This is a genomic window from Microaerobacter geothermalis (assembly GCF_021608135.1).
In the GTDB taxonomy this organism is placed as follows: domain Bacteria; phylum Bacillota; class Bacilli; order DSM-22679; family DSM-22679; genus Microaerobacter; species Microaerobacter geothermalis.
In genome coordinates this window covers 1-44340 of sequence record NZ_JAKIHL010000032.1, presented here as the reverse complement: position 1 = coordinate 44340, position 44340 = coordinate 1, and the positions used below count along the sequence as shown (strand labels likewise).

Genomic DNA, 44340 nt, shown 5'->3' with positions numbered 1-44340 from the left:
ATACGAAGTTCAGAAGAATACTGCATCATAACTACTGGAAACATTTACAACGATTATCCCGGGCATCCCTATACCCATTTTTATCTGGAAATTGATACCAAGCACTTGACATTTTTAGATCAGTATGACCCGGGAGGGAATTATTTTCATATCAAAGTTAGTTTCCACTTCTAAATTATTCGATGCTGGCCAATTCTTTTGTTCTCCTTAGAACATCCTGAGGATCAACCGTTTTTCGGGCTACCCCTGTGTCCATTGCTGCTTTAGCCACCGCAGCGGCAACCGCAGGAGCCACCCGGCTATCAAATGGAGCAGGTATGACGTAGTCCGCATGCAACTCATCGTCTTGAATCAATCCAGCAATGGCATAAACGGCAGCCAATTTCATCTCTTCATTGATGTCTGTTGCGTAAGTATCCAATGCGCCTCTAAACAGTCCTGGAAACGCTAAAACGTTATTCACCTGGTTAGGAAAATCGGAACGTCCGGTCCCTATAACAGCTGCTCCGGCAGCTTTGGCTTCATCCGGCATGATTTCCGGCACCGGATTGGCCATCGCAAAAATAATCGGATCTCTATTCATCGACTGAATCATCCCTGGAGTAACGGCTCCAGCTACGGAAACTCCAATAAAGACGTCAGCCCCTTTCATGGCATCAGCTAACGTTCCCTTAATTTTATTCCGATTGGTGATCCTGGCAATCTCCTCTTTCACAGGGTTCATACCATAGTCTCTTCCTTCAAAAATGGTTCCTTTGGTATCACACATGATCACATCTTTTACACCCATGGAAAGAAGAAGTTTAATAATCGCGATGCCTGCAGCGCCAGCGCCATTGGCTACAACATGAATGTCTTCCATTTTTTTATTGACCACTTTTAAAGCATTGATCAATCCTGCTGCCGTAACAATGGCCGTTCCATGCTGATCATCGTGAAAAACAGGGATATTCACCTCTTTTTTCAATCGTTCTTCAATCTCAAAACAATTTGGAGCTGCGATATCCTCAAGGTTGACTCCTCCAAAGCTGGGTTCTAAGCGCTTGACCGTTTCTACAATTTCATCAACATTTGTTGTTTTTAGACAGATAGGAAAGGAATCTACCCCTGCAAAGGCTTTGAATAAGAGAGCCTTTCCTTCCATAACCGGCATGGCCGCTTCCGGGCCGATATTTCCTAAACCCAACACAGCGGTGCCATCTGACACCACAGCCACAAGATTTCCTTTAATGGTATATTCATATACCTTTGTAGGATCAACATGAATTTCTTTACATGGTTCTGCAACACCGGGTGAATAAGCTAGACTTAGATCTTTCGCATTTTTGATTGAAACTTTTGATTTTACCCCAAGTTTTCCTTGATGAATCCGATGAAGTTCCAGAGATTCTTCACGCAACGTAGACAAAACCCTCACTCCTTTTATTAACCTCCATACTTGATAAATCAAAAAGGAGGTTTATGACATTTCTTATGATTAGACTATGTGTAAAAAGTGGTCAGACCACTCCACTCCCTACATTATATCAAATGGTATATTTGTGTAAAAGGCCATTTTTTAGATGATTCTCACTACTGCTGCCCCCTTTCCGAGAATTTCTTCCACTTTCTCAACCAGACGCGGACTTAATTGAATGTCATAATCAGGCGACAACCTTCTTACCTTTCCTGTCATCTCATAGTACAGATAGATGGGAACATTCCCTTTTTCCTGCTGCTTTAATAATTGTTGAAGTTTACGTAGGGACTCAGTCTGTTTCAAATCCTTGGGAATTCGAACAAACAGCTCTTTCTGCTTTTCTTCCAATGAGAAAAGGCGATTTGCAGTTATTTTTACCGTTTCCTCTGTATGATGAACCCGCCCTTCAACAATGAGTGGAACATCCCGATTTAGCACATGTTGATTTTTTTGATATTCCCTTGGAAAAATGGTTACCTCTACCTGGCCCATTTTATCCTCCAGAAGAAGAAAGGCCATCTTTTCTCCTTTTTTCGTGGTGATGGATTTTACTTCTAATACCAGTCCCGCCACTTTCACCCATTCGCCATCCTTCTTCTCGTGAAGATGGTGTATAGAGTCAAAATCTCTAGTGATTTTCGAATAATTGTCCAAAGGATGTCCCGATAGATATAATCCTAATAATTCTCTTTCATGGGTCAATTCTTCTCTTTTTGAAAAAGGAGGGATATCTTCGTAAAGAACTGGAAAACCGCTGGTTTCTTCATCAAACAGAATCATCTGGTCTAATAGCTGCTTTTTCTTCCAATTGTGGGAGAATTGAATCATTTCTTCCAGGGACGCTAGTTTCTGAGCCCGATGCCCAGGTAAAGAATCAAAGGCGCCAGACAAGATCAGACATTCTATCGATTTTTTGTTGCACGACCTCTGGTTGATTCTCATGCAGAAATCTAACAGATCTTTAAAAGGACCCTTCATTCTCTCCTTGATGATTTCTTCAATAGCGTGAACCCCCACATGCTTTATCCCAGCTAACCCAAAACGAATTCCCTCATTTTCTATGATAAATTGAATGTGGCTTTTATTAATATCCGGCGGATACAAACGGATTCCCAGTCTCTTACATTCCTCCATGTACTCTGCTGTTTTTTGTTGATTCCCTATCACCATTGACAATAGGGCTGCCATAAAGGGCTTCGGGTAATTGGCCTTTAAATAGGCCATTTGGTAAGCAACGACCGCATAGGCTGCAGCATGGGAACGATTAAATCCATAATCAGCGAAACGAAGGATCAGATCATACACATAATTGGCTAATTCCTTACCATAACCCTTATTGATGCTCCCTGTAACAAACCGATTTCTCTGCTCATCCAATATTTCTCTTTTTTTCTTGCCGACGGCCCTGCGTAAAATATCGGCCTCACCTAGGGAATACCCCGCCATTTTAGAAGCAATCTGCATAATTTGTTCTTGATAAACGATAATCCCATAAGTAGGCTCTAATATCTCTTTTAAATCAGAGTGAGGATAAGTAACCTTTCTTCTCCCGTATTTCCCCTCGATATATTGGGGAATAAACTCCATCGGCCCTGGTCGATAAAGGGCTAATACGGCGATGATATCCTCAAAATGGCTTGGCTTTAATTCCCTTAATACATTTCTCATTCCAGAGGATTCCAATTGGAAAACACCTAAAGTATCCCCCCTTCCAAGGAGCTGATAGGTCTTTTGATCATCAAAAGGGATGTTTTTTAATTGAAGGCTAATCCCCTGCCACTCTTCAAGGTGGTTCAGGGTTTTTTCTATGACCGTTAAATTTCTTAATCCCAATAAATCCATTTTAAGGAGGCCTAAATCTTCTAACACATCCATCGAATACTGAGTTAACGCATGTCCTTCATTTCCTTTCATTAAAGGAACATAATCTGTCAATGGTTCCCTTGAGATCACCACACCGGCGGCATGGGTGGAAACATGTCTTGGCATTCCTTCCACCTTTTGGGCCGTGCTTAATAAAGTTTTGACCTGATGATCTTTTTGGGCCCAATTTCTTAATTCCTCATTTTCCCTTAGAGCCTTTTCAATGGTGACACCAATTCCTAAGGGAATCATTTTGGCCGTTTTGTCTACAAGGGAATACGGAAGTTTTAATGCCCTTCCAACATCCCTAATGGCGGCCCTGGCAGCCATTGTTCCAAAAGTAGCAATTTGAGCCACCCGGTCACTTCCATACTTTTCAACCACATAGCGAATCACTTCATCCCTTCTCTCGTCTGAGAAGTCAATATCGATATCCGGCATCGTAACCCGTTCCGGATTTAAAAATCTTTCAAAAAGCAGCCCATATTGAATCGGATCAATATCCGTAATATGTAAAACATAGGCCACCAAACTGCCGGCAGCAGATCCTCTTCCAGGCCCCACCATAATTCCTCGTTTTCTTGCCTCACGAACAAAATCAGAAACAATCAAAAAATAATCAGAAAAACCCATGCTTTGTATCACAGATAATTCATATTCTAACCTACTCCTGATCTCGTCAGTTACACTCTCGTATCTTTCCTTTAATCCCCTCTCACACCATTCACGGATAAATTCTTCTGCACTGGTTTGTTCAGGCAAATGAAAACGAGGAAGAATACTTTTTCCCATAGGAATTTCCAATTGACATCTCCTTGCAATATGGGATGTATTCTCTAATGCTTCCGGGTAGTGGGAAAATAACCGCTCCATTTCTTCGGCTGATTTTAAATAAAATTCCTGAGTAGGAAATTTCATTCGATCTTCCGTATCTATCGTTTTTCCGGTCCCAATGCACATCAGAACATCCTGTATTCTATGGTCTTCTTTTTTTAAGTAATGAACATCATTGGTGACCACAAGGGGGATTCCTGTTCTTTTTGATATTTTGGTCAACCAATAATTCACTTCTTTTTGCTCCTGGATTCCATGATCTTGCAACTCCAAAAAAAAGTTCCCTTTGCCAAAAATTTGTTCGAAATGCAGGGCTGATGCTAATGCCTGCTCCGTTTTTCCTTTTAAAATCCATTGGGGGATTTCCCCGCCAATACACGAACTTAATCCAATAATTCCATTATGATATTGCTGAAGCCATTTCTTTTTCATCCTTGGCTTGTAGTAAAAGCCCTCCAAATGGGACTTGGATACCAGTTTTAATAGATTTTGGTATCCTTCCATATTTTCCGCCAATAAAATCAAGTGATAATAATCGTCTCCCTCATCAACATAAGCTTCCACTCCAAGAATCGGCTTGATTCCCCATTGAAGGCAGGTTTTATAAAATGGAATGGCTCCGTGCAGGACCCCGTGGTCAGTAATGGCCAAGGATGACATTCCCAAAGATTGTGCCTGTTTAACCAGCTCATAAATGGGATTGGCACCGTCCAATAAACTATATTCGCTATGGACATGGAGATGAACGAAATCACGGACCATCTCCTATCCCTCCTTCATTCAAACTTTCATCAACGGTCTGTCCATCAAGAACTAAAGTTTTTTTCATCCATATATTTGATTTTCATTATATCACTTTTTCAAGCACATAATTAAAATCACGAATATCAGCTGAATATATCGGCTGAATATATTCATAAAATCGCTTTTGAAACCATACATTGTATCAGATTGTCCAAAGGAGAGGAGAAGGAATGATCACTTTTTTTATCACAGTGGCCCTTGATTTTTTTGTTGCCTTTGGAGTCGTACTGGGGGGGTCAATACTTGGCGGAATCAGCGCGTTTCTTACTCATCAGCCTCCAATGGACACCATGGCGGATTTGGCAGAAAAATTAAAGATATGGGCCCTCGTAGCGGCAATTGGAGGAACGTTTGATCCTATCTATGAATTGGAAAAAGGATTTATGTCAGGAGAGATGTCCCCAGTGATAAAGCAGGTCCTGTATATCCTCTCAGCCTTCTACGGCGCACATGTTGGAACTCAGGTCATTAAGTGGATCGTGAAGGGGGAACTGTAAGAATGAGATACATCTCCAGGATTCTTCACAAAAAATGGATTCGCTATGAAATGATCTTCTTATTAGGAGCTCTATTCGGAGCTTTTCTATTTCTGTTCCTTTACGGCCAAAAAATGGATAATCTGATTTTGGAAAATAATCAATTAAGCATACTAAATATGCAGTTAATGACCGACATTGAATCCTATAAAAAACAACTGGATAAGCGTCAGCAAAAATTGGTGGTTCGAAAGGTAAACATCCATATAAAAAAAGCACCGGACGGCTTTATGGAGTCTAACCTGATTGCCATGGCTTCTAATGATGCCAAATTTCTATTGGGAAAAACATTGGACAGCGTGATTGAAACCCATGAAGCAATTATAAATCTATATAATCAAAGAGAATATCCTATCAAAGACCAATATATAAAAACGAAACTGGATACCTTAATCATCTCCACTGAAATCCATATTTGGCTGAGGATTGAAAATATCAGTTAAGTTTTTGCATCTCGCTAATTATGACACATTGGTGAAATTGTCTGGAAACAAGTCGCCAGAATCCTTATTTTCGTGTAAAATAAAGTAAGGGTAAACGTAACTTTTAAGAAAGGAGGCTTTGAGATTATGGTAATAAATCAGAAAGCAATTGCCCGGGCGAAGGTAGAGAAATTAAAAAATGGTTTTTCTGCTTTCACCGAGACTGCAGCAGTAACAGAATTAGTAGAAAAGGAAGTCAATAAGCTGGGGCTAAGAGTGCACGTGGATAAAACTTCTAAAGGTTGCTGGTTTATTCCCATAAAGGAAAATGAATAGTCAAGCAGAAATTCAGCTTCCTTATAAAAAAGCTTGGTTAACAGCCAAAGGATAAAAAACCCAGATGAATTTACATGAGTAAATGATCTGGGTTTTATTTATTTTTCTATGACCTGAGCCGTTAACATCGCCTTACCTACTAACTGATGATCATGATAAATTTCCACATCCACCTTTCCAAATTTCCGGCTGACCTCCAGTACGTGGGGGTGTATCTCAATGATACTCTCCAACTGAATAGGCTTAAGAAAATAAATAATCATATTTTCTGGAACTAAATCCCCTTTTTTATATTGCCTTAATGCCCGATTTCCCGATTCATTGATTAACGTGCTTAAAACGCCGTTAGAAAGGATGCCCAGGTGGTTGGTCATCTGGGGCGAAACCACCCCTTTAAAGAAAATTCCTCTATCTCCTTTTATTTCTTCAAATTGGGTTAAAATCAAATCCTCAAAGGTTTCCCCTATTTGCGGCTGTTTTTGAATATACTGAAGCGCTTTCAAAACATCCTGTCTGCTGATAATTCCAAGGAGTTTCCGGTAATGGTCAACGACCGGGAGAAGTTCAATTCCTTCCCATACCATCATATGGGCGGCTGATGCAACGGAAGTTTTCGGAGATACCGTAATTGGATTCTTCGTCATGACCTTTTCAATTGAGGTTTCCATGTGATGACCCAAAATATCCTTTGAGGTAACAATTCCCTGAACCTTTAACTGATGATCCAAGACAGGATAGCGGGAATGTCCTGTTTTAATTTGAAGCCGATGCCAATCCTGTACCGTTTCAGCAGTCATTAAATAATCCGTTGCTTCAATCGGAATTAATATATCTTCCACCATCATGATTTCTTTTTTAATTAAACGGTCATAGATGGCCCTATTGATTAAGGAGGCCACGGTAAAAGTATCATAACTGCTTGAAATAATCGGCAACTCCAATTCGTCAGCCAATCGTTTTACCTCATCATCTGCATCAAACCCTCCGGTAATCAATACCGCCGCACCGTTTTTCAAGGATAATTTATGGGCCTGATCCCGATTACCCACGATAAGAAGACTCCCTTTATCCACATATCTCATCATCGCTTCCAACTTCATTGCTCCGATGACAAATTTATTCAGGGTTTTATGCAGCCCTTCCTTCCCGCCTAACACCTGTCCGTCTACAATATTCACAACTTCAGCAAATGTAAGCTTTTCAATATTCTCCCTTTGCTTCTTTTCAATCCGAACGGTCCCGACCCTTTCAATGGTACTGACCAACCCTTGAGCTTCTGCCTCTTTGATCGCACGGTAAGCAGTTCCTTCGCTTACTTCCAATTCTTTGGCAATTTGCCTGACAGAAATTTTCGCGCCAACCTCTAATCCTTCAATGTGCTTTAAAATTTGCTCATGTTTTGTCGACATGCTTTCACCAAACCTTGTTCTCCAATTCTGTTTCATAACAATAATCGTTCTGTACCAATCTGTTCTAAATTGTATTATACCTTCAGGACTGAAAACAAATCAACATAAATTAGTTCGTTTGTTTTATAAATACTTTACCCAGGTCCTCAACCTCTTCGTTCAATCTTTGTCTCCTTATTTCCTCTTTGTCGATTTGCAAAACATTAGATAAATGTGCTCCAACGACAAAAATGGCAAATAAGAGCCATGCCCATGAAAAAGTGGTTTCCACTGGCATTTTTGAATAAAAGGGTACCCTTAGGAGTCCGTATATCAGGACAGTCAGACTAAGAATAAAATAAAAATACATGGCTATTTTCTTCATGATTATCACCCCACAGTTTAGTTTATGAGGAACAAGCCGCATCATGAACAAAAAAAGTGCAGCCCATTTTTGGCTGCATATATATAAAAGGGGGTTTTTCATTGATTATATAATACCCCATCAATGTTACAAAAAGATTACAAAAATATTACATTTCTATATCACTTTTACTGATCCTTTGTATATAAAATTCCTTTATTATGGTTCTTTTACAAGGTCAACTTCTCTCCTGAAGATAGGACTTTCCCGGATATACCTTCCTTCCTTAATTGCATTACAAATTCTTCAGGGTTTTGCTGGATGACAGGGAACGTATTAAAATGCATGGGAATAACCAATTTAGCCCTTACCCACTTGGCAGCCAGCAGCGCATCCTCCGGTCCCATGGTAAAATTGTCTCCGATCGGGAGAAGAGCGACATCAATAGAATTTAACTCTCCAATTAGTTTCATATCTCCAAAAAGAGCGGTATCCCCAGCGTGATAAATGGTCTTCCCTTCTATGGTAATGAGGTAACCACAGGGCATCCCCAAGTAAACAATGTTTTTCTCGGCATCATTTACGTCACTGGAACCATGGAAAGCTTGGGTCAGCTTGATCCGACCAATAGAAAATTGTCTGGAACCACCGATATGCATAGGATGAGCTTTTGCTCCCTTCCATCCCATATATGTGGCCAACTCATAGGGGGCGACAATCGTTGCATCATTTCCCTTGGCAATATCTATTGCATCACCAACATGATCTCCATGTCCATGGGTAATCAACACGTAATTCACCCTGATATCCTTCACACCGATCTTGGCTTGGGGATTACCAGTAATAAACGGGTCAATAATCAATGACTCCTTCTGGCCACGAATTTCAAAACAACTGTGTCCGTGATAAATAATATCCATCCTGTTTCCTCCTTTTTCTAAGTATATTCTTCTTTATTTATTTCTGGGTAAGGGTAGAAATTCCTTCAACCAATTTTAATCACTTCTTTGCGAACTCGACTTGATGTTCTTAGCAAACTCTTAGTCCCTTTAGATTATCTGAAATTTAGATAAAGCAATGCTTGAAATAACCCAATGATTCCTCCCAATAAAGCACCCAGATTTGTAATCATTCTAAATTCTCTACCCGATATATCCAAAATCATGCTTTCCAATCTGATCAGCGGAAAACTTCGAACCTCTTCGGCAACAATGGAAGAAACATCCACCTTTGACAGGAGGGACTCCATATGTTGTTCCAGAAAGTTAACCACCCACTGGATAAACAAGGAAATTCCCCTTTCATCCAGCCATTGAAAAAAAGGTTGAACAGGAATTTGATTAAGCCTTCTTTCCCAGATGGGAAGGTTAACAATAAAAGCAGCAAATTGGTTCACTTGCTTCTGTATCCCCTCTTCTCCCAACCAATTTTGTAATTGTGAAATCCGAATTTCCAGACTCTGATTCACCAGCCGGGCAATACCTTCTTTGATGAAATTCCTCATGTCTTCCTTCTCCAACAGAGAAAGCAGTTGAGCTTGTACGAGGGAAGTCATTTTCGCATCTCGAAAAAATTTACCAAACAGAGAGGAGAAAAATCCTTTACCCTCTAATAATTCGGATAATGTTCTCGAAATCATCAACTCCCCCTCTTCAGAGGATACATATTTTTTTAAAGAATGAAGGATATAGTTCTGCAAATTCCTTTCCCATTCTTCCCTTTTTTCTGTCATCTCATATGGAAGGATCTCCTTCAACGTAAGACCTCCCTTATTTTCCAACCATCCTTCAACAAAGTCATAACCCTTTGCCGACAGCCATTTTTCTATATTCCTTTTCCAATCTCTCCAAGTGGTTTCAGACAGAAAACCTTCCATCCAGCCATTTAACGTTTTTTCAGAATGGTAAATCTTCTGCAGCAAGTCCCTTCCCTTTTCCAATAAATCCTGTTGCCAGTCTTCCCGCCTGATTCTTCTGATTAAACCTTCGGAAGTAAACAGATAGCGGTCCACCATCTTTCCCATTTGTTCTGCTAATTCATCCTGTCTTTTGGGAATAAGACCGGGAGTAAACGGTACTTTCCATTTCCCGATAAACCACGGCCGAAGCGGTCTAAATAACATTTTTATCGCCAAGTAATTCGTGAATCCGCCAATCAAACTTCCAATGCCAATACTTACAAAAATCATCCACAGCTCATTCATCAAATTCCTTCCTTCCATTCTTGGGAAAACAAGCCCCTCTTATTCACCATGGTCATTTTACCTACATAAAATACAATATCCTTTGGGCGCCGCCAACCCTTGATTCACCTTACCTAGGAAAAGGGGTATCATGATGAATTTTATAAAAGTTTCCATACAAATTGAAGATGATCGATATTTCAAGAAAAACATCTCCATGATCATAAACCAGGATCTGGCCAATCATATTGCTCTTCCCATCGGTACACCTGTTAAAATTCAATTTGGCAATCGAAAAGAAGTAGGAATCATTGAAACCTTCAAAGGAAACAATCAAGTTCTTCTGATTCGTTCTTCTTTAGGAAAAAAGCTTTTATTACCGAATCACATTCAGCTCCACGGAAGGTACATCAATGAAAAAGAATCCACCTTTTTCCTTGGTCCGTTGATTGGAGTCCTCGTCTCTAATGTATATCAAAGTGACGACCGGTTTGGAAATCTAACGCCCTTTTGTACTGAGATATGTCAGGCAGCAAGGATAAGGGGATCTTTCGCTATCATTTTTCCCCTAAAGGAAATTTTATGGGAACAAAACCAGGTAATTGGGTGGACCCGTACTGCCCTCGGATGGAAATCGGATACTTATCCCATCCCTAATGTCATTTACAATCGGTTATCCAGCCGCTCCCAGGAAAACAATGATTCGTTTCATCAGTTTTTGCATCGCCTAAAAGGAATGGATATTTCATTCTTTAATGAGCATTTTTTAAACAAATGGCAGGTGTATGAAGCATTTAGCCCCCATCCATCCCTCACATCCATGATACCCGTCACAAAAAAATACCAGGGGGGCCAAACCTTGCAACATATGCTCAAACATTATCCATCCATTTTCGTAAAACCCATTCATGGAAGCATGGGGAGAGGAATTTATCGAATTTCAAAAAATAATAAGGGATTTTTATGTCAATATTCTACCCTAAACGGTCCGGTTAATCGCCAATATTCTTCCATCAACCAGATGGCTTATTCACTATCGTCCAGGTTGGGAAAAAAACCTTATTTAGTCCAACAGGGATTAACATTGATTATGCAAAGTGGAAGTCCCATAGATTTTAGGGCCCTTGTTCAAAAAAACCGAAATGGAAAGTGGTCCATCACCTCTATTGTGGGACGAACCGGAAGCAACAACCACATTGTATCAAATATCGCTTCAGGGGGAACCTTAAGTTCCCCTCAGCAGGCCCTGACACAATCTTCTCTTCCTCCTCCATTCAGACCAACCATCAACACAATGAAAAAAATCGCTCTGGAATTTGCCAATGCAGTCGAGAAATATATTCCAGGACACTATGGGGAATTGGGTATTGATTTAGCCGTTGATCACATGGGAAAAATCTGGCTTTTGGAAATCAACTCAAAACCATCAAAAAATGAAGAAACCCTGCTAAAAGAACGACCGGATCCCCGACCATCGGTATTTAAAATCATTGAATACGGACTATATTTGACAGGGTTTATCCCAAGAAAAATTTATGCCAAAAGAAAAAGAGACAGTAAACGCAGGTGATGATGATTGAATCCTTTCTATTTGGGAATTATGGTTTGTCGCGTCTTAACCATAAATCAGCCTACCTTCGGCGAGAAGACATTCTTTAAAAATTTGTTCCTGGAAGGTAAAAAACTGGGAGTGCCCATGTATATCTTTTCCCCCCTTGATATTGATTGGCCAAAGGAGATGGTGAAGGGCTATTATTTGTCAGAAACAGGATGGAAAGAGAAGGTTTTTCCGCTTCCCAGAGTAGTCTATGACCGATGTTTTTATCCTAATCAACAAGTGTTTAAAATGTATCAGCCCTATGTGAAACGAGTAAAAAGCCATCCATCCATTAAATTTTTGGGATTTGGATTAATGGGAAAGTGGGAAGTTTACGAAATTTTAAAAACTTCACAGGAACTTTCTTCTTGGCTACCTCCTTCTGCTTTATACACCAATGAAAAAGAAATGCTGAAATGGCTTAATCAATATCAATCAATCATTCTTAAGCCGATTAGCGGAAGCCATGGACGTGGAATCATCCGATTGACAACCCATACCAACAACCAATATTCGCTGATTGGAAGGACGGAAAAAAATGAGTTCTTTCACTGCGTAATGTCCGATTGGAGAAAAACAGTGCAATGGATCAACCGATTTGTAAATAAGAGAAAATATCTTGTACAGCCTTATTTAAACCTGACAAACAAAGATGGAAATCCATTTGATGTTCGTATCCTTGCTCAAAAGAATCATAAAGGAGAGTGGACATTGACAGGCATGGCCGTCCGATGCGGACAGAAAGGACACCTTACATCCAACCTCCATGGAGGGGGAAAAGCGGAAGAAATCGAAGACTTTTTAAACCGAAATTTTCCGGAAAATATCGTTAAAAAAATTCTATGGAGTATCCAACGAATGGTTGAACTTCTCCCCCCCTATTTGGAATCCCATCATGGAAGACTGATTGAATTGGGAATTGACATTGGAATAGAGCCAAATGGGCAGATCTGGTTACTGGAAGTCAACTCCAAACCCGGTCGACGGGTCTTTCAAGAAATAGGAAATAAAGAGATGCAGGCCAGTTCCATTCGAAATCCGGTAAAATACGCCCGTTATTTGTTGGAACGTGTATAGGAGGCATATTTGTTATGAAATCATACCCTGTTCATCTTCACTTTACCCAACCGACCAGCAAACCCTTTTTCTATGTATCAAAAGAGCTTTGTCAGCAGTTTAATTTACAGCACCAGCGCCTCATTGAGATCCAATGCGGTTCTCAAAAAACGAAAGCCTACGTGATCAAAACCAATATAGGAAAACATGTGCTTGGAGTTTCCCCCCTATTGAGACAGCGTCTTTTGATTCCTTATCAAGGTTTGATCCACATGAAAAGAACGGACACTGGTGTCCGACTCGGACCTGTAGTAGGAATCCTAACCACTGTGGCATTTTCAACAGAGGAACACCCATTGGGAGGACGAACCTCATTTTTTAAACATCTCCTTTCTATTCGTCCAGACCCTGGGTCCTATTACTTTGTTTTCACTCCTGAACAAGTAAATTGGGATAACATGTCAGTCGAAGGATTTTTCCTAACCGATGATCATACAAAATGGCAGAAGAAAATTGCCCCATTACCTGATGTCGTTTATGATCGGGTCCCAAACAGAACCATGGATCGAACAAAGAAAGTCATAGAATGTAAGGAAAGGATTAAAAACCTTCATATTCCGATGTTTAACCAAGGGTTTTTTAACAAGTGGAACATTCACCAAAGATTAAGCAATCATCCCGCTGTCAAAGAATACATTCCTGAAACCTATATGGTACCTTCTCTAAGAGCCATTCAAAAAATGCTTTCCCGTCATCAAATGATCTATTTGAAACCCTCCGGAGGAAGTTTGGGGTTAGGAATTATTAAGGTTACACATCATCCCGTTAAGGGATTACTTTGTCGCTACAGAAAAGGCAACCACAATGTATTGAGGCAATTTGATTCCGTTCAGACAATGATGGATCATCTCTTCGCTGGAACGAAACGTTTGCAAAATTATCTCGTACAACAGGGAATTCAATTGGCTAAAGTAAATAACAGACCGGTAGATTTCAGAATCCATTTAAATAAAAACCGGGAAAATCAATGGAAAATCACAGGAATCGGAGCAAAGGTAGCAGGTTGGGGAAGTGTCACCACCCATGTCAGAACCGGAGGGACCATCACCTCCAGTCAAAATATTTTTCACACCCTTTTTGGTCCAAATGGTGATGTAATTAGACAAAACCTGGAGGATGCAGCCATTCGATTAGCAGAAACCCTTGAATTTAGTTTTTCAGAGCCCCTTGGAGAACTGGGATTTGATATTGGAATTGATAAAAATGGACATATTTGGATGTTTGAAGCCAACTCCAAACCAGGAAGATCCATTTTTAAACACCCCAGCTTAAAAACTGGAGATCAACTATCCTGCCGTTCCATTCTTGATTACGGATTTTATCTTTCACAATTTTGAAGTTAAGAAGAAAGGAGAGACTGAAATGAATACAAGTCAAATACAAATCACATTTCTCCCTAACGGATGGCATATCCTTACCTCACAACCGATCAAAAAAAGGATGAGATGGGGGGCGGAGAATGTCCCCCTTTCAATTACTCCCCAAACCGAAGCCAACCATCCGGGATCCTATACGAATATGCTTGCAAAAAATAGGGAAGACGGTTCCATAAAGATTGGCCCACTCATTGGAATTTTAACGATGAAAGGAAAAACCAAACCCTTTAGGGGGAATATCCGCAACTTCGTAGATATTATTGCAACGGCAAAAAAAATTGGAGGACTTGTATTCATTTTTACCCCAGAAAATATTGACTGGAAACACCGACAAATCCACGGTTATTACCTGAACCAGAAGGGTTGGTCACCCGTATTGTTTCCCTTTCCTGATGTCGTCTACAACCGGATTCCATACAGGGAAGAAGAGCAAAAGCCAAAAGCCCAATTAACGTTGGAAAGACTCTCAAATTTTCCTAATCTTTATTTATATAACCCTCATTTCTTTAACAAGTGGACATTATTCGAATGGCTTAAGCAATTCAAAACACTCCCATGTTCTCTTCCAGAAACAGCCCAGATAGAGACCAAAAATCAACTTCATGATTTTTTGGAAACCTATCAGTCCATTTACTTAAAGCCCATCAGGGGAAAAGCAGGAAATGGAATCATTCGAATAGATAAATCAAATGACCATTATTTACTTAAATACCAGGATAAAGATATTCAGCATAAAAAATGTAAAACTTTACATGAAGCGTGGAACCTGATACAGCCTTATATCAGGAAACAGGGATATATCATTCAACAGGGAGTTCCGCTTTTAACTTACCAGGGAAATCCCTTTGACTGCAGAGTACTTGTTCAAAAGAATGGGAAAGGAGAATGGGTTGTTACCGGAGTTGGAATTCGTGTAGCAGGGAGATATGGAATAACCACTCATGTGCCAAGGGGCGGCAAAATTGCCAAACCCCATCAGGTACTAAAGGCAGCATTCCACTCGGATCAATATGCTGATTTAATGAGGAGAATAGAAGAATGCGCACTAAAAATGGCCCTTCACATCGAACATCATGTTGCAACGGTTGGAGAGATGTCGATGGATTTGGGGATTTCTGCTGATGGGAAATTATGGTTTTTTGAAGCCAATGCCAAACCGATGAAATTTGACGAACCGGATATCCGCCAACGTTCTCTAATTCACATCATTCAATATGCTCAATATCTAAGTTTCTTCAAGTAACAAATCTATATAGAGACAGAATTATAGATATGGAACGAAAGATTCACACGTCCGCTAGTCGAGTTCGGGCAAGAAGTGATCCACGTCCGCTTCAGCCTAAAGAACGGAGCCCCTCAAAAACATCTGGGTATTTCACAGATGGAGTCAGTTTGAGGACTAATTCCCGTTCTTTAGCCTTTGATATGAAAATAAAATTTTCATCCGAATTTGTGACCCTTCGGGTCATGTAAGTTTAGTTCCGTCTATATTAATTGGTTCCATTCACATAATTTTTAAAGAGAATTCAAATGCAAGAGGTGACATGCGATGGAAATTAAAAGTTTAAATCCTTCCCAGTTTGTGAAACTTAAAAAAAGTTTATTGCAATTTGTCATTTCCCATGGAGAAAGGAAAATTACATCAAGGGCAATTCAATGGATAAAAGAATTAGAACCGCTCAAATTGGATCAACCCGGGTACTTCCTCCTTATAGCAGCAGAAGAAAAAAAGCTTCTGGGACTAACAGCAGTAGCCAATTATGGTACTGAAGAATCTTTTGTAGTTGTTCATAAAAGGGAGAGACAACAAGGAATTTCCCAAGAAATGATCAAATTCTTGTTTCAACAGATAGACAAAATATACGGTCGTGTCTCACTGGATAATATCCCCAGCATCAAGATGTGTTTATCAATGGGAATGGTTGGATTTAAACTAGTAGAAGGGCCTACCGGAAAGCCAACCATGTGGTTTGCCCGAGGAAACTGGAATCCAAAAGATGTGGAGTAGATCCCCATGGTGCGAATCGGTGTACTTATCTATCGGTATACCAATCGTTCATTTGAAGAAAAGCCATTTCTTGCTGATCTTACCAAGGCCGGAATGGAGTTGGGAGTAGAGGTCTTTATCTTTTCCCCACAGGATGTCTCTGAAAAAAGGGGATGGATCAAAGGAGATACCTTTAATACAAAACAGAACCGCTGGGAAACTGGCCATTTCCCTTTACCAGATATCATTTATGACCGTCTTCGCTATCACGCTACACCCGCCTTTCAGGAATATATCCGCTTTAGAAAGTATTCGTCTCTCCCTTTTATGAACAACAGACTGGCCTCCAAATGGAAAATTCACCAATTATTATATCAGGATCCTTCTATCAAAATATATTTGCCGGAAACCGTGTTTTATCAGAATCCAAATCAAATTTTTAAGCTGTCGGAGAAATATTCTTCTCTATTTTTAAAACCCATAAATGGTACAGGCGGACGACACATTTTAAAAATAAAAAAAGAAAAAGATCACCATTTCTCAGTCCTTGGAAGAAATGTGAAACGGCATATCATAGTAAAGACACATCTATCCCCCTCCGAATTGGTCTATTTCGTCAACCATTGGATCCAAAGAGAAAAAACGTATATCCTTCAACAAGGTTTAAATATTCAACTGGAAAACAACAGAGTTTCCGATGTCCGGGTACTCATTCAAAAGACTAACGGGGAGCATTGGGGCATTACCGGAATGGGAGTGAGAACAGGACAAAAAAACAGTGTGACATCCAATTTGCATGGGGGAGGTTCTGCTGAGAAAATCACACCTTTTCTTCAGCGGAATTTTGACACAGGAAAAGCGATGTCCATTATCGGTGAAATAGAACAAATGTCTAAAAAGATATCCAAAAATCTAGAATCCCACTTCGGACGTCTAGTTGAACTGGGCTTAGACATTGGAGTGGATAAAGAAGGAAAGCCATGGTTGATCGAGATTAATCCGAAACCGGCCAGAAAAATATTCCTTTACTTGAAAGATAAAGAAACGTACATTCTATCGCTGAAAAGACCCTTACTGTATGGACTCTATTTAATCGAGACTTCCATTTCCAAAAGAAGTAGAACTGAAGTTTAGTTGCTCCTCACAGGACGTACCATTATCGACAATTTGACCAAGAGCTTTCCGCGATTTATTTTCTAAAATATGGAATAGAGAACGGAATTAGCCCTCAAACTGACTCCATCATCGAAATATCCGGATATTTTTGAGGGCTCCGTTCTTTAGTCTCAAAGCGGATAGTTCCATCGTAAGTTATAGTGACGGTTAGATGGCTTCGGTAAACTGTTCTTCTTCCGTAGAACCGGTTAAAGCTGTTGTAGAAGAAGTTCCGCCAGAGATCACCATGGATACCTCATCAAAATATCCAGTTCCCACTTCACGCTGATGTCTGGTTGCGGTATAACCATACTTTTCACTGGCAAATTCCGCCTGCTGCAGTTCAGAGTAAGCTGCCATTCCTTTATCTTTATACTCTCTGGCCAGTTCGAACATACTATGGTTTAATGCATGGAAGCCAGCCAAAGTAACAAATTGGAATTTATATCCCATTTCTCCCAATTGCTCCTGGAAGGACGCAATAGTAGCTTCATCAAGCTTTTTCTTCCAGTTGAAGGATGGGGAGCAATTGTAGGCTAAAAGCTTTCCAGGAAATTGGGCATGGATCGCTTCGGCAAAACGTCTCGCTTCCTCCACATTGGGTTCTGAGGTTTCACACCAAATGAGGTCAGCATAAGGTGCATAGGCCAATCCTCTTGCAATAGCTGCATCCAAACCACCCCTCATTCTGAAAAATCCTTCGGATGTTCTCTCTCCAGTCAGAAATTCTTGATCCCTTGGATCAATGTCACTGGTAATCAGATGGGCTCCATTGGCATCAGTACGGGCCACGATAAGGGTTGGGACACCCATGACGTCGGCAGCCAATCGGGCAGCAATTAAATTTCGAATAGCGTTTTGAGTAGGAATCAGCACCTTTCCACCCATATGTCCACATTTTTTCTCAGAGGAAAGCTGGTCCTCAAAATGAACGGCAGCAGCTCCTGCCTCAATCATACTCTTCATCAATTCGAATACGTTTAATGGACCGCCAAATCCTGCCTCGGCATCGGCAACAATTGGAGCAAACCAATAAATATCATTCTTCCCTTCGGCATGATGGATTTGATCAGCTCTCTGAAACGCCTGATTGATCCGTTTTACCACATGAGGGACACTATTGGCGGGATAAAGACTTTGGTCAGGATACATTTGTCCAGCCAGATTAGCATCTGCTGCCACCTGCCAGCCGCTCAGATAAATGGCCTTTAGTCCTGCCTTTACTTGTTGAACAGCCTGATTTCCCGTTAATGCTCCAAGGGCATTAATGAATTTTTCTGTATGCAGCAGATTCCATAGACGTTCAGCACCCATCTTGGCAAGGGTGTACTCAATTTGAACAGATCCGCGAAGACGAACAACATCCTCTGCAGAATATGTTCTTTCAATCCCTTTCCAACGAGGGTCTGTTTCCCAACTCTCCTGAATCTCCTTCACCACATCTTTTTTTGTCATTGTTAGTCATCCTTTCTCTTGAATTTGTATTAGTACAGTTAAATTATTATGGTTCTATTATAATACAGTATAACGGCAATTTGTCAATATATTTTCACGAATTTAAAAACGTTAAATTTACAGATTTTTTTCAAACGTTTTCTTTTTTGAAAAAATGTTTGCAGAAATAAAGGTGTCATGGTAAACTAACTTTGAAAATTGAATAGATGCGGGAGCTTGGAGAACCAGGCTGAGAGGATGGCTATTCTGCCATCGACCGTTGAACCTGAACTGGATAATGCCAGCGGAGGAATTTTTGTATGCACGAAACCTGTATAGAGCCAGTTCAAAAAGGAGGATAAAAAGGGCCGAGAATTTCAAGGCAGCGTAGCTTTGAACACCGGAGCGTATGCTTTTAAAACGTGAGGAGCGCAAAAGCAAGCTAACGCAGAAATTCGACAGCAATTTTTACCAGACTTTTTGAACATCCTCTTATAGAGTTGAACCATCGGGAAAGTATTACTCCCATACTCTGAAATCGTTTCGTGTTTACACCTCCGAAGGAAGGTTCAAAAATGAATCTTCTTTTTTATTTTGTTAAGGAGGGATCACCATGTCAAAAAATCAGAATCAGCTGAACATTTCCTTTACGTCCTCTTTTCCAGGAAGCCAAAAAGTTTATGTGATTGGATCACGTCCAGACATCAAAGTTCCCATGCGGGAAATTCAACTTCATCCGACCAGCGGATTGAACGGCGAGGTTAAGAATCCTCCAGTTCGTGTTTATGATACGAGCGGCCCTTATACAGAACCTGAATATGATGTGGATGTTCATAGAGGGCTTCCGGTTTTGCGCAGAAACTGGATTCTTGAACGAAGCGATACTGAAGAATATGAAGGTCGCGAAATAAAACCGGAAGACAACGGATTTAACGTTGACGATCCTCGGGCGAATCAAGAGGTTTATCCCGGTCTGAAAAGGCGTCCCTTGAAGGCAAAACAGGGGAAAAACGTGACACAAATGCATTATGCCCGCCGGGGATTAATTACTCCTGAAATGGAATTTATTGCGATCCGTGAAGGCGTATCTCCAGAATTCGTTCGAGAAGAAGTAGCCCGAGGCCGTGCCATTATCCCGGCAAATATTAATCACCCAGAGAGTGAGCCAATGATTATCGGCCGGAATTTCTACACAAAAATCAATGCCAACATTGGAAATTCAGCCGTAACTTCCTCCATCGAAGAAGAAGTAGAAAAGATGACTTGGGCGATTCGATGGGGAGCAGATACCATTATGGACCTCTCGACCGGAAAAAACATCCATACAACTAGGGAGTGGATCATTCGCAATTCACCTGTACCCGTCGGAACCGTACCCATTTATCAAGCTCTGGAAAAAGTAGGAGGTAAGGCTGAAGATCTTACTTGGGAAATTTATCGGGACACATTGATTGAACAAGCGGAGCAGGGTGTTGATTACTTTACAATTCACGCAGGGGTGTTGTTAAGATACATCCCTTTGACTGCAAAGCGGGTTACGGGAATTGTCTCCCGAGGCGGTTCCATTATGGCTGCCTGGTGTTTGGCCCATCATCAAGAAAACTTCCTATACACTCACTTTGAAGAAATTTGTGAAATTTTGAAAACATATGATGTAGCGGTTTCATTAGGGGATGGCCTTCGACCGGGATCCATTGCCGATGCCAATGATGAAGCACAATTTGCAGAATTGGAAACCCTTGGAGAGCTTACCCAGATTGCCTGGAAACACGATGTACAGGTGATGATCGAAGGTCCAGGGCATGTTCCCATGCACAAAATTAAAGAAAATGTAGATCTGCAGCAGAAAATTTGCCATGAAGCCCCCTTCTACACACTGGGCCCCCTTACAACAGATATTGCCCCGGGTTACGACCACATTACATCAGCCATAGGAGCTGCCATGATCGGCTGGTTTGGCACCGCCATGCTTTGTTATGTAACCCCTAAGGAACACCTTGGACTGCCGAATAAAAACGATGTAAGAGAAGGAGTGATTGCTTACAAGATTGCTGCCCATGCCGCTGATCTGGCAAAAGGACATCCTGGAGCACAAATTCGTGATGATGCCCTTTCCAAGGCCCGTTTTGAATTTCGTTGGAAAGATCAATTTAATCTATCCCTTGACCCGGAAAGAGCCATGGAGTACCATGATGAAACTCTCCCGGCAGAAGGAGCAAAAACAGCCCACTTCTGTTCTATGTGCGGCCCCAAATTTTGCAGCATGCGAATTACACAGGATATCCGACAATACGCGAAAGAAAAAGGCCTTGAACCCGATTCAGCTATACACGAAGGGATGGAGGAAAAATCAAAAGAATTTAGAGAGTCCGGAGGTAAAATATACAGATAAATTATCGAATTAAGGGGGCAAGAAAATGAACGATCGCCTTGTCATCGGAGGAAAAGAATTGGAAAACCGATTATTTATTGGTACGGGAAAGTTCTCTAAGCATACCATCATCCCTGAAGTTATCAAGAGATCTAACTCCCAGGTTATAACGGTTGCGCTGCGAAGAGTTGATTTTGATTCGCGTGAAGAAAACATTTTAAATTACATTCCCAAAGATGTGATTTTACTTCCTAATACATCAGGTGCAAGAAACGCAGAAGAAGCCATAAGAATTGCCAGGATTGCTAGAGCCGCTGGAATGGGAAACTGGATAAAAATAGAGGTGATCTCTGATCAAAAATACCTGCTCCCTGACAATTATGAAACCATCAAAGCAACGGAAATATTGGCAAAGGAAGATTTTGTTGTATTGCCATATATGAGCCCTGACCTGATGGTTGCAAAGAAACTACAAGAATCGGGAGCAGCAGCAGTAATGCCCCTGGGTTCACCCATTGGCTCAAACAGAGGATTAAAGACAAAAGAACTGATACGGATTTTAATTGATGAAATCAATCTTCCCATTATCGTTGATGCCGGAATAGGCAAACCATCGGATGCGGCTGAGGCAATGGAAATGGGTGCCTCAGCAGTACTGGTCAATACAGCCATTGCTACTTCCGGAGATCCTGCAGCAATGGCAGAAGCCTTTCATCTATCCGTAAAAGCTGGAAGACTGGCTTATTTATCCGGTTTGGGAACTTCCTCACTTAAAGGGGAAGCCTCTTCCCCACTAACCGGCTTTTTGACGAAATTGTAATATGACTGAGTCTTAAAAAAAGATTTCTGTGAGAGGATAAGAAGTCATGAGTTTTTATGAAGAATACAGCCAATTGAAAAATATTCAATTTAACGACTTTTTCCAATCCGTCAGCTATCAAGATGTGGAAAGGACTTTACGAAAAGAGAGATTAAACGAGAACGATTTTTTAACCCTGCTATCACCTGCAGCAGAAAGTTTTATGGAAGAAATGGCCGTTAGAGCGCATCAGATCACTGTGCAGCACTTCGGAAAAACGATTCTTCTATATACACCGCTTTACCTAGCAGATTATTGTGTAAATCATTGCGTTTACTGCAGTTTTAGTATTAACAATCCCTTCCCAAGAAAAAAACTGTCTATGTCGGAGATTGAAGAAGAAGCAAAAGAAATAGCCAAAACAGGTTTGAAACATCTTCTAATCTTAACCGGAGAATCCAAAATCCATACTCCCCTTTCTTATATAACAGATAGTGTCAATATATTAATCAATTATTTCCCTTCAATATCCATTGAAATTAACCCGCTGGATACAGAGGAATATGCAGAATTAGTAGAAAATAACGTGGATGGTCTTACGGTTTATCAGGAGGTTTATAATGAAGAAGTGTACAGGGAAATACACTTAAAAGGACCAAAAAGAAACTATCAATACCGCTTGGACTCTCCAGAAAGAGGCTGCCAGGCCGGTTTCCGTTCCGTCAATATAGGGGCCCTTTTGGGATTGGATGATTGGAGAAAAGAAGCATTTTTTACCGGAATGCATGCGAATTACCTGCAAAATAAATATCTAGATACAGAGATAAGCATTTCATTGCCGAGAATCAGACCTCATTTAGGGAGTTATCAGCCAAAGTGTATTGTAGAAGATAAGAATTTGGTTCAGATCATGCTTGCCCTACGGCTATTTTTACCAAGGGCAGGAATTACTTTATCAACAAGGGAAAGTGCAAAACTTCGCAATCATCTGATCTATTTAGGAGTAACCAAAATGTCAGCCGGCTCTTCTACCGTAGTGGGAGGTCATACTCTGGACCACGGAACAAGCCAGTTTGAAATCTCTGATAAGCGAGATGTAAAGGAAATTCGGGAATACCTCTATCAAATCGGGTATCAACCACTATTTAAAGACTGGCATCTTATTGGATAAAGAAAACTCATATTTCGATTGTTTGGCAGGAAGAGGCGATTAGAAATGGCGAGGGCCATATTAAAGGTAATTACAGATGGAAAAAAGGGTTTAGTCAATGTTAAGGAAATCGTGACTGACATCGCCCAAGAAACCGATTTTATTCATATTCGGGAAAAAAAACGCACAGCTAAAGAAATCATTGAGTGGATATCTGAACTTGATCTGCCGGAGAAATTGATCATCAATGACCGGGTGGATGCAGCTTTAGTATCCAAGGTAGCGGGTGTCCATCTATCCTGGCACAGCTTGCCCCTGGAAAAAGTAAAATCCCTTGTTCCCTCACACTATTTGATCGGGGTTTCCGTCCATTCTGTGGAAGAAGCAGTTAAAGCCGAAAAAGATGGTGCCCACTATGTCATTTTTGGTCACATTTATGATAGTCCGAGTAAGCCGGATACCGCACCCCGGGGTATCCGGTCCCTTGCAAAAATCGTTGACGTGGTCTCCATCCCCGTCATTGCCATTGGCGGAATCACTGTCGAAAAGGTTCATGAGGTACTGAGTACCGGATGTTCCGGCATCGCCGTTATGTCAGGGATCATGTCTGCTAAAAATCCCAAAGAAGAGGCTCAGCGTTTTCGCGAAGCCTTGTTATCCTTCTCTTCCCTGCCTAAAGTAAGTTTACTTAAGTAAAATAAACTGTGATTATGCTTTGAGAGGTGACAACAGATGAACGTAACCATTAATGGAAAAAAGGAGCAGATACCCGGCACAATTAAACATGTGAGGGATCTGCTATCCCATTTTCAGCTGGAGAGAAGGAATCTCATTGTTTTGGTAAATGAAAATGTAATCACGCCAGAACAGCACGATAGCACGTTTATTCGTGATGGAGACACCATCGAACTGGTTCATTTTGTAGGAGGAGGATAATCTTCCCTACATCATATTATAGGTGTACCCTTTGTAGATCAATTCCGCCAGAGCAAGAGAACCGGGAACATTTAAGTACCAGATGTAAAAATGACGGATATTGGTTACAGTAATCCACTCTTCACCGTTTAATTTGTTAAGCAGCAATCGAATGCCATACATGATCCAATAAACGGTCCAATTAATCATGGGAAAATATAAGAGAATAAACCAGAGGAAACTGATTGTACCTTCTCCTAAATAAAACCGTAAGACTACGGCAAATGGCAGCACGATTAAAAAACGAATCACTCCGTGGGGTTTTAAAGGTTTCTCCAACATATTCATCACCTGCGACTTGAGCCTCATATTGGACACTTATCTACATTATCTCTGAGTTCATCCTAGAAAGAAAGTTATTTTACCCCTTCGAAAAACTTAATCGTTCTTAAACTTTAATTTCATCTAACATGTCAATTACTATATCCACTATAAATAAAATTTAGATTTTCGTCATCCATTGAAAAAGGGACTGCATGAAATCATTCATCAGTCCCTCTTCTCTACAAAAACCTGCGATGTGTCTTCTTCCCGTCATAGCTAAAGAGAACTTGCCTTTCTTCTACAACGGTTTCGATGTGTACATTTCTTCCCCAAAGCTGATAAACATAGGGAAGGGTTTTTTCCACATATTTTAAATCCAATTCCATCCCTTCATAATAGTGCTTTAGATAAAGTTCTCCATTTCGCAGATAATCCCCATCTTGGATCACAATATAGGGAAATCCACCATTTACTCTCGCTAATGCCAAGTGATCTCTTACCGTTTCCCATTCCTTGTTCGTAATTACCCAGTCATTTCCTGACTTGCCGAATAAATATAGATCCAAATTCTCAACCAATTCCTTCGTAAGATAGTTTCGAATAAAGGAGATATCTGAATCCAGTTCCCTTACCTCAAAAATTTTTTCCCTCCCTTTTCCCGGCTCTCTTTTATATCTTTCTCTCTCTTCCTCGGATGGATGGTCCCATCTCTTCTCAATATCTTCAAAGATCTTTAGCCCAAGATAATACGGATTGATGCTGGTTCGAGATGGCTGAATCACCGATGCATTTAATTTGGCAAATTCAATTGTCTCTTCTTCTGTCAAATCCATTTCCCGTAGGATTCTTGCATGCCAATACGAAGCCCAGCCTTCGTTCATGATCTTAGTCTCCAGCTGAGGCCAGAAGTAGAGCATCTCATCCCTCAGAATTGTTAATACATCTCGCTGCCAATCTTCTAAAATGGGACTAAATTCTTCGATAAAGAGAACGATATCTTTTTCCGGTTCCGGAGGAAATGGCTTTTTCGCCTTTCCATTTTTTACATCATTCTCATTTTTCCTTTCCTTTTCATCCAAGTACCATAGGTCATCATATGTCGTTGATTTTTTCCCCTTACTCGCTTGTTTCCCGTTGCTGTCATCTTTTTTCCATCTCAATTTAGGCCTAAGAAGGCTTGGGTCAATATGTTCCTGAATGGCTAAAACCGCATCCAGAAAGCTTTCCACTTCATCTTTTCCATGAATCATTTCATATTGGCGAATCCTTGCTGCACTGGCTGCCATGCTTTCTACCATATCCCTAGAAGTATTGGAGAAACGGACATTGTTCTTGAAGAAATCACAATGAGCCAATACATGGGCAACAATCAGCTTATTTTGTATTAAGCTGTTTCCTTCCAATAAAAAGGCATAACAGGGATTGGAGTTAATGACCAACTCATAGATCCGGCTAAGATTTAAATCATATTGAAGCTTCATCCGGTGAAAGGCCTTTCCGAAGCTCCAGTGGGAAAATCGTGTTGGCATCCCATAAGCACCAAAGGTATAGATAATATCCGCGGGACAAATTTCATATCTCATGGGGAAAAAATCAAGGCCAAAACCTTTGGCAATCTCCGTGATCTCGGTTATGGCAATCTCCAGTTGTTTCCATTCACTTTTCATCTTCTTTCGCCTCTCCTAACTGACTTCATTGGTCCTTTTACCAAAGAACGTATTTAAGGCCTTATATACTTCTCCCTTCTCACGAATCACAGAATACATAAACTTAGGATTCTGAATATGGCGGTAGGCAGACATCAAGGTGGAATGGCGATTGTACTGGTTAACTTCTCCGTAACCGAACAAATTGGCCCTTTCCATAATCTCTTTAACCAGCTTCACACATTTTTCATTATCTGAAGTAAGATTATCTCCATCGGAAAAATGAAAGGGATAAATGTTGAATGCGTTTGGTGGATATCTTTTATCGATAATCTCCAAAGCCAGACGGTATGCCGATGAACAAATGGTCCCTCCGCTTTCCCCCTTAGAGAAAAAAGCATCCTCAGTTACTTCTTTCGCTTCTGTATGATGCGCAATAAAAACAATCTCTACTTTCTCGTATTTTGTCCTTAAAAAGCGGACCATCCAGAAAAAAAAACTGCGGGCAATATACTTTTCAAAAACTCCCATTGATCCGCTAGTATCCATCATGGCAATCACTACGGCATTGGAATGGGGCTGTTCGAACTCTTCCCATGTTTTAAAACGGAGATCATCATTGGTAATATGTGCAATATTGGGTTTACCTGCTAGAGCATTACGCTTCAAAGCTTCGATCAGAGTCCTTTTTTTATCGATATTGCCCATTAATCCCTTTTTACGGACATCGTTAAATCGAATATCGTTGACCGTCATTTGATCTTGGTCCTTCTTTTGCAAATTGGGTAATTCCAATTCGGCAAAAAGCATGGATTCCAATTCTTCAACGGAAATTTCCGCTTCATAATAATCAGCCCCGGGTTGATCCCCTGCTCCAGACCCTTTGCCTGGCCCCTTGGAAACTGTACCATCTTTAGCAATGACATCTCCCACTTTGCTGTTTCCTGCTCCCTGACCACCGTGCTTCCCTTTGTTAAAATTGTATCGAAAGCGATATTCATCCAGGGAACGAATGGGGATTTTGACCACATCGCGTCCATCGGTCATAATAATGCTCTCTTCAGTAATCAAGTCAGGTAAATTTTGCTTAATCGCTTCCTTTACCTTTTCCTGGTGTCTCATTTGATCTTGGTAGCCTTTACGGTGGAGGGACCAGTCTTCTTTAGAAACGATAAACGAACCTTCTCTCATCCTTATCCCCCCTCTGGAAAAGTAGAGCCTTAGATTACCTATTTAACAAACTACCTACATATTTTAACAACTCGTTGGCACAAATCGGACAGTAGTGATGTTCTTCTATTAACCGTTTGCTCACTTCATTGATTTTCTTCAACTGATTCTCATCCGGAGTTTTGCTAGATGTTGTAATCTTGACTACATCCTTTAAATCGGCAAACAGTTTCTTTTCAATGGCTTCTCTTAACCGTTCATGGCTATTGTACTCAAATCTTTTCCCTTTACGGGCATAAGCCGATATTCGAATTAATATTTCTTCACGAAATGCTTTTTTGGCATTTTCAGAAATTCCGATTTGTTCTTCTATGGAACGCATTAGCCTCTCATCGGGATCCATCTCTTCTCCGGTTATGGGGTCCCTTAGCTTAATATGATTGCAATAGGCCTCTACATTGTCCAAATAGTTATCCAATAATGTCTTTGCGGATTCCTCATAAGAATAAACGAATGCCTTTTGCACCTCTTTTTTGGCTAATTCATCATATTCCTTCCTGGCCACTGAGATAAAATTTAAATATCTCTCTTTTTGTTCTCTTGTAATTGATGGGTGCTGGTCTAATCCATCCTTTAGGGCACGCAGTACATCCAACGCATTGATACATTCTGTATCTCTCCGAATAAGTGCTGACGAGATCCGATTGATCACATACCTTGGATCAATTCCTGTCATTCCTTCTTCCGCATATTCATTTCTGATCTCTTCCAAATCGGTATGTTTAAACCCTTCCACAAATTCCCCGTCATACAGCTTCATCTTCTTCACTAAATCCATTCCCTGTTTCTTTGATTCCTTTAACCGGGTTAAAATCGAAAAGATGGATGCCACTTTTAATGCATGGGGAGCAATATGAATATGACCCAGATCACTTTGTTTGATCAGTTTATAATAAATTTTTTCTTCATCACTTACTCTTAAATTATAGGGAATAGGCATCACAATGATCCGTGACTGCAAGGCTTCATTTTTTTTGTTACTGATAAAGGCCCGGTACTCCGCCTCATTGGTATGAGCAATAATCATCTCATCGGCGGATATCAGCGCAAAACGTCCTGCCTTAAAGTTACCCTCTTGGGTTAGAGAGAGCAAATTCCATAAGAATTTTTCGTCACATTTCAACATTTCCTGAAATTCCATAAGCCCGCGGTTTGCCTTATTCAACTCTCCATCAAAGCGGTACGCTCGCGGATCAGATTCAGAACCGTATTCCGATATGGTGGAAAAATCAATGCTTCCTGTTAAATCGGCAATATCCTGAGATTTTGGATCCGATGGACTAAAGGTCCCAATCCCGATTCGCTTTTCCTCTGAAATTAATACCCTTTCAACCAGCACATCCTCGACCCGCCCGCCATAATCTGTTTCCAGGCGCAGCTGGCAGGACGGACATAAATTCCCTTCGACCTTAATCCCAAACTCCTCTTCAAAGTCTTTCCTGAGGGATTGGGGGATAAGATGAAGGGGTTCCTCATGCATGGGACATCCCTTTATTCCGTATAATGACCCTTGTTCGGTACGGGAATAATTCTCCAGCCCAGATTTCAACATGGTTACGATCGTTGACTTTCCTCCGCTAACAGGTCCCATTAACAGTAGAATTCTCTTCCTCACGTCCAAACGTTTGGCAGCAGAGTGAAAGTATTCTTCCACCAGCCTTTCTATTGCCCGATCCAAACCGTAAATTTCCTTATTAAAAAAGGCGTAACTCTTGCGCCCTTCCTCATCCTCCTCAATCCCAGCGTCCTTTATCATATGATAAATCCTGGCATGGGCTGTTTGAGCCACTTGCGGCTTTTTTGCAACAATTTTTAAATAATTGTCAAAGGTTCCTTCCCAAGTAAGCTCCTTTTCTTTTAAGCGATAATCGGTAATTTTTCTTAATATGTCCATGTTAGCCTCCTCTCCTTTATTTAGGAATCATGGGCTGTGTTTCTATCAATATATTCCCGTACAAGTTTCGACATGCTATTGGTATGGGTGTCCAAGAAAATTAAGGCTTTTCTAATATATGTTTATGCTAATCCCTGCATAATGTTGAAATCGTTTTTGACAATAATGTGTTCCAGAACAAATACTGTCTCCATCTATGAACTACCCAAATGTTTTTGAGGGGTTGAGGACGTATCAACTTTGAAATGAAAATACATTTTCATTTCATTTTGTGCCCTTCGGGTCATGTAAGTTCAGTTTCTGCAAGGGGTAATACTCTTAGTTGCACTTAGCTACCAGATAAAAATTAGGCAAATGACCTGTTACGGGACAACCGCCCATGGCATAAGTTAAAGTGTAATACAAGGAAACTGATATTGGGGAGGAGACATATGAGCAAAGAATACCACAGATTGGTTCGTAAGCTTCAGGAAGTGCAGTTTGGTCTGGTGGAACTGCAACTGTATCTGGATACTCACCCTGAGGATCATCGAGCAATAGCCCAATACAACATGCTTGCTGACAGACTCCAGATGCTAAAAGCAGAGTATGAATCACATGATGGTCCGATCGCCCAGTACGGGTGGTCAAAATCCCCCAGAGAATGGGTATGGGTAAGTCAACCTTGGCCGTGGGAAATTGAATACTAGGGAGGTTTGCATGGATGTGGATCTATGAAAAAAAATTAGAAGTGCCAGTTAGAGTAGGAAAACGCGATCTACAAATGGCAAAATACCTGATCACACAATACGGTGGTCCCGATGGTGAACTCTCCGCTGCCCTTCGCTATTTAAATCAGCGGTATAGTATGCCAAATGAACGAGCAAAAGCATTGCTAACAGATATTGGAACAGAAGAAATGGGGCACTTGGAAGTGATTGCTACGATGGTTTATAAATTAGTCAAAGGAGCCTCCCCGCAAGAAATGCGTGAAGCCGGACTTGGAAGCCAATATGCTGACCATGATCATGCCCTGTTCTACATGGATGCCAGCGGTAATCCTTGGACCGCCGCGTACATCCAAGCGAAAGGGGATCCCATCGCTGATTTGGCAGAAGATATTGCAGCAGAGGAAAAAGCAAGGGCTACCTATCAATGGCTCATCAATCTGACCGATGATCCAGATTTAAAGGAAACGTTAAAATTCTTAAGGGAGCGTGAGGTTGTTCATTCTCAACGCTTCAGGGAAGCTCTTTATCTGGTGGAAGAGCATTATAAAAACCCGAAAAAATACTATTAGGAGGACAGATTATGAGTATCAAGCACCACCAACCCTATTTTAAACCTACCGGATACCCTCCCATGAACTACCCTCCCGTTCTGCCAATGCCATTTGATCCCTTTATTGATCAGTTTCCCTTATCGGTTGCTCTAAAAAAAGGAACTTTGTTCAAATGGTTGTATGATCCATACGATGGACCCCATAAACATAAAGAATCCTGTCCCGACTACTTTCATGAAACTTCGTCAGTGGAACGTACGGTCAATGTATCCTTGGAATCTTAGGAGTCCTAGTGGATAAAATAAGCAAAGGGGCCTTGGAAAGGTCCCTTAAGCACTGTATATGGTTGCTTTTTCGTCTATTTGATAAATATCAGAAATCCTGCGTATTTGATACAGTTTCTGCAGCAAATCACTTCTGTGAAGTTCCGAGCGAATAAAACAGGTGGATAGGGAGCCGTCTGCAAATAATAAAATCTTATAAAAAACTCCCTTGCCATCTATTTGTTTTTTTACTGACAGGATGGTCACATTCATCACTTTCATCCCTTCAAAAATGCTCACATATGATAAAGTGATCTTTATTACCATATTTTATTCATTTTCTTTAAAGGACAACCCAATTTTTTTCATTTTTTTTGGGATTTTTCATTTTTCCTTTGGATAACTTATAGACAAGATGTTATAATTATATGCGAAAAGTTTAAGAAGGGGAGAAAAGGGATGAAAACCATTATTGCCATTATCGTTGCAGCGGCCTTTTTATTTGCGATTCTTACTTCCGGCTACAACGAGGACAAAACTCCGGGACTATAATGCATTTATACTCTAAAGCCTTGAACTTCGGTTCAAGGCTTTCTTCTTTCCTGGCAACTTGGTCTACTTAGATGGAGGGAACCAAAATGATGGCTTCAGGAAAATATGCTTTTCCCAGTCGCAAGCTGATTGTGCAAGTCCTCAAGAGAACCTTCATCATCCCGATGATAAGCCATATTTCCGCGATCAATAAGGTAATCCCTAACCAAGTAGGTCCTCATCCCTGTTTTACCGGCAACCATATCCTCCTGGATATCGTTTCCTACCATAATACAGTTTTCAGGATGAATATTTAACTGGTTGGCAACCTCTATATAATAATTGGGATTTGGCTTACAAAAATGGGATTCTTCATATACCGTTACCCAATCAAAGGGTAAATCGTCCACTTCAGCCCACCTCATGCGGTGCACAATAGCCTCCCTTGGAAATACGGGATTGGTAGCAATTGCTATTTTGTATCCCCGATCCAATGCAGTTTCCACAATGTTTCGAGACAAGGGAGTTGGATTGGTATGTTCTTTCAGAATAGGGAATATTTCTCTGTAAAAGTGGTCAAATATAGGCCAGATAATTTCTCTTTTAAGGTGGGTATTTTTTAAAAAATGTTCAGTAAACACCTGTTCATTGGTGGTATTAGGGTCATTATTTTTTATCATTTCATGGGTAGATGCCCATAACTGTTTGACAAAATCCTTCGGTTCAATGATGTGGGCAACCCTTGGCGCTAACAGCTGCAGATATTTTTCGATGAATCCGTCGGTATCCATTGGAAGTAAAGTTCCATCCAAATCAAATAAAATCGCTTTTGTTTTCTCCGCCACGAAGATCCCTCCATCTAATTCTTATTTACTTGTTCTATTTTTCACATGATCTAAGCCTAACCCATCCCCGGAAAATGAATCTGTCTTAATGCTTCGTAAATCATGATAGCAACAGAATTTGACAGGTTCAGGGAACGGATATGGGTTGAAATCATTGGTATTCGCAAGGAGGTTTCCGGATTGGCATCCAATATCTCTTTAGGTAACCCGGCAGTCTCTTTTCCAAACACAAAAAAATCCCCTGCACAAAAAGAAAAGTCAGTATATTTTCTCTGGGCCTTGGTGGTGGCAAAAAAGAACCGATGGTTGGGATACTTCCTTAATACCTCGTGAAATGAATCATAATAGTGAATTTCTACTTTATCCCAATAATCAAGACCCGCTCTTTTCAAGTATCTGTCATCCGTAGAAAAACCTAAGGGCCTAACCAGATGGAGAGAGGAATTGGTACCGGCACATGTTCTTGCAATATTTCCGGTATTGGCTGGGATTTCTGGTTCAACCAAAACAACATGAAAGGACATATACTCACCTTCTATAAACTATATCTAACATCCATTATACATTTTTTATATCATATTAAAAAATAAAAGCTTCAAAAATCGAAGCCATTTTTTCATATACAGTTTAAAATTCATCAACAATATGAAAAAATTTATACTTAATATGAGGAGTCCAGGCAGCAGAATCACGGTAGTCCCAATACCTGTGTCTGCTGTTATTAGTATGGGCATTCACCAAAGGCATATCATTACTATCCTTTAATACAACAATCGTATTGTGCTGCCAATGGCCATCTCCATCATAATCGTAACTAATCACATCCCCTATCGATAATTTATGGGGTGAACTAACTTCAACTGCCCTCAGTCCATTCCTGCTCGTGGACAAATACCACCGTAAACTATGGGCTACTACCCAACTGTAACTCCAATGATGAAGATTGCCATTGTTTCGATACCACCAGCCCTTGCCCTGATTACCTGTATATGTCATTGGAACGCCACCAGCCAGAAGACATTGAGAAACAAAATTGGTGCAATCCGCTTCAAATTTTTCGTATTGAGGATTATATTGATTCCACCATATTTCAGCATATCTTTGAGCTTTCAATCGATTATAAATTCCTCTATTTGTGATTTGATTTGCATCATTTTCGTTCGTTTCATGGAAAAAAGGGGGAATACCCTCTTTTGCCATTGTTTCCGGAGCATCTTGAATACGGAGTCCCGCATCCATTTCATCCTTTAATAACCTCCATGAACCATACTGTTCTTTCAAGCAAATCTCCCTTATCCCCAGCTTTTCTTGTTCATAAAACATATCTTTCAATTTATATACCCATCTTTGATAAAGAGGGATTTTCACGATGATCTCATCGGTCCCTTCCTTTTTTATTTCGCATCGATCCAGCTTAATTTCCCCTTTTATGAAGATGGCATTTCTCTCTTTATCCTGTTCTTTGCTTCTTCTTAGTTTATTTATGATTTCGTTTGCTTGACTAGAATCAGTAAAAAATTCACCAACTTGTTCTTCTTCACCATCGATACGCACCTTTGTCTCCAAAGACAAGTACTTTTTGATCACCTCAAACCAATCCTTTGTCATTACTCCTCCCCTTTCCCCCTTTTGTATCCCTTATAGTTTATGCGAAAATGGTGATTTGGGGAGAAAAATTTATACACGAAGGAATGTGTTAATTTTCATTACATATAATTCACAAAAAAAAGACCCGGTTACCCAGAGATAACCGGTAAAATAGATAGGGATGGAGAGATAGGGGGATTTCATGTTAGTTAACCTTACATTAATTATCTTTATTATATACTTATCAGATAATTTTCGCAACCCTCAAGTTGTAAAAGATATTCCTTTATCCCAATTCCTCCTCCATAACCGACCAAGGCCCCGTTGCTCCCTACCACCCGATGACATGGGACAATAATTGGCACAGGGTTCTTATTATTTGCCCCACCGACAGCCCTAACTGCCTTTGGGCTATGTAACAAGGATGCCACTTCTTTGTACGATTTTGTTTCTCCATAGGGAATTTGCTGAAGCTGATGCCAAACTTTTTTCTGAAAAGGAGTGCCAACCAGGTCCAAAGGGACTTGAAAGTACTTTCTTTTCCTGTCAAAATACTCATTTAACTGCCGAATAACCTCAAAAAGTTCATCAGGGGAAGATTTGGGTTCCTCAAGAAACATCATTCTTTGTGACATGCGCAAAATGCTCATTTTTACTTGTGAATAGGAACCAAACTCAATACTGCATATTCCAACAGGACTGGATACAATGGTTAGGTCTCCAATAGGAGAATCCATTTCCGCATAAATGAGATGGCGTCTTTTCATCTTCTACTCTCCCATCATAACAAAATCTTTTTTTTATTTATTTGTTCCAAGGATTTTTCAATCTCTCTCCGGACTGTTTCATCTTCTTCTTTTTTCAGCTGTTTCTTTAATGCTGTCTCAGCATCTGAACCGCCGATTTTCCCCAGGGCCCATGCGGCTGTTTTTCTCATAACCGGACGAATATCTTCGGTCATCACCTTTGTTAACTCAGGTATTGCTTCCGGATCTTTAAAATGTGCCAAGGCAATGATTGCATTTCTCTGAATCGGTTTCTTTCCCCGCCATGCCGCTGCAGTGGAACCAAAGGTGTTCTTGAACGTACCTTTGGTGATTGAAAGCAAAGGAATAAGGGGCGGTTTGGCCAAATCGGGATCAGGATGGAAAGCTTCCTGATGGGTAAAGTTCATTTTCCGGTTCTTGGGGCAAACCTGTTGACAAGTATCACACCCATATAGTCGGTTTCCTAATTTTTCCCTGAATTCTTCAGATATATCATCCTTTACCTGGGTGATGTAGGCCAAGCACCGCTGAGAGTTCAACTGACCAGGCTGCACAAATGCACTGGTGGGACATGCCTCAATACAGGCATTACATTCCCCACACTGATCTTCAATGGGAATGTCTGGAGGAAGGGGGAGATTGGTCAACAATTCCCCTAAATAAACCCATGAGCCGAATTCAGGAGTGATTAAACTGCAATTTTTTCCAACCCACCCCAATCCTGCTCTTTCAGCAACGGCACGATCAGAAAGGGCTCCGGTATCTACCATGGATTTCGTTATGGCCTCCGGCACTTTTTCCATAATAAAATCACTTAACAAAGATAATTTCTCCCTTAATACATGATGATAATCCAACCCCCATGCAGCCCGGCTAACCATCCCTCGTCTGTTTCCTGGTACAGAACGGGGAGGATCTTTTAATATTGAGGGGTAAGCAATGGCAATGGAAATCATTGAACGGACATCCTCCATGGTTAACTCCGGGTGAGTTCTTTTTTCGATATCCTTTTCTTCAAACCCTGACTCATAACCGAATTCCCGATGTTTAATCAGTCTTTCTTTTAATTCCAAAAAAGGATCAGCAGAAGCGACACCCACTTTATCAATGCCAATCTCTTTTGCATACTTTTTTATTTCATCTTTTAAGACAGTCCAATTCATGGTTATTTCCCTCTTGTTAGTTCCAAAGATGAACTTATGTATGATGTTTTATCGCAGAAGTGGCCAATTCATCACAGCGGTTATTCCACTTATTATCAGCATGCCCCTTCACCTTAATAAATTCAACTTGATGGTAAGTAGATAATTTAAGCAATTCTTTCCAGAGATCCTGATTTTCAACGGGTTCTTTTTTACTATTTAACCACCCGTTCCTCTGCCAATTTTTATACCATCCCTGTCGAAAACAGTTTACCAGGTAAGCACTGTCGCTATATAATTTTACCTTGCAAGAACACTTCAATTGAGATAACGCCTTAATGGCAGCTAATAACTCCATTCGTTGGTTTGTTGTATTGGATTCAAATCCTGATATCTCTTTCATATGATCCCCATAAATAAGGACTGCACCCCAACCACCCGGACCCGGATTGTAGGAGCAAGCACCATCAGTATAAATCTTTACTTCCTTCATCCCATATCCTCCATCACACAAAAATTACTCTAGTTGTTTCTACCTGTTTAATGTTACGTTTTTATTTTTAACGTTCTTAATCGGTTCACCGCTGCCATCCATTCCAACTTTCTTGGGAGGGCAAAATCACCGGGATGTCCTTGAAATGGAGAAATTACGTCAAGCCCCTTTTCTTCTATTTCCTGAAATAAAAGGTTGGCAATATCAATCAGCGATTTTTTCCCATCGACATATTTTTTTGCGGCATAGCGAATCATTTCAGCAATAGCCCTCGTTTGACTGTCATCCACCAGCTGCTCTACCAGTGATAAATCAATGACTGTTTTTCCATACATGATGTGATATAAGCCTTTCGCATCCACTTTTTCCTTATGTCCTTTCATCGGTAAGAGGCCTTCAGGAAGGGGAACCCGTGGATTTAAGTTTATCTTAAAGTCTGCCGACTCTATCTTTCGCTGATTTTGATACAGACGGGAAATTTCCTTTGCCTTTATTGTAACATCTATCGGCTTATACTCATCCATCATGATCACATGGTCAGCCACATCAAAATAATCTCCTGATCCTCCTAATACCAGGATGGTAGAGACCCCATATTTATCCCTTAGTCTTTTCACTTGATCCAAAAACGGTGTAATCGGTTCCTTTTCTTTGGATACCAGTTTTTGCATCCGAACGTCCCGAATCATAAAATTAGTAGCACTGGTGTCTTCATCCATTAATAGGAGCTTACTTCCACCTTCAACCGCTTCCACAATATTTGCTGCTTGAGATGTGCTACCACTGGCATCCTCCGACTCAAACGACTGGGTATTTTGTCCAAAGGGGAGATTATTGATAAAAAGAGTTAGATTTACCTTTGTAATTTTTCGCCCGTCTTCCGCTCGAATTTTGACGGCATCTCCCCTAGTCAATACCAATTCCCGTCCATCTCCTGGAATATGATGATATACCCCCCGTTCAAGAGCCTTTAATAACGTACTTTTCCCGTGATATCCTCCACCTACAATGAGGGTAATGCCTTCCGGGATACCCAGTCCTTTAACTGGAACATCTTGATGAGGCACAGGTATAGAAATTTCCATGGAGGCAGGAGAAACAAACGGAACACCATTTGCTAACGGTTTGTTGCTGATCCCACTTTCCCTAGGTAAAATGGAGCCATTGGCCACAAAAGCGATGAAACGATGCTCCTTTAAATATTGACGGATCGCTTGCTGTTGGTCGGAAAGGATAAGATGTGTTCTTAATAAGTTTCCCCTTTTGTTTATAATTCCCTTCTTGATTATTTTTGGAATATCTTGAAACAGCATAGAAATTGCTTCTTTAGCCAGTATGGATCGGCCAGAAGCAGGCAAGCCAATACTTAACCGAACCTCAATCACGTTTTCAGTCACTTTTACTGCAGTACGTTGTAAAATCTCCTGTCCAGGTTCATCAATATATATTAAACCACTCTTTCCGGAGCCTCTGCCTTTTTTTACCACTTCTTTTATCGCCCTTGCAACTTCTCTGGCTAGAAAATCTTCCACTGCCACCTTCCTCCATGGGGTGGAATAGGCATCCTTATCCAATAATTCTTTTGTATTTTTTAATTCAATTCTTATTCGGGAGGGACTGGCAAAGGGATCCCCTTGTATATAGTCCATATATAACGTATAGTCCCCGAATACATATTTCCCCTGTAACTCTTTATATTGCTTGTATCCCTTTCCATCCATCGTTAATAATTTATGTTTCAATGTCTGCAAATGGATCCCTCCTGTAAAAACTATACTCATGTATTTCATACCTTTTTCTAATTATAAGTTTTTCCTTAATTTCATGCTATAATGTTGGCAACTTCCAAAACAGAAAATTGAGGTGATATCCAATGATACATATTGACGAAGGGATTAAAAAACTGAATCCTTCCCTCTCCCTTGGGATCTTAATATACCGGGAGTCTTCCATTTCAGACTCACCAAATGAATTAAAGGAAGGGATTACAGCATTCATTGATGATCTAAAATTTAATTATCTAAATGGAAAATGGCAACAAATTGCGGGAATTGAAGAATGGAGACAAGCCTTCCGCCGCTTGGGAATTGACCCATCTAGATATCGTCCTTCCTCAGAAAGTTTAATCCGACGAATCATGCAAGACAAACCCATGTATTGGGTTAACTCTGCCGTTGATATCAATAATTTTTTCTCCATTCAGTATTCTCTTCCAATGGGAATTTATCATGAAAGTCAGATCAAAGGAAATATCACCCTCCGTTTAGGAAGGGAAGGAGAAAGTTATGAAGGGCTAAATGGCCGTCAAACCTCAGCTGAAGGTAAATTAGTCCTGTGTGATGAAATAGGTCCCTTTGGCAGTCCGGTGGTAGATTCGACGAGAACCATGATTACAGAGAATAGCAAAGATATCCTTCAGGTGATCTACAGCATCACGGACGATCCCTCAGAATTACAACAAAAATGTGAAAAAGTAAGTCAATGTTTTCTTAAAATAAATGGCGGCATCCTAAAGCAAATTAACATCACTACCTAGGAATCTATTTTGACACATTTATGATAAAACATTTACGCTTGACAAAAAACAGACCGAATTATTTACCACGGTCTGTTTTATTAATTCTATTCAATTGGCAATTGTTATCGGGAGTTACTCCCAATCCCCATTCTAGACGGTATGGCATTGCTTTCATTATTCAACTGACTTTTCGTAGCCTTTGAAGAATTATCCTCTCTTCTAGCTTGAAAACGAATAATCACAAATACAATAACAAAGTATCCTATATATGCAATCACTTGTTCAAGAGAGGGGTTATGACTGTAACCAAACATCGCTGCGAAGAAAATGCCTACCTTACCGCTAATCAGAGGAGTGATTCCTTGGTCACGTAACAGCTGTTGTTCGTCTATAGGATGTTCGGGCATAAATGCAGCAATGTTATACAACTCCGGCATAACACTTCCAATCATCCCCAAATCCTGCATCATTCCGATCGCATTAACCAATAACCCGGCTGCAATCATAATGATGATAAATCCGGTAACCTTAAAGAAAGTTTTGATCGGAAACTTAAGGGCACCTTTAAAGATAAACCAAAATAATACAACGGCTAACACCAACCCAGATAGAGCCCCCCAATTTTGAATGGCCTGGGATATATCCCCTTTACTGATGGCTGCAAAGAAAAATACCGTCTCTATACCTTCCCTAAGCACAATCAAATAGGCATGTATAATCATACCAATCACACTACCGGTAGTCACTAGTTCAGACAATTTCTGCTGTGATTTACTGTTCAGTTCCTTTGAATTATCTGCCATCCAAAGAACCATTTGGGTAAGCAAAATACTGGAAATCAGCATAATGGAAAGCTTCATATAGGTTTGACTACTCATCATGGCAAAACTAGTAAGTACCACTTGAAATAGAAAAGCAAAAATGAAACTGGAAAAAACCGCACCAGTTACTCCCACCCACACATACTTCACAAACTCCTGTTTTCCCATCTTCTTTAAATAGGTAATGATCACACCTACTATCAGGAGTGCCTCCAATGCTTCCCTAAATGAAATCAAAAATGCCTCGGCATTCATGAGAAGCCTCCTCCCCACCTTAGAAACATTTTTATCTGCAAATCATTTTAAAAAAGAGAATGAAAATCGTTATCATTTGTTGTAGTTAAATTTTACTTGATATTGATCCCCTTTGTCAATGCAGGAATTGTGAAATTATGTGAAAAAAATGAGAAATTGCTTTTAGTGTATTGGATTCATGGTATCCGGAGAAGATAATTGCCATTTTGCATGGATTGGTATCTTGGAATCTTTTAGTAAATTGTAGGCTGGGCACCGCTCTTTTATTTCTGCTGCCAACTGTTCAATTTCCGCCTGGGATGCTCTTGAAACGACCTCTATAACATTGGCGAGGAGGGTGCTAAGGAGAGCCGCATTAGCACGTTACCAGGGGTAGTAGCAGCGTCGCTGTCACCAAGTGCAAGCGCATGGAATAAATTGGGTGAAATCAAGCCCTCGATTACCTCGTTTTAGGGGCCTCACCAACATTTTAACGCGAAAATATACGTTTTTGGCTCCCGCCAACATTTTAACTTTGAACACTAAGCATTTGCGGACGCTTTTAATTCGCCCCGTTCCTGATTAGCGGATGTGCGACAGAACAATTCCTTCTTCAGGACTCATATCAGACTTCACAAGGGCCTTCGCACCATGTAAGTAAGTATTCTTGTGGTTTTACATGAAAATAATAGGGCAAACCGCGGTTTCCTGCGGTTTGCCACTTATTACCCTTTCAGATCCCTAAACCCCACAAATCGCTTGCTGCTCTCGTCCCACAATCTGTATCGAAGCGCCCGCAGACTCTGACGCAGTCCAATAGCAGGAACGTGCTGCAGGTCGGCATTGCTCTCGTGTGTTTGCTGTAAGAGATAGTTCGGCACCTGAGGATCCAGATGATGTATATGGTGGAAGCCGATATTCCCCGTCATCCATTGCAAGATTGTGGGCAGCTTATAAAAGGAGCTGCCGCGCATCGCCGCGCTGACATAGTCCCACTCAACTGCCCGCTCATAATAAGTGTTCTCGAATTGGTGCTGCACGTAGAAGAGCCATATGCCCGCAACGCCAGAAAGGTATAGGATCGAACCCTGCACGAGGAGAACCTCCTTCCAGCCCAGCGTCCAGGAGAGAAGTCCCATCAGGCCGATTAGCGCTGCGTTCGTCAGGTATGTGTTCATGCGCTCCTTACGACTGGCATTCTTCCGATTCAACCGGTACAGAACCAAGAAAAGAAATACCGGTCCAAGCCCGAACATGATAAACGGATTGCGGTATAAGCGGTATCCCAGACGTCTCCATGGAGAGAGCGCCATGTACTCCTCCGTAGTCAGCGTCCAGATGTCGCCTGTGCCTCTGCGGCATAAATTCCCACTGGTCGCATGATGAATGGAATGTTCGTTTTTCCATTGATCGTAAGGGAAAAAGGTGAGAATCCCCGTTATCGTCCCGATGATCGCATTCGCCTTTCTACCAACGAAGAACGACTGATGACAGCAGTCGTGAAAAATTATGAAAATCCTGATCATGAATCCAGCAGCCAGAATCGCAAGCGCCAGCGTGATCCAGATGGAGATAGACAGACTTACGTAAGTGAGACCCCATAACAGAACGAAAGGAACAATGCTATTGACCAACTGCCAGATGCTCTTCCACCTATCCGATTTACCGTGAAGAGACACGCCCTTCTTCCTTCGAGGGTATTCTTGAGATAATTTCAATGCATTCCTCTTTTCTAAATTTATTAGCACTTAGCACGAATGCCATTTCAGATTAGGCACACGCACTCGATACATTTATATTATACATGATCCCAACACTAAAAGACACTTAATTTTCAAAACGTTTCATTTCATATGTAATCCCTTGACACAAAAGGGTTTTTAGATTACAACTTGTCATATCTTTTCATACTTTTTCTTAAAAAAATGGGCAAAAAATTGTTTCATATTAAGAGATTTAACATAGTTTTTAAGCTGATCGCTTGTGTATTGCGAACCCAAATCTGTATGGAATATCAATCCTTTACCCGGTTTCTGCGTTTCATAAGCATTTTTTAATGCGTTTATAACCAGTTCTGTGGTCATTGATTTTCCAAAGGAATAACCGACGATTTTCTCAGTGTGCAAATCCAATACGGAGGCTAGATAGCACCATCCGTCCCTAAGGGTATAGATATAGGTGATATCCTCAACCCATTTTTGATTAATTGTCGTTGTAGAGAAGTCCTGTTTCAAAATATTAGTACCCTCAATGACTTTACCTTTGTTTGATTGTGGTCGGAACTTCCTCTTGGTGATGGAACGGATATCTGCCTTTTTCATCAGACGCTGAACTCGTTTGATACTGACTTTATAGCCTTCTTTCAATAGCATTTGATGGATTTTAGGAGCCCCATAACGGGCGTGGCTGTCTTTATGGATTGCTTTAATTCTTTGTTTACACGGTCTCGATTAGATTCAGTTTTATGGCCAGATTGATAATAGGTACTCCTTGGGATATCTAACACATCACACATGGTTTGAATAGGGTAGGTAGCCTTTTGTTGATCAATAAAATCGATAAGCTCGGTATCGTCTACTTTCTTGCGAATATGGCCATAGCCTTTTTTAAAATTTCAAGCTCCTGCTTAAGCTTAAGATTCTCTTTTTGGAGTTCAGAGACTTCCTTTGGGGTGATGGATTTTCCTTCTACCCCTTCAACTGGAGTATATGCTTTAATCCATTTATAAATCGTTACTTCAGATACGCCATATTCGCTGCTTATATCTTTTACTGAGCTCCCGGAGTGATATAGATCAACCACTGTTCTTTTGAAGTCTTCATTAAATTTTTTGCCTGTATTTTTGTTATCCATTAGACACATCCTCCTAGTGATTATTGTAGTCACTTAACTAAGATGTGTCCATGAAACTATACTAACATCATTATATTCATATTCCATAATTTTTTTCTTCATCCTTTCTCTATCTGGTTACTTAACTCTTTACCTTCATCAAATTAACACAACTACTACAAATGATCTTATCTTTATAGCGAATCGTCTCTATCATCGGGCTTTTCAAATGTTTTAGGTTGTTGTTCAATCCCTTGTTCGGTGAGGATCGATACAAACCATCGACCACCATTTTGGGATACGGTGATGGACTTAACTTTTCCTTTGATTTGTCTTGATTTACGGTATCGCACTTCGCCGATTTTCGGAATGAAGATGACCTTTTCTTCGATGCGAAACTTTTGAGGGCAAGTAAACGAATCGTGCTTATTCTTCTTTTTGAAGGTTGGAAACTCCGCTAATCCTTTAAAGAAGTTTTTGAAAGCACGGTCTAAATTACGCAACGTGGTTTGCAAACTCTGGGAAAACGATTCGCTTAAAAATGGAAATTGCTTCTTCAAATTCGGCAAGTCCGTAGCCATCTCATGATAGAACACAAATGTCTTATTCTGTTTATACTGCTCCATGTTCTTTTTCAAATAGTAGTTATACACAAAACGTTGACAACCACAAGCTTGTTTTAATTGTTGAATTTGTGCTGCTGTTGGTTCTAACTTGAAACGGTATGCTTTGTTGATTTTCATTCGTGTTCCACCTTCTTCTACGGTCCCAAGACACTTGCCAATTCATCCTGACGGCAAGCCGACAGGTTTTCTTGGCTAAAAATTTATAACATAATTAATAAAGAGAATACCCCAATTCCAACACAAACATTTAATGTTTTTATATACTCTTCCATGTTTAAACCTCACTTTTTTCCATTTCAAGGATAAACTTCTACATAAATTACACTTAAAAAAATTACAAAACAAAAAAACGACTGTTCGTTAAAAACGAAAAGCCGTGCTAACTTAAATATATGTAAAATAAATGGAGCGGGTGATGGGAATCGAACCCACGCATTCGGCTTGGAAGGCCGATGTTCTACCATTGAACTACACCCGCTTAAAATGGTCGGGAAGACAGGATTTGAACCTGCGACCCCCTGGTCCCAAACCAGGTGCTCTACCAAGCTGAGCCACTTCCCGATTACTATATTTTATGATTACCTTGCGGCGACAGATATAAATATAACATGTATTTAAGTAATTTGCAATGTTTTTTTTGGAAAAATAATTTATGAATCTTCTTGATCATCCTTTGACTTCACAATTTTGCTGGCAACTGTTTTTGTTCTATTTCTGCCGTACCTCCAAATAATGATCGCACCAACAATTCCCACAACTAATGCCAAAAAATACAGAAGTTCGTCCATTTTTAACACCCTTCCTTAAAGTTTGAAAAATTTTTAACCCTGGAATTACTTATACATTAAATAATGTGGCTTCATTTACTCTGTTTATTCGTGAACTACTCATCACTTAGCGTGTCCACGTTTGAAGTGGGAGCTTCCTAATCAAAGATTAGAGATCTGTTTCAAGCGAAGTTTGGTATTTAAGTTTCCACCTAATGGTTTAGGCAACCCTTATTCGCTTTGGATGGTTCACGCATCCATTATCCCTCACTGCTTGTATCAGATAGGGAATACCTGTATAGGCTTGCCTTAGAATATTAAGACTACCGTTAATATCTGCATTTATCAGTTGATTTTGATTGGTGCAAAATAGCCCCCTCTTTATTCGTCTGTTTTTGTTGTAATATTCATCTGTACAAAGCGTTGAATTGGGATTTGGACAAAGGTTTTTATTGGATTATGCTGTTTGAT

The 44340-nt window shown here is 40.5% G+C and carries 41 protein-coding genes, 2 tRNA genes, 1 pseudogene and 1 riboswitch; of the genes and pseudogenes, 18 read left to right on the top strand and 26 right to left on the bottom strand.

All coding sequences use genetic code 11. The features are described 5' to 3' along the window. Nucleotides 1-175: 175 nt before the first annotated feature. Both L1765_RS11750 and L1765_RS11745 read right to left on the bottom strand, forming a co-directional pair. Nucleotides 176-1408 carry an NAD(P)-dependent malic enzyme gene (locus L1765_RS11750; protein WP_236407676.1) on the bottom strand — a complete coding sequence of 411 codons (1233 nt, stop codon included), beginning with the start codon at nucleotides 1406-1408 and terminating at the stop codon, nucleotides 176-178. Between the two features lie 150 nt (nucleotides 1409-1558). After that, nucleotides 1559-4918, bottom strand: coding sequence for a DNA polymerase III subunit alpha (locus tag L1765_RS11745; protein WP_236407675.1), 3360 nt, complete (start codon nucleotides 4916-4918; stop codon nucleotides 1559-1561). 212 nt (nucleotides 4919-5130) lie between these two features. On the opposite strand from L1765_RS11745, the gene L1765_RS11740 reads away from it, so the two are divergent. The 3 genes from L1765_RS11740 (at nucleotide 5131) to L1765_RS11730 (ending at nucleotide 6254) form a co-directional block, all read left to right on the top strand. Beyond that, nucleotides 5131-5457, top strand: a complete 327-nt coding sequence (locus L1765_RS11740) for a YtrH family sporulation protein (protein WP_236407674.1) — start codon at nucleotides 5131-5133, stop codon at nucleotides 5455-5457. A gap of 2 nt (nucleotides 5458-5459) precedes the next feature. Further along, entirely contained in the window at nucleotides 5460-5939 is a 480-nt protein-coding gene (locus L1765_RS11735) for a hypothetical protein (protein WP_236407673.1), read from the top strand. Nucleotides 5940-6065: 126 nt separating this feature from the next. Continuing rightward, a complete protein-coding gene (locus tag L1765_RS11730) occupies nucleotides 6066-6254 on the top strand; it encodes a hypothetical protein (protein ID WP_236407672.1) in 189 nt (62 codons plus the stop codon). A gap of 98 nt (nucleotides 6255-6352) precedes the next feature. Here L1765_RS11730 and L1765_RS11725 read toward each other — a convergent pair whose 3' ends face one another. The 4 genes from L1765_RS11725 to L1765_RS11710 all read right to left on the bottom strand — a co-directional run bounded on the left by L1765_RS11725 (nucleotide 6353) and on the right by L1765_RS11710 (nucleotide 10209). Continuing rightward, on the bottom strand, nucleotides 6353-7663 hold the full coding sequence (locus L1765_RS11725) for a CBS domain-containing protein (protein WP_236407677.1): 1311 nt from the start codon (nucleotides 7661-7663) through the stop codon (nucleotides 6353-6355). A gap of 109 nt (nucleotides 7664-7772) precedes the next feature. Beyond that, nucleotides 7773-8027, bottom strand: a complete 255-nt coding sequence (locus tag L1765_RS11720; RefSeq protein WP_236407671.1) for a hypothetical protein — start codon at nucleotides 8025-8027, stop codon at nucleotides 7773-7775. 209 nt (nucleotides 8028-8236) lie between these two features. Further along, nucleotides 8237-8926 carry a metal-dependent hydrolase gene (locus L1765_RS11715; RefSeq protein ID WP_236407670.1) on the bottom strand — a complete coding sequence of 230 codons (690 nt, stop codon included), beginning with the start codon at nucleotides 8924-8926 and terminating at the stop codon, nucleotides 8237-8239. 134 nt (nucleotides 8927-9060) lie between these two features. Continuing rightward, the gene (locus tag L1765_RS11710; RefSeq protein ID WP_236407669.1) at nucleotides 9061-10209 is read right to left on the bottom strand and encodes a DUF445 domain-containing protein; all 1149 of its coding nucleotides are present in this window, start codon (nucleotides 10207-10209) and stop codon (nucleotides 9061-9063) included. Between the two features lie 133 nt (nucleotides 10210-10342). On the opposite strand from L1765_RS11710, the gene L1765_RS11705 reads away from it, so the two are divergent. The 6 genes from L1765_RS11705 to L1765_RS11680 all read left to right on the top strand — a co-directional run bounded on the left by L1765_RS11705 (nucleotide 10343) and on the right by L1765_RS11680 (nucleotide 17398). Then, a complete protein-coding gene (locus L1765_RS11705; protein ID WP_236407668.1) occupies nucleotides 10343-11758 on the top strand; it encodes a YheC/YheD family endospore coat-associated protein in 1416 nt (471 codons plus the stop codon). Between the two features lie 6 nt (nucleotides 11759-11764). Beyond that, nucleotides 11765-12862, top strand: coding sequence for a YheC/YheD family endospore coat-associated protein (locus tag L1765_RS11700; protein ID WP_236407667.1), 1098 nt, complete (start codon nucleotides 11765-11767; stop codon nucleotides 12860-12862). Nucleotides 12863-12876: 14 nt separating this feature from the next. Beyond that, a complete protein-coding gene (locus L1765_RS11695) occupies nucleotides 12877-14238 on the top strand; it encodes a YheC/YheD family endospore coat-associated protein (protein ID WP_236407666.1) in 1362 nt (453 codons plus the stop codon). Nucleotides 14239-14263: 25 nt separating this feature from the next. After that, nucleotides 14264-15520, top strand: coding sequence for a YheC/YheD family endospore coat-associated protein (locus L1765_RS11690; RefSeq protein ID WP_236407665.1), 1257 nt, complete (start codon nucleotides 14264-14266; stop codon nucleotides 15518-15520). 306 nt (nucleotides 15521-15826) lie between these two features. Continuing rightward, the gene (locus L1765_RS11685) at nucleotides 15827-16285 is read left to right on the top strand and encodes a GNAT family N-acetyltransferase (RefSeq protein WP_236407664.1); all 459 of its coding nucleotides are present in this window, start codon (nucleotides 15827-15829) and stop codon (nucleotides 16283-16285) included. 6 nt (nucleotides 16286-16291) lie between these two features. Then, nucleotides 16292-17398, top strand: coding sequence for a YheC/YheD family endospore coat-associated protein (locus tag L1765_RS11680; protein WP_236407663.1), 1107 nt, complete (start codon nucleotides 16292-16294; stop codon nucleotides 17396-17398). Between the two features lie 189 nt (nucleotides 17399-17587). On the opposite strand, the gene aceA is transcribed toward L1765_RS11680, so the two are convergent. Then, a complete protein-coding gene (gene aceA / locus L1765_RS11675; RefSeq protein ID WP_236407662.1) occupies nucleotides 17588-18874 on the bottom strand; it encodes an isocitrate lyase in 1287 nt (428 codons plus the stop codon). Between the two features lie 198 nt (nucleotides 18875-19072). Then, nucleotides 19073-19183: riboswitch (TPP riboswitch) on the top strand. Between the two features lie 283 nt (nucleotides 19184-19466). Between aceA and thiC the strand changes: the two genes are divergently transcribed. From thiC to thiS, 5 genes are read left to right on the top strand one after another with little or no spacing between them, the layout of a single operon-like run. After that, nucleotides 19467-21245, top strand: a complete 1779-nt coding sequence (gene thiC / locus L1765_RS11670; RefSeq protein WP_236407661.1) for a phosphomethylpyrimidine synthase ThiC — start codon at nucleotides 19467-19469, stop codon at nucleotides 21243-21245. A gap of 25 nt (nucleotides 21246-21270) precedes the next feature. Beyond that, nucleotides 21271-22044, top strand: a complete 774-nt coding sequence (locus L1765_RS11665) for a thiazole synthase (protein ID WP_236407660.1) — start codon at nucleotides 21271-21273, stop codon at nucleotides 22042-22044. Between the two features lie 46 nt (nucleotides 22045-22090). Further along, a complete protein-coding gene (gene thiH, locus L1765_RS11660) occupies nucleotides 22091-23194 on the top strand; it encodes a 2-iminoacetate synthase ThiH (protein ID WP_236407659.1) in 1104 nt (367 codons plus the stop codon). A 45-nt stretch (nucleotides 23195-23239) separates the two neighbouring features. Continuing rightward, the gene (locus L1765_RS11655) at nucleotides 23240-23869 is read left to right on the top strand and encodes a thiamine phosphate synthase (RefSeq protein ID WP_236407658.1); all 630 of its coding nucleotides are present in this window, start codon (nucleotides 23240-23242) and stop codon (nucleotides 23867-23869) included. Nucleotides 23870-23905: 36 nt separating this feature from the next. After that, nucleotides 23906-24109: a sulfur carrier protein ThiS gene (gene thiS, locus L1765_RS11650; RefSeq protein WP_236407657.1), complete on the top strand. Its 204-nt coding sequence runs from the start codon at nucleotides 23906-23908 to the stop codon at nucleotides 24107-24109. 6 nt (nucleotides 24110-24115) lie between these two features. Here the strand turns inward: thiS and L1765_RS11645 are convergent, their stop codons facing one another. The 4 genes from L1765_RS11645 to L1765_RS11630 all read right to left on the bottom strand — a co-directional run bounded on the left by L1765_RS11645 (nucleotide 24116) and on the right by L1765_RS11630 (nucleotide 29182). Beyond that, nucleotides 24116-24427 (bottom strand): hypothetical protein, encoded by a 312-nt coding sequence (locus L1765_RS11645; RefSeq protein ID WP_236407656.1) that lies wholly within the window; start codon nucleotides 24425-24427, stop codon nucleotides 24116-24118. A gap of 224 nt (nucleotides 24428-24651) precedes the next feature. Next, nucleotides 24652-26079, bottom strand: a complete 1428-nt coding sequence (locus L1765_RS11640; RefSeq protein WP_236407655.1) for a SpoVR family protein — start codon at nucleotides 26077-26079, stop codon at nucleotides 24652-24654. Nucleotides 26080-26094: 15 nt separating this feature from the next. After that, entirely contained in the window at nucleotides 26095-27249 is a 1155-nt protein-coding gene (gene yhbH / locus L1765_RS11635; protein ID WP_236407654.1) for a sporulation protein YhbH, read from the bottom strand. A 34-nt stretch (nucleotides 27250-27283) separates the two neighbouring features. Next, nucleotides 27284-29182 carry a PrkA family serine protein kinase gene (locus L1765_RS11630; RefSeq protein ID WP_236407653.1) on the bottom strand — a complete coding sequence of 633 codons (1899 nt, stop codon included), beginning with the start codon at nucleotides 29180-29182 and terminating at the stop codon, nucleotides 27284-27286. A gap of 431 nt (nucleotides 29183-29613) precedes the next feature. Here L1765_RS11630 and L1765_RS11625 point away from each other — a divergent pair, with 431 nt between their 5' ends. From L1765_RS11625 to L1765_RS11615, 3 genes are read left to right on the top strand one after another with little or no spacing between them, the layout of a single operon-like run. Continuing rightward, nucleotides 29614-29871 (top strand): spore coat protein CotJB, encoded by a 258-nt coding sequence (locus L1765_RS11625; protein WP_236407652.1) that lies wholly within the window; start codon nucleotides 29614-29616, stop codon nucleotides 29869-29871. A 14-nt stretch (nucleotides 29872-29885) separates the two neighbouring features. Continuing rightward, complete coding sequence (locus L1765_RS11620) at nucleotides 29886-30461, top strand: manganese catalase family protein (RefSeq protein ID WP_236407651.1); 576 nt, start codon at nucleotides 29886-29888, stop codon at nucleotides 30459-30461. An 11-nt stretch (nucleotides 30462-30472) separates the two neighbouring features. Continuing rightward, the gene (locus tag L1765_RS11615; protein ID WP_236407649.1) at nucleotides 30473-30727 is read left to right on the top strand and encodes a spore coat associated protein CotJA; all 255 of its coding nucleotides are present in this window, start codon (nucleotides 30473-30475) and stop codon (nucleotides 30725-30727) included. Between the two features lie 45 nt (nucleotides 30728-30772). Here L1765_RS11615 and L1765_RS11610 read toward each other — a convergent pair whose 3' ends face one another. From L1765_RS11610 to L1765_RS11575, 8 genes are all read right to left on the bottom strand, one after another. Next, a complete protein-coding gene (locus tag L1765_RS11610) occupies nucleotides 30773-31006 on the bottom strand; it encodes a hypothetical protein (protein ID WP_236407636.1) in 234 nt (77 codons plus the stop codon). A 347-nt stretch (nucleotides 31007-31353) separates the two neighbouring features. Then, nucleotides 31354-32082, bottom strand: a complete 729-nt coding sequence (locus tag L1765_RS11605; protein ID WP_236407633.1) for an HAD family hydrolase — start codon at nucleotides 32080-32082, stop codon at nucleotides 31354-31356. Between the two features lie 56 nt (nucleotides 32083-32138). Beyond that, nucleotides 32139-32606 carry a tRNA (uridine(34)/cytosine(34)/5-carboxymethylaminomethyluridine(34)-2'-O)-methyltransferase TrmL gene (gene trmL / locus L1765_RS11600; protein ID WP_236407631.1) on the bottom strand — a complete coding sequence of 156 codons (468 nt, stop codon included), beginning with the start codon at nucleotides 32604-32606 and terminating at the stop codon, nucleotides 32139-32141. A gap of 103 nt (nucleotides 32607-32709) precedes the next feature. Further along, entirely contained in the window at nucleotides 32710-33690 is a 981-nt protein-coding gene (locus L1765_RS11595) for an amidase domain-containing protein (protein WP_236407621.1), read from the bottom strand. 212 nt (nucleotides 33691-33902) lie between these two features. After that, nucleotides 33903-34436 carry a methylated-DNA--[protein]-cysteine S-methyltransferase gene (locus L1765_RS11590; RefSeq protein ID WP_236407619.1) on the bottom strand — a complete coding sequence of 178 codons (534 nt, stop codon included), beginning with the start codon at nucleotides 34434-34436 and terminating at the stop codon, nucleotides 33903-33905. Nucleotides 34437-34450: 14 nt separating this feature from the next. Continuing rightward, nucleotides 34451-35599, bottom strand: a complete 1149-nt coding sequence (queG, locus tag L1765_RS11585; RefSeq protein ID WP_236407617.1) for a tRNA epoxyqueuosine(34) reductase QueG — start codon at nucleotides 35597-35599, stop codon at nucleotides 34451-34453. 34 nt (nucleotides 35600-35633) lie between these two features. Beyond that, nucleotides 35634-36071 carry a ribonuclease HI gene (gene rnhA / locus L1765_RS11580; RefSeq protein ID WP_236407615.1) on the bottom strand — a complete coding sequence of 146 codons (438 nt, stop codon included), beginning with the start codon at nucleotides 36069-36071 and terminating at the stop codon, nucleotides 35634-35636. A 53-nt stretch (nucleotides 36072-36124) separates the two neighbouring features. Continuing rightward, entirely contained in the window at nucleotides 36125-37822 is a 1698-nt protein-coding gene (locus tag L1765_RS11575) for an ABC-ATPase domain-containing protein (RefSeq protein ID WP_236407606.1), read from the bottom strand. A gap of 122 nt (nucleotides 37823-37944) precedes the next feature. Here L1765_RS11575 and L1765_RS11570 point away from each other — a divergent pair, with 122 nt between their 5' ends. Then, nucleotides 37945-38607: a B3/B4 domain-containing protein gene (locus L1765_RS11570; protein WP_236407604.1), complete on the top strand. Its 663-nt coding sequence runs from the start codon at nucleotides 37945-37947 to the stop codon at nucleotides 38605-38607. Between the two features lie 104 nt (nucleotides 38608-38711). On the opposite strand, the gene L1765_RS11565 is transcribed toward L1765_RS11570, so the two are convergent. The 7 genes and pseudogenes from L1765_RS11565 to L1765_RS11535 all read right to left on the bottom strand — a co-directional run bounded on the left by L1765_RS11565 (nucleotide 38712) and on the right by L1765_RS11535 (nucleotide 43890). Then, on the bottom strand, nucleotides 38712-39665 hold the full coding sequence (locus L1765_RS11565) for an FTR1 family iron permease (RefSeq protein WP_236407602.1): 954 nt from the start codon (nucleotides 39663-39665) through the stop codon (nucleotides 38712-38714). 704 nt (nucleotides 39666-40369) lie between these two features. Next, a complete protein-coding gene (locus L1765_RS11560; RefSeq protein ID WP_236407600.1) occupies nucleotides 40370-41362 on the bottom strand; it encodes a fatty acid desaturase in 993 nt (330 codons plus the stop codon). A 210-nt stretch (nucleotides 41363-41572) separates the two neighbouring features. Then, nucleotides 41573-42497, bottom strand: a pseudogene (locus L1765_RS11555) (IS3 family transposase); the annotation flags it as partial. Nucleotides 42498-42670: 173 nt separating this feature from the next. Continuing rightward, the gene (locus L1765_RS11550; RefSeq protein WP_236407598.1) at nucleotides 42671-43219 is read right to left on the bottom strand and encodes an RNA-guided endonuclease InsQ/TnpB family protein; all 549 of its coding nucleotides are present in this window, start codon (nucleotides 43217-43219) and stop codon (nucleotides 42671-42673) included. A gap of 287 nt (nucleotides 43220-43506) precedes the next feature. Continuing rightward, nucleotides 43507-43580: transfer RNA gene (locus tag L1765_RS11545), tRNA-Gly, on the bottom strand. Nucleotides 43581-43586: 6 nt separating this feature from the next. Continuing rightward, nucleotides 43587-43663: transfer RNA gene (locus L1765_RS11540), tRNA-Pro, on the bottom strand. A gap of 89 nt (nucleotides 43664-43752) precedes the next feature. After that, nucleotides 43753-43890 carry a hypothetical protein gene (locus L1765_RS11535; RefSeq protein ID WP_236407596.1) on the bottom strand — a complete coding sequence of 46 codons (138 nt, stop codon included), beginning with the start codon at nucleotides 43888-43890 and terminating at the stop codon, nucleotides 43753-43755. Nucleotides 43891-44340: the final 450 nt, after the last annotated feature.

What these genes read in the sequence shown, in the direction of transcription:
- L1765_RS11745 (WP_236407675.1), bottom strand. Translation starts at nt 4,918, where the DNA reads ATGGTCCGTGATTTCGTTCATCTCCATGTCCATAGCGAATATAGTTTA.
- L1765_RS11740 (WP_236407674.1), top strand. Translation starts at nt 5,131, where the DNA reads ATGATCACTTTTTTTATCACAGTGGCCCTTGATTTTTTTGTTGCCTTT.
- L1765_RS11735 (WP_236407673.1), top strand. Translation starts at nt 5,460, where the DNA reads ATGAGATACATCTCCAGGATTCTTCACAAAAAATGGATTCGCTATGAA.
- L1765_RS11730 (WP_236407672.1), top strand. Translation starts at nt 6,066, where the DNA reads ATGGTAATAAATCAGAAAGCAATTGCCCGGGCGAAGGTAGAGAAATTA.
- L1765_RS11725 (WP_236407677.1), bottom strand. Translation starts at nt 7,663, where the DNA reads ATGTCGACAAAACATGAGCAAATTTTAAAGCACATTGAAGGATTAGAG.
- L1765_RS11720 (WP_236407671.1), bottom strand. Translation starts at nt 8,027, where the DNA reads ATGAAGAAAATAGCCATGTATTTTTATTTTATTCTTAGTCTGACTGTC.
- L1765_RS11715 (WP_236407670.1), bottom strand. Translation starts at nt 8,926, where the DNA reads ATGGATATTATTTATCACGGACACAGTTGTTTTGAAATTCGTGGCCAG.
- L1765_RS11710 (WP_236407669.1), bottom strand. Translation starts at nt 10,209, where the DNA reads ATGAATGAGCTGTGGATGATTTTTGTAAGTATTGGCATTGGAAGTTTG.
- L1765_RS11705 (WP_236407668.1), top strand. Translation starts at nt 10,343, where the DNA reads ATGAATTTTATAAAAGTTTCCATACAAATTGAAGATGATCGATATTTC.
- L1765_RS11695 (WP_236407666.1), top strand. Translation starts at nt 12,877, where the DNA reads ATGAAATCATACCCTGTTCATCTTCACTTTACCCAACCGACCAGCAAA.
- L1765_RS11690 (WP_236407665.1), top strand. Translation starts at nt 14,264, where the DNA reads ATGAATACAAGTCAAATACAAATCACATTTCTCCCTAACGGATGGCAT.
- L1765_RS11685 (WP_236407664.1), top strand. Translation starts at nt 15,827, where the DNA reads ATGGAAATTAAAAGTTTAAATCCTTCCCAGTTTGTGAAACTTAAAAAA.
- L1765_RS11680 (WP_236407663.1), top strand. Translation starts at nt 16,292, where the DNA reads ATGGTGCGAATCGGTGTACTTATCTATCGGTATACCAATCGTTCATTT.
- aceA (WP_236407662.1), bottom strand. Translation starts at nt 18,874, where the DNA reads ATGACAAAAAAAGATGTGGTGAAGGAGATTCAGGAGAGTTGGGAAACA.
- thiC (WP_236407661.1), top strand. Translation starts at nt 19,467, where the DNA reads ATGTCAAAAAATCAGAATCAGCTGAACATTTCCTTTACGTCCTCTTTT.
- L1765_RS11665 (WP_236407660.1), top strand. Translation starts at nt 21,271, where the DNA reads ATGAACGATCGCCTTGTCATCGGAGGAAAAGAATTGGAAAACCGATTA.
- thiH (WP_236407659.1), top strand. Translation starts at nt 22,091, where the DNA reads ATGAGTTTTTATGAAGAATACAGCCAATTGAAAAATATTCAATTTAAC.
- L1765_RS11655 (WP_236407658.1), top strand. Translation starts at nt 23,240, where the DNA reads ATGGCGAGGGCCATATTAAAGGTAATTACAGATGGAAAAAAGGGTTTA.
- thiS (WP_236407657.1), top strand. Translation starts at nt 23,906, where the DNA reads ATGAACGTAACCATTAATGGAAAAAAGGAGCAGATACCCGGCACAATT.
- L1765_RS11640 (WP_236407655.1), bottom strand. Translation starts at nt 26,079, where the DNA reads ATGAAAAGTGAATGGAAACAACTGGAGATTGCCATAACCGAGATCACG.
- yhbH (WP_236407654.1), bottom strand. Translation starts at nt 27,249, where the DNA reads ATGAGAGAAGGTTCGTTTATCGTTTCTAAAGAAGACTGGTCCCTCCAC.
- L1765_RS11630 (WP_236407653.1), bottom strand. Translation starts at nt 29,182, where the DNA reads ATGGACATATTAAGAAAAATTACCGATTATCGCTTAAAAGAAAAGGAG.
- L1765_RS11625 (WP_236407652.1), top strand. Translation starts at nt 29,614, where the DNA reads ATGAGCAAAGAATACCACAGATTGGTTCGTAAGCTTCAGGAAGTGCAG.
- L1765_RS11620 (WP_236407651.1), top strand. Translation starts at nt 29,886, where the DNA reads ATGTGGATCTATGAAAAAAAATTAGAAGTGCCAGTTAGAGTAGGAAAA.
- L1765_RS11615 (WP_236407649.1), top strand. Translation starts at nt 30,473, where the DNA reads ATGAGTATCAAGCACCACCAACCCTATTTTAAACCTACCGGATACCCT.
- trmL (WP_236407631.1), bottom strand. Translation starts at nt 32,606, where the DNA reads ATGTCCTTTCATGTTGTTTTGGTTGAACCAGAAATCCCAGCCAATACC.
- L1765_RS11595 (WP_236407621.1), bottom strand. Translation starts at nt 33,690, where the DNA reads ATGACAAAGGATTGGTTTGAGGTGATCAAAAAGTACTTGTCTTTGGAG.
- L1765_RS11590 (WP_236407619.1), bottom strand. Translation starts at nt 34,436, where the DNA reads ATGAAAAGACGCCATCTCATTTATGCGGAAATGGATTCTCCTATTGGA.
- queG (WP_236407617.1), bottom strand. Translation starts at nt 35,599, where the DNA reads ATGAATTGGACTGTCTTAAAAGATGAAATAAAAAAGTATGCAAAAGAG.
- rnhA (WP_236407615.1), bottom strand. Translation starts at nt 36,071, where the DNA reads ATGAAGGAAGTAAAGATTTATACTGATGGTGCTTGCTCCTACAATCCG.
- L1765_RS11570 (WP_236407604.1), top strand. Translation starts at nt 37,945, where the DNA reads ATGATACATATTGACGAAGGGATTAAAAAACTGAATCCTTCCCTCTCC.
- L1765_RS11565 (WP_236407602.1), bottom strand. Translation starts at nt 39,665, where the DNA reads ATGAATGCCGAGGCATTTTTGATTTCATTTAGGGAAGCATTGGAGGCA.
- L1765_RS11550 (WP_236407598.1), bottom strand. Translation starts at nt 43,219, where the DNA reads ATGAAAATCAACAAAGCATACCGTTTCAAGTTAGAACCAACAGCAGCA.
- L1765_RS11535 (WP_236407596.1), bottom strand. Translation starts at nt 43,890, where the DNA reads ATGGACGAACTTCTGTATTTTTTGGCATTAGTTGTGGGAATTGTTGGT.